General features: G+C 37.0%; 63 protein-coding genes and 3 pseudogenes (1 of these 66 only partly in view). 16 read left to right on the top strand and 50 right to left on the bottom strand.

Annotated features, from left to right (window positions below):
• From ACHABW_RS09505 to ACHABW_RS09455, 11 genes and pseudogenes are all read right to left on the bottom strand, one after another.
• Window positions 1-930: pseudogene (locus ACHABW_RS09505) on the bottom strand (aldehyde dehydrogenase family protein); it reaches 491 nt to the left of the window's first position.
• 59 nt (window positions 931-989) lie between these two features.
• Window positions 990-2,088: pseudogene (locus ACHABW_RS09500) on the bottom strand (NAD(P)-dependent alcohol dehydrogenase).
• 743 nt (window positions 2,089-2,831) lie between these two features.
• Window positions 2,832-3,632 carry an MBL fold metallo-hydrolase gene (locus ACHABW_RS09495; protein WP_435755081.1) on the bottom strand — a complete coding sequence of 267 codons (801 nt, stop codon included), beginning with the start codon at window positions 3,630-3,632 and terminating at the stop codon, window positions 2,832-2,834.
• Window positions 3,633-3,705: 73 nt separating this feature from the next.
• Window positions 3,706-5,928 (bottom strand): helix-turn-helix domain-containing protein, encoded by a 2,223-nt coding sequence (locus ACHABW_RS09490; RefSeq protein WP_435755080.1) that lies wholly within the window; start codon window positions 5,926-5,928, stop codon window positions 3,706-3,708.
• Window positions 5,929-6,054: 126 nt separating this feature from the next.
• Window positions 6,055-7,431: a solute carrier family 23 protein gene (locus tag ACHABW_RS09485; protein WP_435755079.1), complete on the bottom strand. Its 1,377-nt coding sequence runs from the start codon at window positions 7,429-7,431 to the stop codon at window positions 6,055-6,057.
• Between the two features lie 76 nt (window positions 7,432-7,507).
• Window positions 7,508-8,644, bottom strand: coding sequence for an acyl-CoA dehydrogenase family protein (locus tag ACHABW_RS09480; RefSeq protein WP_435755148.1), 1,137 nt, complete (start codon window positions 8,642-8,644; stop codon window positions 7,508-7,510).
• An 18-nt stretch (window positions 8,645-8,662) separates the two neighbouring features.
• Window positions 8,663-8,998 carry a cupin domain-containing protein gene (locus ACHABW_RS09475; protein ID WP_435755078.1) on the bottom strand — a complete coding sequence of 112 codons (336 nt, stop codon included), beginning with the start codon at window positions 8,996-8,998 and terminating at the stop codon, window positions 8,663-8,665.
• A 40-nt stretch (window positions 8,999-9,038) separates the two neighbouring features.
• The gene (locus ACHABW_RS09470) at window positions 9,039-10,622 is read right to left on the bottom strand and encodes a class I adenylate-forming enzyme family protein (RefSeq protein ID WP_435755077.1); all 1,584 of its coding nucleotides are present in this window, start codon (window positions 10,620-10,622) and stop codon (window positions 9,039-9,041) included.
• 20 nt (window positions 10,623-10,642) lie between these two features.
• Window positions 10,643-11,824, bottom strand: coding sequence for an acetyl-CoA C-acetyltransferase (locus ACHABW_RS09465; RefSeq protein WP_435755076.1), 1,182 nt, complete (start codon window positions 11,822-11,824; stop codon window positions 10,643-10,645).
• Between the two features lie 16 nt (window positions 11,825-11,840).
• On the bottom strand, window positions 11,841-12,617 hold the full coding sequence (locus tag ACHABW_RS09460) for an enoyl-CoA hydratase/isomerase family protein (protein WP_435755147.1): 777 nt from the start codon (window positions 12,615-12,617) through the stop codon (window positions 11,841-11,843).
• A 14-nt stretch (window positions 12,618-12,631) separates the two neighbouring features.
• The gene (locus ACHABW_RS09455) at window positions 12,632-13,489 is read right to left on the bottom strand and encodes a 3-hydroxyacyl-CoA dehydrogenase family protein (protein ID WP_435755075.1); all 858 of its coding nucleotides are present in this window, start codon (window positions 13,487-13,489) and stop codon (window positions 12,632-12,634) included.
• A 1,301-nt stretch (window positions 13,490-14,790) separates the two neighbouring features.
• On the opposite strand from ACHABW_RS09455, the gene dctP reads away from it, so the two are divergent.
• From dctP to ACHABW_RS09430, 5 genes are all read left to right on the top strand, one after another.
• Window positions 14,791-15,846 (top strand): TRAP transporter substrate-binding protein DctP, encoded by a 1,056-nt coding sequence (gene dctP, locus ACHABW_RS09450; RefSeq protein WP_435755074.1) that lies wholly within the window; start codon window positions 14,791-14,793, stop codon window positions 15,844-15,846.
• 138 nt (window positions 15,847-15,984) lie between these two features.
• Entirely contained in the window at window positions 15,985-16,470 is a 486-nt protein-coding gene (locus tag ACHABW_RS09445; RefSeq protein WP_435755073.1) for a TRAP transporter small permease, read from the top strand.
• 17 nt (window positions 16,471-16,487) lie between these two features.
• Window positions 16,488-17,759 (top strand): TRAP transporter large permease, encoded by a 1,272-nt coding sequence (locus tag ACHABW_RS09440; protein WP_435755072.1) that lies wholly within the window; start codon window positions 16,488-16,490, stop codon window positions 17,757-17,759.
• A 31-nt stretch (window positions 17,760-17,790) separates the two neighbouring features.
• Window positions 17,791-19,332, top strand: coding sequence for an acyl-CoA synthetase (locus ACHABW_RS09435; protein ID WP_435755071.1), 1,542 nt, complete (start codon window positions 17,791-17,793; stop codon window positions 19,330-19,332).
• Window positions 19,329-19,751, top strand: a complete 423-nt coding sequence (locus ACHABW_RS09430; RefSeq protein ID WP_435755070.1) for a MaoC family dehydratase — start codon at window positions 19,329-19,331, stop codon at window positions 19,749-19,751. The genes ACHABW_RS09435 and ACHABW_RS09430 overlap by 4 nt, the downstream gene beginning before the upstream one ends.
• Window positions 19,752-19,876: 125 nt before the next feature.
• Here ACHABW_RS09430 and ACHABW_RS09425 read toward each other — a convergent pair whose 3' ends face one another.
• The 3 genes from ACHABW_RS09425 to ACHABW_RS09415 are packed head-to-tail and all read right to left on the bottom strand — an operon-like array spanning window position 19,877 to window position 21,018.
• Window positions 19,877-20,536 (bottom strand): ISL3 family transposase, encoded by a 660-nt coding sequence (locus tag ACHABW_RS09425; protein WP_435755069.1) that lies wholly within the window; start codon window positions 20,534-20,536, stop codon window positions 19,877-19,879.
• Entirely contained in the window at window positions 20,505-20,798 is a 294-nt protein-coding gene (locus ACHABW_RS09420) for a helix-turn-helix domain-containing protein (RefSeq protein WP_435755068.1), read from the bottom strand. Before ACHABW_RS09420 ends, ACHABW_RS09425 begins: the two co-directional genes overlap by 32 nt.
• Window positions 20,749-21,018, bottom strand: coding sequence for a hypothetical protein (locus ACHABW_RS09415; protein ID WP_435755067.1), 270 nt, complete (start codon window positions 21,016-21,018; stop codon window positions 20,749-20,751). Before ACHABW_RS09415 ends, ACHABW_RS09420 begins: the two co-directional genes overlap by 50 nt.
• A 264-nt stretch (window positions 21,019-21,282) precedes the next feature.
• Here ACHABW_RS09415 and ACHABW_RS09410 point away from each other — a divergent pair, with 264 nt between their 5' ends.
• On the top strand, window positions 21,283-22,074 hold the full coding sequence (locus tag ACHABW_RS09410; RefSeq protein WP_435755066.1) for an SDR family NAD(P)-dependent oxidoreductase: 792 nt from the start codon (window positions 21,283-21,285) through the stop codon (window positions 22,072-22,074).
• Between the two features lie 8 nt (window positions 22,075-22,082).
• On the opposite strand, the gene ACHABW_RS09405 is transcribed toward ACHABW_RS09410, so the two are convergent.
• Entirely contained in the window at window positions 22,083-22,811 is a 729-nt protein-coding gene (locus ACHABW_RS09405; protein WP_435755065.1) for a YqcI/YcgG family protein, read from the bottom strand.
• A gap of 335 nt (window positions 22,812-23,146) precedes the next feature.
• Here ACHABW_RS09405 and ACHABW_RS09400 point away from each other — a divergent pair, with 335 nt between their 5' ends.
• The gene (locus ACHABW_RS09400) at window positions 23,147-23,494 is read left to right on the top strand and encodes a hypothetical protein (protein WP_435755064.1); all 348 of its coding nucleotides are present in this window, start codon (window positions 23,147-23,149) and stop codon (window positions 23,492-23,494) included.
• Window positions 23,495-23,686: 192 nt separating this feature from the next.
• Here ACHABW_RS09400 and ACHABW_RS09395 read toward each other — a convergent pair whose 3' ends face one another.
• The 4 genes from ACHABW_RS09395 to ACHABW_RS09380 all read right to left on the bottom strand — a co-directional run bounded on the left by ACHABW_RS09395 (window position 23,687) and on the right by ACHABW_RS09380 (window position 28,295).
• Window positions 23,687-26,281 carry a YfhO family protein gene (locus ACHABW_RS09395; RefSeq protein WP_435755063.1) on the bottom strand — a complete coding sequence of 865 codons (2,595 nt, stop codon included), beginning with the start codon at window positions 26,279-26,281 and terminating at the stop codon, window positions 23,687-23,689.
• A 12-nt stretch (window positions 26,282-26,293) separates the two neighbouring features.
• Window positions 26,294-26,680: a GtrA family protein gene (locus tag ACHABW_RS09390; RefSeq protein WP_435755062.1), complete on the bottom strand. Its 387-nt coding sequence runs from the start codon at window positions 26,678-26,680 to the stop codon at window positions 26,294-26,296.
• Window positions 26,616-27,608 (bottom strand): glycosyltransferase family 2 protein, encoded by a 993-nt coding sequence (locus ACHABW_RS09385; RefSeq protein ID WP_435755061.1) that lies wholly within the window; start codon window positions 27,606-27,608, stop codon window positions 26,616-26,618. The genes ACHABW_RS09390 and ACHABW_RS09385 overlap by 65 nt, the downstream gene beginning before the upstream one ends.
• A gap of 288 nt (window positions 27,609-27,896) precedes the next feature.
• Window positions 27,897-28,295 (bottom strand): VOC family protein, encoded by a 399-nt coding sequence (locus tag ACHABW_RS09380; RefSeq protein WP_435755060.1) that lies wholly within the window; start codon window positions 28,293-28,295, stop codon window positions 27,897-27,899.
• A 98-nt stretch (window positions 28,296-28,393) separates the two neighbouring features.
• Here ACHABW_RS09380 and ACHABW_RS09375 point away from each other — a divergent pair, with 98 nt between their 5' ends.
• Window positions 28,394-29,572, top strand: a complete 1,179-nt coding sequence (locus ACHABW_RS09375) for a DNA glycosylase AlkZ-like family protein (protein ID WP_435755059.1) — start codon at window positions 28,394-28,396, stop codon at window positions 29,570-29,572.
• Window positions 29,573-29,652: 80 nt separating this feature from the next.
• On the opposite strand, the gene ACHABW_RS09370 is transcribed toward ACHABW_RS09375, so the two are convergent.
• The gene (locus tag ACHABW_RS09370; RefSeq protein WP_435755058.1) at window positions 29,653-29,982 is read right to left on the bottom strand and encodes a four-helix bundle copper-binding protein; all 330 of its coding nucleotides are present in this window, start codon (window positions 29,980-29,982) and stop codon (window positions 29,653-29,655) included.
• A 292-nt stretch (window positions 29,983-30,274) separates the two neighbouring features.
• On the opposite strand from ACHABW_RS09370, the gene ACHABW_RS09365 reads away from it, so the two are divergent.
• Together ACHABW_RS09365 and ACHABW_RS09360 are read left to right on the top strand one after the other, a co-directional pair.
• Entirely contained in the window at window positions 30,275-31,300 is a 1,026-nt protein-coding gene (locus ACHABW_RS09365) for a processed acidic surface protein (protein WP_435755057.1), read from the top strand.
• Window position 31,301: 1 nt separating this feature from the next.
• Window positions 31,302-32,084 (top strand): class D sortase, encoded by a 783-nt coding sequence (locus tag ACHABW_RS09360; protein WP_435755056.1) that lies wholly within the window; start codon window positions 31,302-31,304, stop codon window positions 32,082-32,084.
• A gap of 173 nt (window positions 32,085-32,257) precedes the next feature.
• Here the strand turns inward: ACHABW_RS09360 and ACHABW_RS09355 are convergent, their stop codons facing one another.
• The 17 genes from ACHABW_RS09355 to ACHABW_RS09275 all read right to left on the bottom strand — a co-directional run bounded on the left by ACHABW_RS09355 (window position 32,258) and on the right by ACHABW_RS09275 (window position 44,379).
• Window positions 32,258-32,431 carry a hypothetical protein gene (locus tag ACHABW_RS09355; protein WP_435755055.1) on the bottom strand — a complete coding sequence of 58 codons (174 nt, stop codon included), beginning with the start codon at window positions 32,429-32,431 and terminating at the stop codon, window positions 32,258-32,260.
• Window positions 32,432-32,501: 70 nt separating this feature from the next.
• Window positions 32,502-32,831 carry a gas vesicle protein gene (locus ACHABW_RS09350; protein WP_435755054.1) on the bottom strand — a complete coding sequence of 110 codons (330 nt, stop codon included), beginning with the start codon at window positions 32,829-32,831 and terminating at the stop codon, window positions 32,502-32,504.
• A gap of 46 nt (window positions 32,832-32,877) precedes the next feature.
• On the bottom strand, window positions 32,878-33,195 hold the full coding sequence (locus tag ACHABW_RS09345; protein WP_435755053.1) for a gas vesicle protein K: 318 nt from the start codon (window positions 33,193-33,195) through the stop codon (window positions 32,878-32,880).
• The gene (locus tag ACHABW_RS09340; protein ID WP_435755052.1) at window positions 33,164-33,436 is read right to left on the bottom strand and encodes a gas vesicle protein; all 273 of its coding nucleotides are present in this window, start codon (window positions 33,434-33,436) and stop codon (window positions 33,164-33,166) included. Before ACHABW_RS09340 ends, ACHABW_RS09345 begins: the two co-directional genes overlap by 32 nt.
• A 32-nt stretch (window positions 33,437-33,468) precedes the next feature.
• Complete coding sequence (locus tag ACHABW_RS09335) at window positions 33,469-34,320, bottom strand: GvpL/GvpF family gas vesicle protein (RefSeq protein WP_435755051.1); 852 nt, start codon at window positions 34,318-34,320, stop codon at window positions 33,469-33,471.
• Window positions 34,321-34,363: 43 nt separating this feature from the next.
• Entirely contained in the window at window positions 34,364-34,621 is a 258-nt protein-coding gene (locus ACHABW_RS09330) for a gas vesicle protein GvpG (RefSeq protein WP_110939074.1), read from the bottom strand.
• A complete protein-coding gene (locus ACHABW_RS09325; protein ID WP_435755050.1) occupies window positions 34,618-35,379 on the bottom strand; it encodes a GvpL/GvpF family gas vesicle protein in 762 nt (253 codons plus the stop codon). The genes ACHABW_RS09330 and ACHABW_RS09325 overlap by 4 nt, the downstream gene beginning before the upstream one ends.
• 35 nt (window positions 35,380-35,414) lie before the next feature.
• The gene (gene gvpN, locus ACHABW_RS09320; RefSeq protein ID WP_435755049.1) at window positions 35,415-36,533 is read right to left on the bottom strand and encodes a gas vesicle protein GvpN; all 1,119 of its coding nucleotides are present in this window, start codon (window positions 36,531-36,533) and stop codon (window positions 35,415-35,417) included.
• A 5-nt stretch (window positions 36,534-36,538) separates the two neighbouring features.
• Window positions 36,539-36,814 (bottom strand): gas vesicle protein GvpR, encoded by a 276-nt coding sequence (locus ACHABW_RS09315; RefSeq protein WP_435755048.1) that lies wholly within the window; start codon window positions 36,812-36,814, stop codon window positions 36,539-36,541.
• Window positions 36,815-36,893: 79 nt separating this feature from the next.
• A complete protein-coding gene (gvpA, locus tag ACHABW_RS09310; protein ID WP_110939071.1) occupies window positions 36,894-37,157 on the bottom strand; it encodes a gas vesicle structural protein GvpA in 264 nt (87 codons plus the stop codon).
• Between the two features lie 15 nt (window positions 37,158-37,172).
• Complete coding sequence (locus tag ACHABW_RS09305; protein WP_435755047.1) at window positions 37,173-37,751, bottom strand: hypothetical protein; 579 nt, start codon at window positions 37,749-37,751, stop codon at window positions 37,173-37,175.
• A gap of 122 nt (window positions 37,752-37,873) precedes the next feature.
• Window positions 37,874-38,269: a gas vesicle accessory protein GvpU gene (gene gvpU, locus ACHABW_RS09300; RefSeq protein ID WP_110939069.1), complete on the bottom strand. Its 396-nt coding sequence runs from the start codon at window positions 38,267-38,269 to the stop codon at window positions 37,874-37,876.
• Between the two features lie 59 nt (window positions 38,270-38,328).
• Window positions 38,329-39,150, bottom strand: a complete 822-nt coding sequence (gene gvpT, locus ACHABW_RS09295; protein WP_435755046.1) for a GvpT/GvpP family gas vesicle accessory protein — start codon at window positions 39,148-39,150, stop codon at window positions 38,329-38,331.
• A gap of 38 nt (window positions 39,151-39,188) precedes the next feature.
• Entirely contained in the window at window positions 39,189-39,680 is a 492-nt protein-coding gene (locus ACHABW_RS09290) for a GvpT/GvpP family gas vesicle accessory protein (RefSeq protein ID WP_435755045.1), read from the bottom strand.
• Window positions 39,681-40,095: 415 nt separating this feature from the next.
• On the bottom strand, window positions 40,096-40,791 hold the full coding sequence (locus ACHABW_RS09285; protein ID WP_435755044.1) for a DUF1961 family protein: 696 nt from the start codon (window positions 40,789-40,791) through the stop codon (window positions 40,096-40,098).
• A 146-nt stretch (window positions 40,792-40,937) separates the two neighbouring features.
• Window positions 40,938-43,490 carry a hypothetical protein gene (locus ACHABW_RS09280; RefSeq protein ID WP_435755043.1) on the bottom strand — a complete coding sequence of 851 codons (2,553 nt, stop codon included), beginning with the start codon at window positions 43,488-43,490 and terminating at the stop codon, window positions 40,938-40,940.
• A gap of 196 nt (window positions 43,491-43,686) precedes the next feature.
• Window positions 43,687-44,379 carry an amino acid ABC transporter permease gene (locus ACHABW_RS09275; protein ID WP_435755042.1) on the bottom strand — a complete coding sequence of 231 codons (693 nt, stop codon included), beginning with the start codon at window positions 44,377-44,379 and terminating at the stop codon, window positions 43,687-43,689.
• Between the two features lie 380 nt (window positions 44,380-44,759).
• Here ACHABW_RS09275 and ACHABW_RS09270 point away from each other — a divergent pair, with 380 nt between their 5' ends.
• Both ACHABW_RS09270 and ACHABW_RS09265 read left to right on the top strand, forming a co-directional pair.
• Complete coding sequence (locus tag ACHABW_RS09270; RefSeq protein WP_435755041.1) at window positions 44,760-45,179, top strand: universal stress protein; 420 nt, start codon at window positions 44,760-44,762, stop codon at window positions 45,177-45,179.
• Window positions 45,180-45,246: 67 nt separating this feature from the next.
• The gene (locus tag ACHABW_RS09265; protein ID WP_435755040.1) at window positions 45,247-45,417 is read left to right on the top strand and encodes a hypothetical protein; all 171 of its coding nucleotides are present in this window, start codon (window positions 45,247-45,249) and stop codon (window positions 45,415-45,417) included.
• Window positions 45,418-45,608: 191 nt separating this feature from the next.
• Here ACHABW_RS09265 and ACHABW_RS09260 read toward each other — a convergent pair whose 3' ends face one another.
• Window positions 45,609-46,082: an N-acetyltransferase family protein gene (locus tag ACHABW_RS09260; protein ID WP_435755039.1), complete on the bottom strand. Its 474-nt coding sequence runs from the start codon at window positions 46,080-46,082 to the stop codon at window positions 45,609-45,611.
• A 32-nt stretch (window positions 46,083-46,114) separates the two neighbouring features.
• On the bottom strand, window positions 46,115-46,582 hold the full coding sequence (locus ACHABW_RS09255; protein WP_435755038.1) for a ferritin-like domain-containing protein: 468 nt from the start codon (window positions 46,580-46,582) through the stop codon (window positions 46,115-46,117).
• Between the two features lie 235 nt (window positions 46,583-46,817).
• Between ACHABW_RS09255 and ACHABW_RS09250 the strand changes: the two genes are divergently transcribed.
• The gene (locus ACHABW_RS09250) at window positions 46,818-47,180 is read left to right on the top strand and encodes a hypothetical protein (RefSeq protein ID WP_435755037.1); all 363 of its coding nucleotides are present in this window, start codon (window positions 46,818-46,820) and stop codon (window positions 47,178-47,180) included.
• Window positions 47,181-47,280: 100 nt separating this feature from the next.
• Here the strand turns inward: ACHABW_RS09250 and ACHABW_RS09245 are convergent, their stop codons facing one another.
• The 4 genes from ACHABW_RS09245 to ectA form a co-directional block, all read right to left on the bottom strand.
• Window positions 47,281-47,823, bottom strand: coding sequence for an SRPBCC family protein (locus ACHABW_RS09245; RefSeq protein ID WP_435755146.1), 543 nt, complete (start codon window positions 47,821-47,823; stop codon window positions 47,281-47,283).
• A 37-nt stretch (window positions 47,824-47,860) separates the two neighbouring features.
• Window positions 47,861-48,361 carry an N-acetyltransferase family protein gene (locus tag ACHABW_RS09240; RefSeq protein ID WP_435755036.1) on the bottom strand — a complete coding sequence of 167 codons (501 nt, stop codon included), beginning with the start codon at window positions 48,359-48,361 and terminating at the stop codon, window positions 47,861-47,863.
• Window positions 48,362-48,650: 289 nt separating this feature from the next.
• Window positions 48,651-49,934, bottom strand: a complete 1,284-nt coding sequence (ectB, locus tag ACHABW_RS09235) for a diaminobutyrate--2-oxoglutarate transaminase (protein ID WP_435755035.1) — start codon at window positions 49,932-49,934, stop codon at window positions 48,651-48,653.
• 26 nt (window positions 49,935-49,960) lie between these two features.
• The gene (gene ectA / locus ACHABW_RS09230; RefSeq protein WP_435755145.1) at window positions 49,961-50,455 is read right to left on the bottom strand and encodes a diaminobutyrate acetyltransferase; all 495 of its coding nucleotides are present in this window, start codon (window positions 50,453-50,455) and stop codon (window positions 49,961-49,963) included.
• Between the two features lie 204 nt (window positions 50,456-50,659).
• Here ectA and ACHABW_RS09225 point away from each other — a divergent pair, with 204 nt between their 5' ends.
• Window positions 50,660-51,904: an aspartate kinase gene (locus tag ACHABW_RS09225; RefSeq protein WP_435755144.1), complete on the top strand. Its 1,245-nt coding sequence runs from the start codon at window positions 50,660-50,662 to the stop codon at window positions 51,902-51,904.
• 54 nt (window positions 51,905-51,958) lie between these two features.
• Here ACHABW_RS09225 and ACHABW_RS09220 read toward each other — a convergent pair whose 3' ends face one another.
• Window positions 51,959-52,486, bottom strand: coding sequence for a GNAT family N-acetyltransferase (locus ACHABW_RS09220; protein WP_435755034.1), 528 nt, complete (start codon window positions 52,484-52,486; stop codon window positions 51,959-51,961).
• A 62-nt stretch (window positions 52,487-52,548) separates the two neighbouring features.
• Window positions 52,549-52,782, bottom strand: a complete 234-nt coding sequence (locus tag ACHABW_RS09215; RefSeq protein WP_435755033.1) for a hypothetical protein — start codon at window positions 52,780-52,782, stop codon at window positions 52,549-52,551.
• Between the two features lie 136 nt (window positions 52,783-52,918).
• On the opposite strand from ACHABW_RS09215, the gene ACHABW_RS09210 reads away from it, so the two are divergent.
• Entirely contained in the window at window positions 52,919-53,350 is a 432-nt protein-coding gene (locus tag ACHABW_RS09210; RefSeq protein WP_435755032.1) for a VOC family protein, read from the top strand.
• Here ACHABW_RS09210 and ACHABW_RS09205 read toward each other — a convergent pair.
• The 3 genes from ACHABW_RS09205 to ACHABW_RS09195 form a co-directional block, all read right to left on the bottom strand.
• Entirely contained in the window at window positions 53,347-53,835 is a 489-nt protein-coding gene (locus tag ACHABW_RS09205) for a GyrI-like domain-containing protein (RefSeq protein WP_435755031.1), read from the bottom strand. The genes ACHABW_RS09210 and ACHABW_RS09205 overlap by 4 nt on opposite strands.
• Before the next feature lie 178 nt (window positions 53,836-54,013).
• The gene (locus tag ACHABW_RS09200; protein ID WP_435755030.1) at window positions 54,014-54,577 is read right to left on the bottom strand and encodes a cysteine hydrolase family protein; all 564 of its coding nucleotides are present in this window, start codon (window positions 54,575-54,577) and stop codon (window positions 54,014-54,016) included.
• 15 nt (window positions 54,578-54,592) lie between these two features.
• Window positions 54,593-55,012 carry a carboxymuconolactone decarboxylase family protein gene (locus tag ACHABW_RS09195; RefSeq protein WP_435755029.1) on the bottom strand — a complete coding sequence of 140 codons (420 nt, stop codon included), beginning with the start codon at window positions 55,010-55,012 and terminating at the stop codon, window positions 54,593-54,595.
• A gap of 123 nt (window positions 55,013-55,135) precedes the next feature.
• Here ACHABW_RS09195 and ACHABW_RS09190 point away from each other — a divergent pair.
• Window positions 55,136-55,575: pseudogene (locus ACHABW_RS09190) on the top strand (Lrp/AsnC family transcriptional regulator).
• Between the two features lie 242 nt (window positions 55,576-55,817).
• Here ACHABW_RS09190 and ACHABW_RS09185 read toward each other — a convergent pair.
• Both ACHABW_RS09185 and ACHABW_RS09180 read right to left on the bottom strand, forming a co-directional pair.
• On the bottom strand, window positions 55,818-56,435 hold the full coding sequence (locus ACHABW_RS09185; RefSeq protein WP_435755028.1) for a hypothetical protein: 618 nt from the start codon (window positions 56,433-56,435) through the stop codon (window positions 55,818-55,820).
• 412 nt (window positions 56,436-56,847) lie between these two features.
• The coding region (locus ACHABW_RS09180) for a hypothetical protein (protein ID WP_435755027.1) at window positions 56,848-57,099 on the bottom strand (252 nt) is incomplete at its 5' end.

Here is a 57,099-nt window from a genome sequence, read left to right as displayed (position 1 = left end):
CGGCATCAATAGGATTACCTGCTTTAAGCATCTTCGTTTTTTCGGTGAATACCTTTACAAATTCATCATAAATTTTTTGATGTACTATAATTCGGTTTAATGACATACAGATTTGTCCTTGATGAAGAAACTTCCCATAGACCGCGGCACTTGCTGCTTGTTTAACATCTGCATCCTCAAGTACGATCATGATGTTGTTTCCACCTAGCTCAAGTGCAACACGCTTCAAATTAGCCCCACACAATTCTCCAATGTGACGCCCAGCTTTGGTTGAACCTGTAAAAGAAATGACATTTGGAATTGAGTGTTCAACAAAAGAATCTCCAATCTCAGCTATCTCTGTTACAACGACATTTAAGAGACCTTTTAAACCTGCTTCTTCAAGAATACTTGCAATGATCAAACCACCTGATATAAAAGTTTGTTGGTCCGGTTTTACTACGACTCCATTTCCAACTGCTAAAGCTGGTATAATGGCACGCATAGATAAATAGAGCGGGAAATTAAATGGGCTAATTACCCCTACAACACCAACCGGCAGACGATAAATCCGATTTTCTTTATCAGGTATTCTGAAGGTACCACTTCACTTTTCATGCGCAACGATAATGTTGCTAACCCTTGAATATCAGCTAAAACTAATCCAATTTCAGCTTGCGCTTTTGCGTGGCTGCTACCTGTTTCAGCGACAAGGGTTTCAATGATTTCCGCTCTACGACTTTCAATAACCTTAGCTGACTTTTTTATAATTGCAGCACGCTTATCTGGGGACGTCTTTTGCCATATCTTTTGAGCAAAACTAGCTTCTGTGTATGCTCTATCAATGTCACCAACAGATGCTAATTGTATTTTAACTAGTTCCGATTGATCAAACGGATTCTGATTGCTATACATATTTTTACTTGTACCTATTTGCCATTCTCCACCAATATACTGTTTTGATTACTCACTAAATGTTGTTGCAGTTGTCATACGTTTGTCTCTCCTTTCTAATCCATTTTTATAACGGGTTTAATTGTGGAACCATTTTTAGAATCTTCAACCGCTTGATTGATTTCTGCAAAATCATAGAATTTGATCAATTTATCAAATGGAAATTTCCCTTGTTTGTAAAGTTCAATCAATTGAGGAATAAAGACACGTGGAATACTATCTCCCTCAACTACACCAGTGATTGTTTTATTCGCTAATAGCAAATCGTTAACATCAATTTTTTCTTCTCTACCGAGTGCGGGTGCACCAATTTGGCAAACAGTTCCTCTTAAACCCAGCGAATCTACAGCTTGTCTTAATATACCTGGAACACCTGCTGTTTCAACTGCATAGTTCACACCACTACCTAATTTTCATAATTTCTTCAGGTACATTTACACCAAGTGCATTTACTATATGAGTAGCACCTAATTCCTTTGCTAATTCAAGCCTATTTTCATGAATATCGACAGCAATGATCGTCCCACAACTTATCGCTTTCGCTGCCATTAGCGCACTAAGTCCAACGGCTCCTGCTCCAAACACCGCAATACTTGAACCAGTTTCTGGTTGTAATCTATTTAAGACTGCACCACTTCCAGTTTGAATTCCACATCCGAGCGGTCCAAGTAACGCTAAGTCCACTTCTTTATCGACTTTAACAACATTGCGTTCGTTAGCTACTGTATAAGTTCCAAACGAAGACTGACCGAAGAAGTTAGATAACCCTTCATTATCATGGTTATGATGACGACACGTCCCATCCTCCATTTTCCCTACAAAATTTAGGTCAAAAAAACGTTCACAAACATACGGATGCCCCGACAAACACTGTGAACATTTGCCGCAATGTGCAAATCCCATTACAACATGATCTCCCGGTGCTAATGAAGTTACACTCTGACCTACTTTCTCAATAATCCCTGAACCCTCATGTCCTAAGACAGCAGGTAAGGGAACTGGGTATTCTTGATCACGTGCAACCATATCTGTATGACATATACCTGATGCAACAATACGAATAAGGACTTCTTCTGCTTTTGGCTCATCTAGATTAATCGTTTCAATATTAAATTTAGCCCCTTTTGATTTAGTGACAGCAGCCTTGATTTGCATTTAAATTACTCCCAAAATATATTTTTTTGATTTTTGATATTCTTCTAGATGAATCTACTAATCACCTCCTCACAAAACTATGATAACGCTTTCAATTATTGCGCATAAAACTACTCACGCTATAGTTTATACTCCTATGACACTCTATATTTTGAGGTACAAGTGCATAAGATAAAATTGTGAATATTCCTAATATTATAATACATCTAATATTGATTTCATCAACACCTTTTTATTACTTCCGTTTAAAAAACGAATGATCATTTGATCTTTTCATACACCGCTCAAGTCTGTTACGACAAAAAGTTTTCTCATGTCATGTCTGGAATTTTTAGTCATTTAGGTTATTTAGAGGTAAAAAGAGAAGTTGAGAAGACTCTTATAGGAAGGGTTTGGCAATATTCGATTTCATAGAAAAAGGTAAGGATTTTCCACTATTAGTAGGTTCGTGGTCTTCTTATTGCTATAAGCTTATAGTTCATGAGCTTTTACATGGATTTTTATTAATAGAAGTAATTTAATTTCCGATGATATACATGATAAAAAAGACTGATAGGAATATTCCCTTATCAGCCAGTTGAAAGCGAACCTTAACCTCAATTTGAAAGACCCGGTTATGTAATTCAAAAAATGTTGAGATAATCATAAGTTTTTGTCTCTGATAAGCTTTGATAAAAGATAACCAATACAAGCAAGAAAATAGTGAATTCTTTTCAGAGTTACTTCTCTTCTTTGACCATCTTCTATTCTCTAATCTCTTTTAATACGTTATTAATTATATACATAGAGTCCCATTTATAACCAGAAATAGCAATAAGAGCTGGAGGTTGTGGAAATAACCTTTGATTAATTTCCGAGGCTGATAATCCATTTCCATTAAGGTCAAGGATATCTGACCTTACGTTTTCCAAGTAATCCAATTTCTTTTGAATTACTAGTTTTCCATCCTGAATGTATCCCGCGTGGCTGCAAAATATTCCCTTAAAATCATATGTTAGAACCTTTCTTAAGGATAAAATCATTGCATATATCGACTCTTCCGGCAGAGCTCCTTTTAGTTTTGAAGTAATAAATAGATCACCGGAAAATAAGACCCCTGTTGTTGTATTCAAAAGCACTATATGATCTTTTGAATGTCCTGGTGTGGATATCACTTTCCAAGAGTTATTCCTAGACCTAATAATATCTTTAATCGGAAGTGCAATAAATCCTTCCCTTTGTCCCCAAAATTCTTTTCTAAATCGAGGATATTCACTAACGTTTAAACATTCATTAATAGAATGATGATTAATATAGATAGGACATTTAAGATTTTGTTGGATCCAAGGAGCACATCCCGTGTGGTCCTCATGGTAATGAGTAAGTGCGACAAAATCAATTTCGTTTCTTTTGAAAAATGGAATGTATTCATGAAGTAATGACACAGGACCTGTGTCTATTAACATAGAATCTATTAAAAACATATTGACTGCCATAGGTACTCCTTTTAATTTCACGTGTCCTTTCACACAAGTAACATTAGAATGAGAGGTTACTTCTATCATTTCGAGCCCCTTTTCCTTCCTTTTTTTATAGATCTTGTTCAAAGGGTAAAAATAACTATTTTTGTCCAATTTTTTATATCAATTGATTTGAATTAAAATTGAAAAGACTGTAAAGTTTATATGCCATCATTAATTCAAATCTCATCTCAGCATCATCTAAATCAATTTGTATCAGTTCTAATACTCGCTCTAGTCGGTACTCTAAAGTACTGCGATGAATAAAAAGTTGTTTTGATGCATTACTTAGACTTCCATTATTATTTAAATAGACTTGCAATGTTTCAAATAGATTAACGCTATTATTCATTGAATACTTTAATAGCGGTCCTAAGTGTTTTTTAACAAATAATTCAGCTGCTAATTGATCGCTCGTATTATTTAAGATTGTGTAAGACCCTAGATCATCGTAAAATGAAAACCCTCCTTGAAGATAACGATGAGAAACCACATTTTTCGTCTTTACTGATTGAACGTAACAATAGTAATAGTCCTCTAATTTGGCTGTTTTCCCTCCTATTCCTAAATAGATTGTTGTTTTCATTCTTTCCTTAGTCACTAAGGTTAGCATTCTTTGATGAAGTTTTTGCCAATAGTCCAACTTGCCTTTGTCTCCTATCGTCTTAACAATTAAAATAAATTCATTATCCTTCCGTGTTAAAATAATGGACGAATCATATAATGAAAGGCTAGTCTTAATTTGATCCCAAAGCCATGTTCTATAACTTTCTAGAACAACTACATTTGTTTCTTCTTGACCATTGATTTCTAAAGACATTGTTGCAATTTGATGAGGTTCTAATACATCCCAATTGATTAGTGTCGCGTATTGAATTAATTTTTCTTTATCATCTATTTTTTTAGAGAAAAGCTGATTAATAAAGCTTTCTTTAACTTGTTCTTTTGCATCGAGTACTGATTTCTGTTTAATGAACTCAATGGCATAGACATTAAGCGCGTAATCAAGCGTTAATCGTAACACGCGGTCTATCGTTCTATTAGGTAAACTGATAACTAAATAGCCCAATGTGTCTCTCCCGCCAGTTATAGGCCATACCGCACATGGAACACCCCTATCCTCATACCTATTTAGCCAAAACTCTCGTGAATTAAGCTGCGTGATACGCTGCTTTTGTTCTATTACTTTTTTTTCAATAATAGATTGTAAATTTTTATCTTCATATTTAAAATAACTAGACATTGGCTTTAAAAAACGATCGTACAGTAGGATAGAGCTTTCTAACATCGAACTAATTGTTTTTGAAATATCATTTAAATCCTCACCCTGCACTGTTTTTTTTACAAGTTCTTGGTGATGTTCCATGAGTCGTTCCATTCTCTTTTTACTTTCAAATTCCAATTCATAAAGTCTTGCATTTTCTATCTGCATCGAAACAAAAGCAGATACAAATTTCAAAAATTCCAAATCGTCATCTGAAAATTGTTCGTTCTCGTTTTTACATACATAAAGCACACCTATTGTCTTCAAATTTACACTTAAGGGAACCGTTAATTCATTGCATCCCGGTATTTCAACAGCGGGGAAGTAATTATCTATAGGAAAATTTGTATCTACAGATATATTTTCGGATAAGGTAACAGAGCCATAAAATGGTGGGTGAAAACTAAAACAACTGTTTGGTTCATCAAACAAATACACCATAGCGCCTTTTGCTTGAGTGCCTTTACCAGCTCGTTCCACAATTTTCTCAATCAAATCCTCTATAGTAGAACCTGGATATATGTTTTCTCTAATCCATTCAATTCCTTTAATTTTCCGCTTTTGTTTTTCCTTCTCTTTGGCCAAATCGATTGCAACTGCTACATCATGTCCAAACTCCACGAAAATTTTCTCTGCTTCTATAACCAATGGTATAAAATCACGAAACCCAATGACACAAAGACCAATTTGTTTCTTATTATGATTCAGAGGCACAGTAAACCATGTTAAAATTTCCTCTTTTTCCATAGCTTTTCTAAAACTACATGGAAATGTCTCTTGTTGATCATTAGGCCCCCAAAGAGCATCCTCTAAAAGATTAGCCGAGCAATCTTCTACGTCCAACCTTAAGGTCTTCTCTATAGTAAACTCTTCGCCAATCCATACTCTAGGAATTAATTTATTATCTTCTTTTAAGATGACTCCAACTAAATCACAGGTAAATTCCTTATAAAATGATTCTAACAAGTAATTCAGCGTTTCTTCTAAAGTATCAAACTTAATTAATTGACGAGTAATGCTTCTTAGGTGCGTGTTGATTTTTTGCTTTAGTTTTTCCTGTTTAACGTTCAGATCCATTAAAAACGCCCCTTTTTATGAATCACTGCATATGTATGAAAAATCAGCTTGGAAGAACTCTCACAAGCTGGTTTTTACTATAAACGAAATAGTCTGACTATCAAAATAAACTTTAATATTTATCATTTAGCTTATCTTTTTGTCATTTGATTCTTTATCTGTTTGATCATCTTCTTTTTTAAATATGGTTGTTTTTTGGATAACGAAGTATAGAACAAGTCCGATAACAATTGCATACGATGCACCATATGCAAACAAGACAATAGCCATTATCCCTGCTACACCACGTTCAGTATTATCTTTAAGCTGTTCAATACCAATCGAGATACATAGATAACCGGTAATTAGTAATGTTAAAGACAACGCTATCGGTAAAACAGGTTGGAAAAGGGTAACTAATGGTAACAATATAGTTGCTAATAGCATTGCCATAATTAGTGAAGCCGTACCTGAATATATAGAGTCCATTGCATTGCGTCCATATTTATACCTTTCAAGTACAGAAGCTGTACCAGCAGTAAAAATTGGACCAGCTAGTCCTGGATGAGGTGCAAACAGGGCATGGATAAAATTACGAATAAATGTAAGCGTATGCATATTACTCAAGCTCAAATGAACCTTCTCATCTTTTCTAAATTCACTTGCTTTTTGGAATAATGAAGTTCCAACAACAATATCTCCATAAGCGATAATATAAGCAAGTAAAGCGGTTGGAATCGCCATTAAAATAATACTTAAACTTGGAAAACCTACTACAAATGGTGTAAAACTCCATAATTCAGCAAAATTAGGAACAACAATTCCCCATTCAATATTTGGTGCAGGGTATTCTCTCGTCACCCAACCAATAATAACAGCAACAATAATCGCTGGCATGATTCCGTAATTTCCGATAAACTTTGCAATTTTATTCGTTTTATAAAGTCTTTGGAACGATTTCGAGAACATAATGTAAAAACATACAAGTGAACCAATGATTAAAGAAATAGGTGTACTAGCCAATCTTCCACCTTCAATAATTTCGCCATGAATAGCAGCAATACCTGCACCAATTAAAATTCCTGCTTTTAATGAATTCGGTAATTTAGTAACAATCGCTTTCCCCAAACCAGTTATTCCTAAGATTAAGAAAATAAATGCAACTGATAGTTGCAAAGCAACGAGAGCTTTTACTGCATCAGGTCCTGGTTCAAAATTACCTAGAAAAATAATAACTAAAGGGATGGCTGCAGTGATAAAGCCTGGTACTAACGGAATACCCATAATGGGTCCCATAAGCATTGTTATAAGATAAATAACTGCTACAGCTAAGGCCGCATCATAGGAAAAACCAACATAATTTTGTAACAACGGGATAACAGCTAAGCCTATTGAAAACAATACAAAACCTTGTATTAGCTCCGGAGTCTCGAGTCGAAAATGAACAAAAGGCAATCGAATTTGAAATGGTCCTAATTTCCAATACGGTTGTTCTTCTCCATCTTTACGCTTATAAAGTGCCATGTTTTTTCCCCCTTATTATTATAAAATAAACTCAAAGTATAATTATTGGAAACGTAACTATCACACTTGAAACTTGTTAAGAAAGAAGCTCCTTGGCTATTAGAACTCGTTGTATTTGGTTCGTCCCTTCATAGATCTGCATAATCTTGGCATCCCTAAAGTATTTCTCGACAGTATATTCTCGGATAAACCCATACCCTCCAAGTATTTGTACAGCATCAGTTGTGACTTCCATAGCCGTATCAGATGCAAAGCATTTTGCAAATGAAGCTTGTTTTATAGATGGTTTACCATCTTGAAGCAATCCCACTGCCTTATGAACCAGAAGTCTTGATGCTTCTATTTTCATTGCCATATCAGCTAACATAAATTGAATCGCTTGAAGTTGAGCAATGGGTTTTCCAAACTGTTTACGCTCTTTCGCATATTTGATTGATGCATCCAGGGCAGCTTGTGCAATTCCAAGAGCTTGAGCGCCTACCATCGGTCTAGCATTCATAAGACCTTTCATAAAGATTTTAAAACCTTCACCTTCTTCACCAATTCTGTTCATCGCCGGTACTCGAACACATTCAAAGATAACAGATGCTGTATTCGATGCACGTAAACCTAGCTTTTTTTCTTTCTCCCCAATACTAATCCCAGTTAGATCGCGGTCAACTATAAATGCTGTAAACCTTTTTGAGGAACTGTCATCTTTTACGGTAGCTAAAACTACAAAAAAGTCAGCATAGCTGGCATTAGTAATAAAACACTTTTCACCATCTAGAATATACTCATCTCCATCCTTTACAGCTCTAGTGGCTAGAGAGCTTACATCACTTCCTGCACCGGGCTCTGTCAAGGCAAAGGCGGCAAACTTACCCTCTTTCGTAAGTTTCGTTAGATATTTCTTCTTTAATTCTTCACTAGCCCCTACCAAAATCGGATAGGAGGAGAGTGAGTTTGCTTCTAAACTTGTTGCGACAGCTGCACAAGCTTTTGATATCTCTTCAATAATCAGCGCATGTGAGATCTTATCAATCCCAGGGCCACCGTACTTTTCGGGAATTGCTAAATTGCTAAGACCGTACTCGTGTAGTTTTTGCATGATAGGCATCGGAAATGTTTCTTCTTCATCATATTTACTTGCAAAAGGAGCAATCTCATTAGAAGCAAAGTCTTTTGCTAACTCTTTTATGGCTACCTGTTCTTCTGTTAACTGATAACTCATCATCTCACCTCTATATATTCAAATAAATTTTAATGCTTCTATTGTTCTTGCAAGTAGGATACAACCTTCACGAGTAAATGGAGCATGAATAGTGTCTTTTGTTGTAAAGAGGTAGTCTCCTCTCTCTAACGAATATTTACCTATTCTGCATGAACCCTCAATTACAAATACCTCTTCATCCGCAGGATGATCGTGTAACGGAAAGGAGCTACTCGGTTCCATTTTAATTAGAACGGTACTACCTCCTTCTTCAAATTTATAAAGCGTCTTTATGAACACACCTTCATAAGGGAGAGGTTTCCATTCTTTATTTGCTGAAACATATCGACTTTCTTTCATATCTTGTGAATTCATCTATATTCCATCCTTTCTAAGCTTACAGTTAATAGAGAAATTAACGTAATTCGTTTTTCAGCACTTCTATTAGATGTTCTTGAAGAGCCACCTTTTTAATTTTCCCACTCGCTGTCATAGGAAGTTCTTCAACGATCAACACTTTATCAGGTACTTTGTAATCTGCAATTCTTGTCTTAATAAAATCCATTAAATTTTTCTCATCAGCTTGAGCAGACGATTTTAACTTAATACAAGCACATGTGACCTCACCTAAAACGGTATCTGGCAATCCAACAATCGCAACCTCAAGAACATCCTCATGTGTATAGTAGATTTCTTCAATTTCACGAGGATAAATATTGTATCCACCACGAATAATTAGCTCTTTCTTACGGCCGACAATTCGAAGGTAATCACGGTCATCAAGAGTGCCAAGGTCTCCTGTATAAAACCAGCCATTCTCGTCTAGCGCTTCCGCTGTCTTATTAGGCATATTATAGTATCCTTTCATTACGCCGAAACTACGACACGCAATTTCACCTACTTCACCAACAGCTAAATCCTCACGCTCTGCATTTACAATTTTCACCTCTGCACCTGGAAGTGCTTTCCCGACTGTTTCTGCACGAACAATGTCATTATCATCAAACTTTGTCATAGTTAATGTTGGCGATGTCTCACTAAGTCCGTATGCAACTATAATGTCACATCCCATATCAGATCGTATTTTTTTTACTATCTCAATCGGACACGGTGCTGCTGCAACGAGTCCCGTTCGTAAGGATGACAAGTTATACTTTGAGAAGTCTTGATGGTTCAGCTCTAAAATAAACATTGTTGGGACTCCGTGCTTTACTGTTATGCCTTCGTCTTGAATAACTTCTAAAGCTTCTTTTGGTTTATACTGATCCATTAAAACCATTCTTGCAGAAGAAGCAATTGTACTTATGATACTCGGGACCATTCCAAACACATGAAACACTGGTACCGCCACTAAAAAAACATCAGCAGGTGTACACTTCATTTCTTCAGCAGAAATCACTCCTGTTTTCACGACATTTGAATGGGTCAACATCGCTCCTTTTGGCGCTCCGGTTGAGCCAGATGTATAAAGTATAGAGAAGACATCTTCTTCAGGCTTAATGACCACAGGATTAAAGGTAGAGTCTTTTCCTGCTTCAACCAAATCTTCGTAGTTTAGCAACCCTTCATATTCATACCTTACCGTAATCAACATCTCTAAGCTCTTTATTGTCTGCTCTGCATGGATAAATTGTTTAGCGTGAGTAATTCCACTGAATTCTTTTGTAAAAAAGGCAACTCTCGCTTCAGAGTTCCTGAGGATATACTCTACTTCCTCCGTTCGGTAACGGGTATTAAAGGGGACGATAATTGCACCTAAGTGGGAAATAGCCATATAAATAACGACAAATTCATTCCAATTAGGCAAACAAACCGCTATTTTATCCCCTTTTTTAATCCCTTTTCTTTGTAACGTTGAGGAAAGGCTGATCGATTTTTCCCAGAGATCTTTGTATGACATTCTTGAGATACCATCAAAAAGGACTTCCCGCTCCGGCCCATTTTCGACAGCGCTTTCAAGCAATTGAGAAATGCTTAAATAACCAAGTTCTCTATGCATATAATCATCCCTTTTTATTTTTATATAACTTCCCATATTGCAGCAATTCCTTGGCCGCCGCCAATACATAATGCAGATGCTCCATACCTTTTGTTCCTTCTCTTTAACTCATAAAGTAATGAAAGACTGATTCTAGCTCCACTTGCCCCGAGTGGATGCCCAAGCGCAACAGCCCCTCCATTAACATTTCCGATTTCTGAGTTAAAACCTAGTTCTTTTTGACACGCAAGGTATTGAGCAGCGAAAGCTTCATTAATTTCAATCAAATCTAAATCATCAATACTTAAATTTGCCCGCTCTAATGCTTGACGAATGGCTGGCGCTGGTCCGATACCCATATATTTTGGCTCTACCCCAACAATTCCCCATGAGACTATGCGTGCTAGTGGTTTAAGATTTCTCTTTTGTGCATATTCACTTGATGCTAAAACTAACGAAGCCGCGCCATCGTTAATCCCACTTGCATTTCCTGGCGTAACAACTCCGTTCTCTTTAAAGCGAGCTGGTAATTTACTTAGCTTTTCCGTGGTTGTATCTCGTGGATGTTCATCTTGATCAACCACCTTATCCCCTTTTCGACTTTTTATCGTATACGGGACAATTTCTTCAGAAAAATAGCCTTTTTCAATTGCATGTATTGCTTTTTGATGACTATTAACTGCAAACTGATCGATTTCCTCACGAGATATTTCATATTTTTCTGCAAGATTTTCGGCAGTGATTGCCATAGAACACTTTCCATAAGGGTCGTACAACGCTTCCCATAAATAATCTTCCATCGGCGCCTTGCCAAGCGGCACTCCCCAACGTGCTCCTCTAACCACATGAGGAACTTGGCTCATATTTTCTCCCCCGCCAGCTAATGCAACAGATCCTTCATTTAATTGAATGGATTGAGCTGCATTCACTATTGCTTGTAGGCCTGAACCGCATAAACGGTTAACCGTTAATCCAGGAACATGCTCTGGGATGCCAGATTTTAAGCCAACATGCCTTCCCATGTAGATAGCATCGTTGCTAGATTGAATAACGTTACCCATTATAACTTGATCTACCTCTTCTGGTTCAATGGCTGAACGTTTCATTGCTTCTTTCGCAGTAGCTGTAGCTAAGTCAATCGCCGATACATCGCGAAAGGAGCCTCCGAATTCTGTAAACGCTGTCCGTGCACCATCGATTACAACAATTTCTTTATTTACCATGAGTCTCATCCCCTCCCTATCTACCAGTGAATTCTGGCTTTCTTTTATCGATGAATGATTTCATACCTTCTTTACGATCTTCGCTTGCAAATGCATTTCCAAAGCATGCCGCTTCAAGATCTAACCCAGATTGCAGATCAATGCTCCCCCCTTGATTAACAGATTTCTTTAACATTTGCATAGCTATGCTTGGCTTTTCAGCTAATTCTCTCGCCCATCTTGTTGCCTCGGAAATCAGTTGATCCAGCTCAACTGATTTATTCACAAGACCAAATTCAACTGCTTTTTCCGCATCAACCATCTCACCAAAAAATAGCAATTCCTTGGCTTTTGAAGGACCAATCAGACGAGGTAAACGTTGTGTGCCTCCACCACCTGGGATAATACCTAAATTAACTTCCGGTAATCCGAATTTTGTATTTGACGAACAGATTCTAAAATCACATGCAAGTGCAAGTTCGCACCCTCCACCTATAGCCAATCCATTTACAGCCGCAATGACAGGTTTACTAATCCCATCCACCTTGTCATAGGCAAGTCTAGAGATTCTTGACATTTCTAGCATTTCTGCCCCATTCAAATTCATCATTTCTTTTAGATCCGCTCCTGCAGCAAAAGCACGGTCCCCTTTACCTGTAATTATAATAGCCCGAACAAGAGGGTTTTTCTCTAATTCTTCGAAAAGAACAGAAATTTCTTGATATAACTGTGTATTCATCGGGTTATAAGGAGGACGGTTTAAATAAACCGTTGCTACGTGATTTTCATCCAGATTATAATCTAAAGTTTCCATATCTCCATCTCCTTTTACTTGTTGTTGTAATCGTACCATCCTGCTCCCACTTTTTTCCCAACTCGACCAGCTCTAACAAGATTTTTTAGCGTAATTGGTGCTGCAAATCGTGCATCCTTGAACTCTTCATAAAAGTAATCCATTACATGAAGACCTATATCTACGCCTGCATAATCTTGCAATGCAAATGGCCCCATCGGATAATTCAGTCCAAGCGTTACTGCTTTATCTATATCCTCAGGGGTAGCCACACCCTCTTCTACTAAACGAATCGCTTCAATAAATTGTGGAATCATGATTCGATTCACAATGAATCCTGGTGTATCTTTCTTAACTTCGATTGGTTCTTTGTCTAAATCTATTGATAGTTTCTTCAATTCTTTTACAGTTTCATCACTCGTTTGATAACCTCGAACAACTTCTACTAACTTCATAACTTGTGGTGGGTTAAAAAAATGCATCCCAGCTACAAGATGTGGTCGCTTTGTAGCTGAGGCAATATCTGTAATTGACATAGAGGATGTATTCGAAGCAATGATTGCTTCCGGTACAAGAATTTCATCCAATTGTCGAAATACCTCTTTTTTAGCCTCTAAATCTTCTATGATTGCCTCAACTACAAATTCACAATCGCTCATATCCTCTAAACTTGTTGTAAACGTAATACGTTGTATGATATCCGACTTTTGTTCTTCCGTCATTTTCCCTTTTGCAATTTGTCGATCCATTAGTTTTTGCATACGTGCCAATGCATTATCTAAGAAACGCTGATCTACATCTCGAAGAATAACAGTAAATCCTGATATTGCTGCTTGGTGTGCAATGCCCCCTCCCATTGTTCCAGATCCCACTACTCCTACAGTCTTCATCATTTAAAACCCTCCATAATTTTTATTACTATAATATTAGTTTTGTTGTATCGATGCTTAATTAAATACTAATATTTTTTTAGATTATTTCACACCTTAAAAATAAGGAGTTAAACGCTTTCATTTCCGCAAATCTATGGAACTTTAACTCTATAATGAATGTTGTGTCGCCAAATGAATGCCAATCACAGCAAGTTCATAGTCTTTTCTATCCCTAATGAGTGGTTAATGAATTGTGTATACATCAGCACATACATAGGTAAGCTTCAATTCCTGGATTCTTTTCGATGCTTTTTTAAGAGTCTTAAGACGGCGTTTGTAACCCAGAGTTTCACTAATCAGACTTTGTTGACATTCAGTTAATCTGTGTCTTGTTGGAACTCAATAAAGAAAAATCTAAGGATATGCTTGGACTAGCGTAGGTGGTGAGTGTCGATACTTTTTTGTCGTGTCTTCACTGTGAATGTTAAAAAGCGTTCCATTAAAAGGTCGATTGATGAGAAACGATAGACAGCTTTCTTAGCAAGGACCGTTAGATTTTTTTCCTTTCATGCGTTCTAAACAAGTTCTTGTTTCCAAAGATCAAACAAAAAATCTTTTGAAAAAATATAAACAAGAAAAACCAAAAGACTCGGTAATACCAACTTTTTTAGATGTTTTAGCAACTGTATTATTTAAATGTGGATGTTAATTCATTAGTAGTTGCATCTTGCACTTTATTCCCTCTTATAATAAGAAGCATCTCTTCTGGATGGTTAGTGGATTCTCGACACATCAACTATGCCAATGATGGGATGTTTTTTCCTAACTATTTTTCTGGTCAATGAACATGCCTTAGCAGATACTAGCTTTACAACCAATTAAGCGAATGACGTTTTTCTAGTTACGAAAATTGAATTTTTTGAAAGCACCAAGCACCTATACCGTTGCAAAAAATATTTCAGTACATTTTTTTGAGATGAGAAGCTTTCTTTTTATGAATGGTATCAACGTCATACTGTCATGTAGCTCAAACAGTACTCATTAAGCTCCTAATATGAACTCACCCAATTTTCCTAACATATGAGGAAAATCGGGTTCCCTTTTCCTTTCATTTTAGGTATTAAATATATAATACTTGAATGTAAACTAAAGTTATATAATTCAAAATATTTTGGAAATAGAATATTTGAAGGTGGTGGCTTCTTATTAGACTATAAATTATGGGTATTTTCGTTCAGTTTTGATACCGCTTACATTTTATCTAACAATTTATAACATCAAGTTTATTAGTTTTTTAAAATAATTATAAAAGGGGTGTTAGAATGATCTTTAAAATAATTCAATTTGTTTTATTTATTGTATTTATCCTAATATTAGTGACTGCATGTTCTAATAACGAGAACACAATGAGCAACAGTAATACAGACAATAAAGAAGAACAAATTAGTAATACAACGAATACGGACGAAGTAATTACGTTAATGGTTGGACACGTTGCACCTGAGTCACACTCATACCATCTTGGACTTTTGGAGTATGCAGAAGCTGTAGATGAAGAAACCAATGGTCAAGTTCAAATTGAGATCTATTCCGGTGGCCAAATCGGTGGAGAACGTGAAATGGTTGAGCAGGTAACTTTAGGTTCTTTAGACATGGTCCTTTCAACCAGTGGACCAGTGGGAAACTTTATAGAGAACTTTGCTGTTATTGAAATGCCTTTTATTTATAGAGATTTAGATCATGCATACAGCGTATTGGATGGTGAGATTGGTCAAGATTTATTATCTGAGCTAAGTGAAATAAATGTTAAAGGACTTTCTTTCTTTGAAAAAGGTTATAGCCATTTTTCAAATGATAGTCATGATATTAATTCTCCTGATGATATGGTTGGCTTGAAAATGAGAACTATGGAAAATGAAGTCTATATAGATATGTATGAAGCATTAGGCGCAGATCCAGTTCCAATTGCGTGGCCCGAAGTTTATACCTCCGTTCAACAAGGCATTGTGAATGGCGTAGACAATACCATTGGTGCACTAGAGTCTACAAATATTTATGAGATACAAGAATCTATTAGTTTGGCTGGATTATATTACTCTTCTGCTGTATTAATGATTAATCAAAATGTATTTGAAGGTCTTTCTAACGATCATCAAGAGGCATTAGTTAAGGCTGGTAATGATGTAACACCAATCCAACGAGAAATTAACCAGGGTCTTGAAGAAGAACAACTAGCAACAATGGAGGAATTTGGTGTGAACATTATCAGACCTGAAGAAATAGATTTAAAAGCTTTTCAAGACGCTGCTGAAGTTGTATACAATAAGTACAATAATAGATTTGACGACTATATAGAGAGAATACAAAATGAGGAATAGGTTGGGCCTGATGGAGAATTAGGAGAAGTCCTAATTCTCTTCAACATTCCTAATCTTGTAAATTATAATAGATGATTGGTGGAAATCCAAATATTATTTCTACCGTAATTTTAAATAACTAAAAGGTGGTGAACGTTCATGTGGGAAAGAGTTGTAAAAAAAACCAACCGAATAGTTGAAAACCTGACCTGTACTTTATTTGTTGTAATGGTTTTATTGGTCTTTCTACAAATTGTTTCCCGTGTATTATTTAGTTCATCTTTTGCATGGACAGAGGAATTAGCAAGATATCTCATGATATGGATTACCTTTTTAGGTGCTAGTGTAGGTTTTCAGTATAGTTCGCATATCAGCGTTGAGTATTTTATTAATAAATTTAAGCCCCGCTATGCAAAATGGATGCAAGTTACCGCTTCAACTGCTTGTTTAATTTTCTTATCTGTATTGTTAATTAAGGGGATAGATATTATAGATAGATCTATGATTCAAAAATCTGCTTCATTACGTATACCAATTGGTTTCATATATTACATTATGCCCATCAGTGCTATTTTAATGGCCATAAATATCATTGATATTACGTTAAAAACTATTAGAGTTAATCCAACTGGCGTTGAAAACTAGAGAAGGGAGAGGATTATTTGGTAACTTTAATGTTTGTTATTCTGATTATACTCTTCGTTATAAATGTTCCGATTGCCATTGCATTAGGATTAACTACTATTAGTATTTTTTGGATTAGTGGAGATGTTCCGTTAATAACACTACCTCAAAGAATGTTTGCAGCATTAGACTCTTTTCCGCTAATGGCAGCACCGTTTTTTATATTGGCTGGAAAACTAATGGAGCACGGTGGTATATCAGAAAAAATTGTTGAATTTGCAAAGAGTCTTGTTGGACAGTTAAAAGGAGGATTAGCACATGTTTCAATTTTGACATGCGTAATTTTCGCAGCCTTGTCTGGTTCGGGAGCTGCAACAACGGCTGCTGTAGGAGCAGTAATGATTACTGCAATGGTAAAAGAAGGATATAACCGCAACTTTTCTTCTGCAATTCAAGCGGCAGGTGGTACAACAGGCATGATCATTCCACCAAGTGTCCCCCTTGTGATGTACGGAGTGTCTGCAGGTACTTCTATAAGTGATTTATTTATTGCTGGCCTTATGCCTGGCTTGTTGATAGGGCTTTCATTAATGCTTGTAGCATTTATTATTTCTAAAAAGGAGGGTTATGGGGCCTCTATTGAAAGCACTAGTTTCAAGCGTATTGCCGCCACATCCAAGGACGCTTTTCTTGCATTGTTAATGCCTGTCATCATTTTAGGTGGTATATACGGAGGAATCTTCACCCCAACAGAGGCTTCTGTTATTGCTGTTGTATATGGTTTTTTTGTAGGTTTCTTCATATACCGTCGATTAACCCTCGATGTAATAAGGACAATATTAGTAGAGTCTTCTATAACTTCATCAGTTATTTTATTTATTATTTCTACCGCTTCATTATTTGGTTTACTGATTACAAGAGAACAGATCCCACAGTCATTTGCAAATCTTTTTGTTACTTTAGATTTATCTCCTATATTGATTATTTTATTAATTAATTTGTTCCTCTTAATTGTTGGTACGTTTTTAGAAACAATTGCGGCGATTATCATTCTCACCCCCATATTGTTACCCGTAGCGGTAGAGATTGGTGTTGATCCCGTTCATTTCGGAATTATTATGGCAGTGAACCTATCCATTGGGCTAATTACTCCCCCAGTAGGTGTTAGTTTATTTGTTGCATCACAAGTTGGAAAAACTAAATATGAGGGAGTGGTTCGTGCAATATTACCATTTTTACTTATGATGATAGTTAACTTACTATTAATTACATTTATACCAGCATTGAGTATAGGGTTAGTAGGAAGATAAATTGTAATTAAAAACTTAGGGGGAAATTATTATGGTTATTGGAAGTTTAGCAGAAAATTGTGCCAGACGTCATCCGAATCGAGCAGCAACAGTATATGAAGGAAAAAAACAAACATTTAAGCAATTTAACCAACGTGTAAACCAACTAGTACATGTATTCAAAGATCTTGGTTTACAAAAAGGTGACAAAGTCGCTATTTTAAGTCGTAATAAGCCAGAAGTATTAGAAATTTGTTTTGCATGTGCTAAATCTGGAATAGTTTACGTTCCTATTAATTTTCGGTTAACAGGAAGGGAATTAGAATTTGTTATTAATGATGCTAAAGCAAAAGTTATTTTTATAGATGATACCTATATGGAAACTATTCACTCTATAAAGGACAATCTTAATGTTTTACATTCGTTTTCTCTGAAGAATGAATATGAAAAACTATTAGAAGGGAAACAGTCAAATGAAGCTGATAAAAAGGTAATTTCTAAGGATGATTTATTTGCAATATTTTATACTAGCGGTACAACAGGAAGCCCTAAAGGAGTCATGTTGACTCACGAAAACTTCCTTACAGCAGCAATAAACCACACCATAGCTTACGGATTAAGCCCTTCTGACGTGTGTCTACACGTCATGCCATTTTATCATACTATGGAATGTTCGATGGTCGTCTCTCAATTCTATATTGGAGGAACAAATGTGATCATTGATAATTTTGACCCTCACCATTTCTGGATACTAGTAAATGAAGAAGATATCTCCCATATTACGATGGTCCCTACGATGTTGACAAGCACAATTAAAGCATATAAAGAAGGAGAGTATAGTAAAAGTAGCCTAAAGAGTATTTCTGTAGGAGGACAGGCGCTCCCTGTTGAATTATTGAAAAATGCTGTCAAAACTTTAGGAAAAAATCTAGTATTTATTGTTTACGGATTAACAGAAGCATCTCCATTAATTACTTACTTGCCAAAAGAAGATGTTGTTACGGAAGGTGAAAAGGCAAAGCGTCTTGCTTCGGTTGGCAAAGAATTCTTTCATTGTGAAGTAAGAGTAGTTGATGATGATGGTAATAACCTCCCTTCCCATTCAATAGGCGAAATAATTGTAAAAGGACCGAATGTTATGAAGGGCTATTGGAATAAGGAAAATGCAACAAATGAAACACTTAAAAATGGATGGTTATATACAGGTGATATTGGAAAATTTGATGAGGATAAATATCTATATCTTATTGATAGGAAAAAGGACATTATTATTAGTGGTGGAGAGAATATTTCTCCACGGGAGATTGAAGAAGTCTTATATACTCATGAAACAGTTGTAGAGTGTTCAGTTTTTGGAATTCCAGATGAAAAATGGGGAGAAAAATTAGTTGCTGCTATTGTAGTAAAAGAGAAACAAGTATCAGCCGACGATTTAATTAACTATTGTGGTGAACGATTAGCAAGCTACAAAGTGCCAAAAACAATTACTATCAAGCATGAGTTACCCAAAGATCCAGTTGGTAAAATTCAAAAACGTATTATTCGTGATCAGTATATACAAAATATAAACGAAATGAAAGAAGGATTAGCATGAAAAAAGGTAGGAGTTATAAAGAAATTAATGTCGGAGACAAAGATACATTTAGTAAAACAATTACTGAAACAGAAATCATTATGTATGCGGGCTTAACAGGTGACTTTAATCCTATCCATATGGATGCCGAATATTCGAAAAAAGGAAGATTTGGTGAAAGAGTTGCTCATGGAACTATTACATTAGGGTTAATTGCACCTATTATTGGCATGCAGTTACCGGGACCAGGTGCCATTTTATTAGATTTAAACTCTCGTTTTCACGCACCAGTTAAAATTGGTGATACAGTTACTGCCTATGCAGAAGTGATTGAAAAAATAGATAAGAATCAATTTATAAAAATGAAATTTACCTTTAAAAATCAATTAAATGAAATAGTTGTATCAGCTACAGCAATTGTACTAGCTCCAGATAAATGATTCAGCCGATAAAATTTACAATAACGATTTAAACTCTTTGCCATTATAAATATTGGAAGTATAAGCTTTTGTTCCCGGGGGCTTTCGCCCCCGCCCCCTCATCAAACCATACGTGCAAATTCTCCTCATAGAGTTTTCCTTCGGGGCACCCAGCATTGTGGCCACCTTTGTCGCATTACTAACGCCTTCGATGTAACTATTATTAAAGGGATATATAAAAGACTGAAGGTTTTCTTGTTTCCATCGGGTAAAGGTCTTTGTGACTTCTGAAAGGCAGGTATCTCGGCGTCTTTCACAAGGGAAATCCACGCCTGCAGTCCTGCTTTGGCAGTCTCAGAATTGGAGTTCTTAAACCAATGATCTAACGCATTCTTAAGCTCATATGCTTTTCTCAATTCGTCGTGCCCTTCCAATACTTCCTTCACTCGCCGTTTCCCTTTGTCATTCAGCTTCTCCGGTGATTTCCAAAGCAACTCTTTACTTCGTTTCATCCGAATTCGCTTCTCTTTCCACAGGTCGTGTTGCACTTGACGTCGAACCTCATCGAAGGCCCAGTAGACTTGCCTCATATAGTGAAAACGATCGGCTATGATGAGGACATCACCCAACGCACGGCGTATCGCCTCTTTGAATGCTTTGGATAAATCCATGACGACAATTTCCACACTCCCATAATCACATCCACGAAAATACTTCTCAATGGTTTCCACGCGTCGATTAGGCAAGATATCAATGATCTCACGGTTTTCTACATCAAACGATCTTCGTTTGAAATCTCTCTCCACCAGCGTCACCTTTGAATTCATCCAATGCAATTGCCCGAGGAAGTACTTTTCTTACGCTGATTTCTCGCTGATCAAATAAACGAATGCAGCGATTCGCACTCATTCCTTTGATTCTAGCGACACTATGGAAGCTCATCTCTGTACACAATCCCAATACTTCCTGTTCTACCATCGCCGTTTGTCGTTGATACCGATTTAAAAACGATAGTTTCTCAAAGAATGTGTGACGACATGCTAAACAACGATATCGGCGTTTCTTCACATATAAGTCGACACGCTTTCCAGATATCCGATCCCCCCATGAATTTTCTGTTCTCTATAGCTATGAATCCGTTATGTTTTTGTTTGACAGGCTGGACAGTTTGTTTACGTACCGTTGTATAGAGCTCAAACCAAAAGCCATTCTCTTCCTCTCCGCTGTCGAAAACATGAACGTGAGCATCTTTAATCCCTAATAAATTTGTGATAAAATGAGGTTGCATCTGAATTTTCTCCTTTGGCTTTTGTGTGGTAACTAAAGCTTAACAAAGAAGAGGATCAGGTGCTTTTTTTATGCTCATACCTCATTTCCTGATCTGGTAGGGGACACCACAACATTTAGTATTGAGCCTTTATCACTTCACCTTTCGTTTAGATGAAACAATGACTAACGCTATTTTTCAAGCAGTAAGGTTAACCCACTTTTTATAAGGTCATTATAGAGACAACAGCAAGAAATTATATTCAAGGAAAAGGAGCTTGTACTAATGACTGTTAATGAATTTACCGACAAAGTTGTACTCATAACAGGAGGTGCCTCAGGAATGGGATTGGCTTCAGCCAAAAGATTCTCGGAGTTGGGCGCAAAGGTTTGCATTATGGATAAAAATAAAACGAGGTTGAACGAAGTAAATATACACTTATCTGCCAGTGAAGATCAGTTAATGACCTTAGAGTGTGACATTTCAGTGCCATCTCAAATTGAGAAAGGAATGAAAGAAATAAACAATAGCTGGGGAAGACTTGATATCGTTTTTGCCAATGCGGGTATTGGAGGCGTCATGGCTCCTATCGAAACGATGGACATCAAGGATTGGAAGAAAACAATTGATATTGATCTTACAGGCACTTTTGCCACCGTTAAATATGCCATCCCTTTATTGAAAAAACAAGGAGGCAGCATTGTCATTACTAGTTCCATCAGTGGAAACCGAGTTTATTCCCAAGCAGGCTTTAGTTGCTACAGCACAGCAAAGGCAGCGCAAGCTACTTTTATGAAAATGGCAGCTTTAGAGTTAGGTCAATATGGCATTCGTGTAAACGCTGTCTGTCCTGGAGGGGTAGCAACGAACATGAGCGAGAACATGAGCAAATCTCCGGAAGTCCAAAATATTAGTATGCAGCCTCACTTTCCAAGAGGCAATCAGCCCTTAATGAAAGGTTCTGCTGACCCTTCACAAATTGCTGATGCAGTTGAATTTCTAACCTCTCAAAAAGCAAGCCACATTACTGGAACAGAGCTCTATATTGATGGTGGTGAATCTTTACTTCAAGGGTAACGTTCAAACTACTTCTCCACATGAAAGGGGCATTTACCTTTTATCGGTTCTGCATCATCACCGATAAAAAATTGCTTCCACTCGTTATGCGATGGATCCCCGTAATGGCTAATGTCCGGATGTTTGGGTAGGTTGTCCCAAACTTCTACACGTTCTCTTACCTTTTCTCTGGACATTACCCCACCTTTCTCCGTTCCTTCCAACCCTTTGAATATTCGCCTAGGCTGAAAACCGAGTACAAGACTGTTACCGAGATCCCTCGTTTTTCTTTGTTTATAAGCCGGTGCATTTCCAAAAACAAAAATGGGCTCTTGCTTAAAATGAAAATCCCAAAGGTAATGCTCTGGGTCCTTCGGTTGATCACTTGGCCATTTAGAGCCATCTTTTCTATGAAGGTATTGGAGGATTTCCCAAAAATATTCCCGATAGTAGTCAATGCTCTTTTCTTCCTTCTCAGGTTCCACAAAAACAAATAGTCCATGACGAGTCAGCTTAGGTTTATTAAATAAATTTAAAAAGTCACTTAACGTTTCTGGAAGTGTTGACCAGTCGTCCTGGCTAATGTAGGAATAGCGAAGCTCCCCTTTTCTCTCCCCAGTTTGCCCAAAGTAACAGGGGAAGTCTTTTCTCATAACAGTTTGCCTAAATGTTTCATATTCATTATGAAACCAATTAGAATGTTCTTGGTTTCCATCTATGTCTTCCTGTGTTAATAGCATCGATTGACGTGCTTGCATGATGTACCTCCTATAAGAATAAAAAACTTATATATCTCACTGTATTTCAGTAGATTTATTCCCTCTATTCCATGTTACTAAACAGATTATTATCCATATTTTTTACATTTTTAAGCGTGTTTCACAGAGTTAAAACAAATTGTTTTCTTTCATCCTAACATATATAAAAAGGATGTTTCCTAGAAGGCATGCGGATAATCCACAGAAAGCGAAAGGTCATTCTTCAAAACAACCATTCATGAGGTCAAAAAACTTAACATTTCTTTTTGTGTTTGCCCATATGCAAATAGTATTAATGAGTATATAATCAAGGATACTCACTGGAGGGTTGCTACATGGCTAGTCCTAAATTAATAGTGTCATTGATACATTTAACACTTGCAGCGATCCTCCTTCATAACACATACAGTTTAGATGAAATTCAGCCCGCGAATATTTTCGATTCTATTCAATCTTATGAAATAATACACGATACTTCCTTTCTTGTTGAATTGGATAAATTATTTATTACTGTTTTATTAGCTTTGACCTTGGCCTTGCTGTCTACTAAATTAGTTTTAGCGATTCATGAGTATCCAGACTGGTATTTTAGAAGAAACAGAGTTTTATTCACCCCTGTTTACTTTGGAGTTGATTACATTCGCGTTCCCCTTTCGTTATTTGCAGAAATCAAATACACGTAAAGGGGAGATATCCATGATGTTATTTCGCATAATAGTTGTTGGTTTTTTATCATTTTCAGCGCTAAGTGTTTTTTCATTTCAATCGATTGAGGCCGTCAAGGCTGTTATTGAACTTGCGAAAAGGTAATTAATTTCTAATAAAATCCATTACCCTTGATCGGAGGGTAATGGATTTTTATAATCTTAAGCACTTTATTTTAACTTAGCTGGAGCTTTGATTTTTTTACCCCTTATCACTATAAAAGCCAATCCCCCGCTAAGAATTGTTACCACGAAAGAAATTTTGAAAAACGGGGGATAATACACTAGTTTGATTTGATTCATGCCCTCTTTAATCGGAAATCCTAAAAATGTGAAGTTCACCTTTTCTACAGCCTGCTTTTTGTTGTTTATGTGGAGCTCCCAACCTCTTTCAAAGGGAATCGGTAAGACCATATAACGATCATTTCCCTCGTTGTCATAGGTGACCGTCAGTTTATTACTAACCCAATTCACCAGCTCTGTTGCAGAAGCATTTCGGTGCGCTGTTACTAGGGAATGATAATTTTCTTGGTATAACTCAAGATCCGTTAGGATGTATTCTCCCTTTGGGACACGAATCGCAACTCTCTCTGCTTTTGGCACTCGAATGGTTAAATCATCGACATAGGTTTTGTAAATGGATTGATTGTGTTTACGTGTCGTTCTGTAATCATTCACTTTCAAGGCAAATCCTTGACGTTCAGCTAAACTCTCGAGGTGAAAACTGACATAGTAATCCTTCGTATCGCTATCAAGGGGATCAATGACGAGATCAATCCCTCCCGTTTTCTCTTTAACAGATAGCTGATTGTTTTTAAATGTTGCGTCCACTGTTTCAACAGATGCCTCTTTAATTAGATTAGGTATCTCTTCTAGTTTGGCAGCATTATCGATATCAACGTTTTCGACAATAACCCCCTTTAGCATTGCATGTTCTTTTTCAAGGACCGTGGCATGTTCCATATCATGCATAGCGTAAACCTGTTTTTTTGTGGTTGCGAATGGTAAAACATAGCTGTTTTCATAGGCTACATAGTTTTCTGACCTATGTATTTCCTTGAATCCATATGGAATATTAGCCGTATTATCCTTGTTTTTAATCATGTACTTCCCTTGAAACATGCTATATAAATTCGCCCGATTTCCAAGTGTTGCATACCGGCTTACACTTTCCCGACCCATCTCGATATTTAAATCGTATAAATAAAAAAAGAGCAAATTTTTATTTATAATACTTGAATAGACACTCATCCCATTGAAGTCTTGCACAATAGGCGTATTATTTAATAAATCAACCTTCCAATCTATTCGCGATAAAGAATCAGATTCTCTGTTTTTAAGCTTCCGCAATAATTCTCGTTGCTCTTTCCCGTTATATTTGTCACTGAGCAAATGGCTTTTAGATACTTTATTTACTCCACCAGCTTCAAAAATGACATATTGAGATACATTAGCCACAACTAAAGCATTTACCAAAACAATGACATACAATAAATACGTCCACTTTTTAGTTCCAATCCATCTGAAACTAATGACCAATGCCATTGTTATACTTACTAAAGAAATCGTCCCGATACTTATCCAAGAAGAAATTAACAAGGAATCTTCCCTATTATAAAAGACGAGATAGGTGGTAATCATTAACACACTAGCTATGATCATTACCTTTATACTTACCTTGCTCAAGTTCTGGAGACCTGAAGCCACCACACCGCCAACTACAAAAGAAAGTAGATACTCCCATCGATACTGAGGTGCAGAAAACCCGTTAAAAGCACTTGCGACAAGTGGACTGAAATGAAACAGCGTGAACACAATACTTAAGAAAGCAAACACCCGAAAGGTCTTATTTTTATAGAAAGTGTATGTGAAAATAAATATTAAAAATATGGCGGGAAGGATGATAATCGAACTGGCAAACAATATGTTATCTGAAACGTAGATCATTTCAATCGGAAACCTATAGGGCGGCCTATAATTATTTAAATAACTATATACAGCCGGTACAAAGGCAACTGCACTAATCCCTGCCCCGATCACACCACTAAACAAAAATAATTCCCATCGGCTTTTTTCATTTTGTCCCATTCCAAAAACCCATCGAAAGACGATATAAATAATAATAAAAATCAAGTTTACATACGCGAAGTAAAAATTATTGAAAAGCGTTAGTGCCACAGCAAAAATGAACCAAGTTGGACGCGCTTCACGAATGATTTTTTCTACGCCTAAAACTAGCAACGGGACCCAAATCATTGCATCCGCAAAGAACTCCCAATAGGTTACATGGCGAAAATAGATGACCGTTAATCCATAAGCACATGCCCCTATAAAGGAAGCGAACCAATTATTCTTCATATAGTGAAACACAAGTGTTGTTATAAATAGGATCCCTGTTAAACGGCCTAGACTTATAAAAACTGTTGCCTTTGCCCAAAAGATAATATCAGGTGTCTCCACCATATGTAAGGATTCAAGAAGGAATACGATAGCCGTAGTGATAATAAATACAACCGAAGTCGAAAAGTAAAAGGCTAATTGACTGTATGTTCCTCCGCCTAATCCAAATTGATAGGAATAGAAAAAGTTACCGCTTGTATATTGTTCGTAAAGCAGTTTTTTAAATGTTACCATTTGCTGCAACCCATCATTTGGCCCCACCATGTAATGTTCCTGAGTCCACTCTCTTAAAAAAAATAAGTGGGCCAGACTAGCAACAACAAAACAAGAGACAAGAAGTCCAATAAGTTTCCGCTTTTTATCCATGTTAACTCTCCGTTACTTCTTTAAAATTTTTCCTGTGACGATAAAAGTGAGTGGAATTGTTATGAAAATAGACAAGATTGGTGCCGTTGTACTTTCCATCTGGAACTGCTCGATAAAGATGTACACACAGAGAGAAGAGACGGTAATATTAAAGAGCTGTGTAACGGGAAACTGCAAAAATTTAACCAATGTCGGCTTCACTTTAAATGTAAACAAGGAGTTTAAGTAGAATGAAATAACGAAACTGATTAAAAAACCAGCGATATGCGCGACCATATAATTGATTCCAAAAATGCCGTGCAAAAGTAAATAACTCACATAATAATGAAACGTGTTAATGATTCCCACCACGATAAATCTTATAAATTCTCGGTTGGTTTGCTTCATCACTTTTTCCATCGTTAATATTTGTCTCCTGTATTAGATAATGCGGTCTCTTCTTTGTTTCATAGTAAATTCTGCCGATATACTCACCAATGACACCTAGGCAAAATAATTGAACGCCTCCGAAAAAAAGAAATGCAGAAATCGTTGTAAAGTAACCTGGTTGAGTGATCCCATTTCGTAAAATAAGCGATAACTCAGTAAAAATAAAAATGAATGACAATATTAAGGTGAAAATTCCTGTGTAAAAACAAATGCGAAGTGGTCTGTTATTAAAAGAAATAACTCCATCAATACCGTAATTCAACAGTTTTGGAAACGACCATTTCGTCTTACCGTTTTGCCGAGCAACGTTGTCATAATAAATGACTTTTTGATCTAGTCCAATCCAGGAAAACAAGCCTTTTGAAAAACGATTGCCTTCATTTAACATTAATAGAGCATCCACTGCTTTTCTGCTTAACAACCTGAAGTCACCAATACCATCTTTCAATTCCACATCGACTATTTTATTAACGACACAATAGTAAAGAGAGGAAAAACAAGAACGTATCCATCCATCTCCTTTTCGATTACGTTTGGCAATGACTTGGTGATATCCTTCTTCAAAACCGGTAATAAAATCTTTTATTAATATACAGGGATGCTGAAGGTCTGCGTCCATCACAATCACAGCTTCCCCTTTGACATGTTGAAAACCCGCTAAAATAGCTACTTCTTTCCCGAAATTCCTCGTAAATGAAACGTACTTTACTTTTGAACTAGTTAACACGATCTTCTTAATCTCATTTAATGTAGAGTCTGTACTTCCATCATTAACGAAAAAAATTTCATAATCATAGTCAAGGTCATGAAATTCCTTACTTAACGCTTTGTAAATCATTTCAATATTGCTTTCTTCATTAAAAGAGGGAATGATAATCGAAATAAGAGATGATTTCACTTTTTTCACCTACTTTTATAGTTGATCAAACTTTAAGAAACCTAATCACCATATTTTAAGGTTAGTTTGTGCATGTTCTTTCTTTTTTATGAGTGTACTCATTCATCTTTACTTCAACTATCCGTTTTACTTCTTAATTAGGAGCTTCTGAATAACGCTTTGTCATTCGCTCTTAAGAAAACATGATTCGAACCTTCTCACCTGTAAAAAAAACGTACTGAAAAGGAAAGGTCCACTTTTCAATACGCTTAAATTTGTCGATTTGTTGCTACTTTCTCCAATATGGTTTTATAAACTTAGTTGCCACGAAACGCCAAACCTGTCTTGCACCCATCCATACCTTTTGCTAAATGGATACTCATTAACGGGCATGAGAATGGCGCCATCCTGCGATAACTTCTCAAAGGTTTTGTTAATTTCTGCTTCTGTTTCACAGGTCACAAAGAGAGAAATAGCAGGGGTAAAAGTAAATGCATGCTCCACGTTACTGTCGATACACATGTACTCTTGCCCATTCAATGTAAAAGTGGCCTGTAAAACCGTCCCTTCTTCCCCCGCTTCACCAGCGCGATAATGAGTGATGCTCGTTATTTCCGAGTCATTGAAAAGTGATGTATAAAAATTCATTGCCTCCTCCGCTTGACCCGAAAACATGAGAAACGTCTTGATTTTTTGAGTTTTATCCATGGTATTCTCTCCTTTAAATTTCGAAATAAAGTATATTAAAGTTATAATCAGTATATCAGTTTTACGAAGTCGAGAATCTTTTAGAAAGGAAGTCATATATGAAAAAAGGATTGCATGTAAGTAAGCGAACGGCACGTCAATTCCTTCTTCAAAAACTCTACTTAAATAGTGCGGAATCAACTCATGACTTTAACCAAGTGTTCAATCAATTAGAATGTATACAGCTGGATCCTGTTGCTATCGTCGAAAGAAATCATCATCTTGTTTTAATGAATCGATTATCTGATTATCAGCCTCAAGAACTCGAAAGTCATTTGGAAAATAAGCAAGCTTTCGAATATATTGCCAATGCTGCTTGTATCATTCCAATGAAAGACTACCCACTTTTCGAATCACGAAGACAGCATTTCCAAGAAAGCTGGCAGAATGAGCGACATCACTCTAAAGAGACCATCGATACCATCTTAAACCAATTGCACAACAATGGCCCTCTACCTTCAAAAGCTTTTAAGTCCACCTCCAAAGTTGTTGGTGGATGGGACCATCCCGAGAAGGCTACTACAAAGGAAACAACTCACGTTTTAGGGATGCTGTTTCACGCAGGTGAGATTCAAGTTTCTCGGCGTAAAGGAGCAGAGCGTTTTTTTGCTTTGACTAAAGATTCGATTCCAGAAACGTACTTGCAAGAAGCCCAAGAAACACCAATCCGTGTATTAAACGAACGTTTAGTACATAAATACCTGCGTGCTTATCGCTTCATTGAAGGTACCGATCCTCGGTTTGGTTGGCAAAAAATGAAGGCGGCAGTACGCAGAGAAAAAATAGAGTCTTTGGTCGAGAATGATACCCTCCTTCCTATTTCTTTCGAGGGGGTAAAAAGACCGTATTTTATTTTAGCAAACGATGAAGAGGCTCTTCTAAAGATAGAAAATAATACAAGCCAGACATTATCTTCACACGTTTCTTTTCTTCCGCCACTGGATAACCTTTTATGGAGAAGAGAAAGAATAGAGGATTTATTTGATTTTACGTACAGGTGGGAAATCTACACCCCTGCTGTAAAAAGAAAGTATGGACCTTACAGCTTACCTATCTTGGTAGGAGACAAATTAGTTGGGAGAGCAGATCCAATATTAAATCGTCAAGAGAAAACGCTTCAATTGACGATCCATTACGAGGAATCTTGTCACAATCAGGTAAGAGCCGATGTACGCACTGCTTCACGATCTTTTGGGGAAAGACTAGGCGCAGAAGTAACAAATATATATGAACTTTAATTCATCATACACATAAAGAAGGCATTGGAAACGTGAAACGCAACGTTTCCAATGCCTTCTAGCTCTTGTTTTTTATGGTCTTATGCCGCTAGCTTTCTGCATTCTTCTGCACATTCAAAACATGCTTTAGCACATTTCTGACAATGATCATGGTCATGCTTTTTGCATTCATTACCGCAGGCTTCACAAATTTGAGCACAAACCCCGGCTAATTCAGAGACAAATGGAGTCCCTCTTCCTAATGCTTGTTCAAAATATCCGCAAATATCCGCGCACTCTCTATCAAGGCGAATACAATCAGACATCATCTGAATATCATCCTCTTTTAAGCAAGCATCATAGCAGTGATTACAAGCTTCCATACACTCATGCAGTGTTTTAATAACTGTTTGGTATTGTTCATGCGACATCAAGTATCCCTCCTAATATAATCTTACTATCCTCAATACCCAGAACTTTATACTATTAAACCTTTTTTTATCTACGATTAGAAAGTTTGGTTTCTAGGTTATTATCAATGGTTGTATTACATATGAAAATAAATAATTTTCGGCATTTTCTGAGTATCTGGACAAATTTATTTCATTGTTAAAACGAACTAGAATAATCCCTGAAAATATACAAAAAATTAATAGAATATTTCCGAGATATCGTATATAATCTTTTTATCAACATATAAAATACATATAATGGGAGGAACACATGAAGAAAGTTATGGTCTTATTTACTATCGCTGCATTACTATTAACCTTATTTCCATCAGCCGGTTTTGCTGAAATTTCTGATGATAAATTGGAGGTTTATCTGACAGAGATTGAGTGGACAAAAGAAGAGTTAGAGAGCTATCTATCAGAAGAATGGGATACTAGTATAAATGATTTTGAAACTATGAAAGAACTAAAAGATTTTATTGGAGATTTAGTCAATGAAGATTCCCTTGATTACATTTATTATGAATTTGATCTTACTCCGGAGACTTTAGAAACCCTTCTCCAAGAAAATGGTAAAACGCTGGCTGATTTTAAGTTCTACGACGACCTATCTATTTATCTCTATGATCTAACCTATGAAGAAGAGGGTTGGATGGAAGAAGATTGGGAAGACGACTTTGATCCTACTGAATTTTTTGAAGAATTCGGTCTTTCGGAAAGTGAGCTTTGGGCACTATCCGACCACTTAGACTATGTTTTCGAAAAAAACCCTAATGTGATCAATCAACTTGAAAAGATCTATGAGCGTCTTCTTGCCTTTGAGGATTTTGAGACAGCAACGGAATTAACAGCGGAACAAATAGCTGAAATGTTCAGTATTGGTCAAGATATGTTAAGTGCTCTTGAAATTAAAGCGGAGTACTTCCTTACAAAGGCCGGTGAACAGAAGCCAATAACCTATTCTGACTTATTTACATTAACATCACTTGATGGCTATGACCTACTGATTGTTCTCTATGATTTTGACGGAAACAAACTAGCAGATTTCATTATTACTGGTGAGATGGTCAATAGTCAACTGGTTGATGAAGTAAGTGTTGATTTGGAAGGTATAAGCAAAGAAGTCGTTGATAAAAAAGAGTCTGAAGAGGCCTCTAAAGAAAAATCTGAAACCCTTCGTACGGTAAATGGTGGAAAACTTCCTAATACCGCTACACCTTATCCGTCATATATGTTATTTGGCATACTCGTAGCTCTTGGTGGTACCCTAATGCTGCGTAAAGTAAGAGCCTTTTAATATGTCAGACTATCAAGGTCTAGTTAAAAAACGATCGTGGAAACGAATCTTTCTAATGATATTAGCTACTAGTTTACTAGTAGGCGGATTGTGGTTTACTACTACAAATGCATTTAAGTTTGGCAAAGCTATGCTCATTTTTGAAATTCAGCAATCACAAGAGCTCAAAGCTTCAGCGGCTCCCAGGTCCCGAATTGGATCTCTGCAAGAAGACAAACTTATCCCGGTGGCGAAAACTGAATCAGAAAATCCAATACTATTGGAATCAGATCTATCCGAATCAGAGGTTGAATCGAGTATCACTGATTCTGAACCTATTTTAACGGAAGAGAACTGGGTACCTGAAATTGGAGAACTAATGGGTGTATTAGAAATCCCCGCGATTACAGCGAGTTTACCAATTTACCATGGGACCGATGAAGACGAACTCGAAAAAGGCGTTGGCCATTATGCTGATAGTGTCCTTCCGGGGTATAAAGATAATTCTGTTTTATCAGGTCACCGTGATACAGTTTTCCGAAAGCTCGGTGAAGTCGGAGAGAAAGACATCCTCGTGGTCAAAACGAAAAGCGGAGAATATACTTACCGGGTTTTTAATGTTCGAATTGTCGATGCTGATGATCGAACAGTGATTGTTCCAAGCGGCAAAGCCAAATTAACTGTCACAACCTGCTATCCATTCCAATTCATTGGAAATGCTCCTGAACGCTATGTGCTCGAAGCTTATCTTATTGATGAGAAAAGTTATAGTAATGGAGATAAAGTTGTCTTTAATAATAAATAGGGGATACTGAATAATACCTAGTTATTACCTCCGCTTTCTTGACTGGGAAGAAAACATCGTTTCTCAAAAGAGGATGTCTTCATAAGGCTATTAGCCATTATGAGACACCCTCTCCAATAAATACACAGTTATCGCATAGCTAACTGTGTATATTATATATATTTAAGATAATATTACTCTGGCTTTTTCTGAATGATACCAACTTTACCTCTAAGAACATATTCTGTTTTTAAAGAAGTACCAGATTCCGTCTTTTTTTCTTCTGTTCTTCCTACGGTTGTATGGTCTTGATTGGCAAAATCATTGATCAGCTGTTTCATATCTTTTAAAATATCTTTCTTATTCAAACAAATCACCTGCTTTTTCTTTAAGCTATCTGATCTTCTTTTTATAAGCAAGTAACCGGCATCTCTTAATCTATGTCGAAGATTCATTATTATTCGGATTTGCCGAGTTTTCTTCCAGTTGCTTGATACGGTTGTGAAGTTCTTCATTTTCTTCTTGAATTTCCTGAATTCTAAGTCCTTTTGATGAATAATGAGGATCCGTTTCCCACCAGTCCATGCCGATTTCTTTTGCTTTATCAACAGAAGCTACCATTAAACGAATTTTTATCGTTAACAATTCTACATCTGCTATATTTACTTGTATATCTCCTGCAATGACAACACCTTTATCTAATACAGTTTCGAGAATATCTACGAGACCGTTTGATGCTGTCGATTGTTTAATAGCTTGATTATCCATTTTTTCCTCCCCTTTGCATCCGTTTTTCTAGTGAAACCCTAGTCTTTTACAACAAGTTTCCTAGTGGTCCAAGATCTATGTTAAGGTCATCATCATCCAGACCAAATACTTCCTTCAACTCTTCCATTTTTTCTTCAAGATTCATTAATGCTACTCCTAATTTTTCTTCCTCTTCATCGCTTAGGGTACCCCCTTCGACTCGGCGCATTGCCTGTCGCTCTACTAATTGACGAAGAAGTTCAATTACCGTCATAACAAGTTGAGCAAGTCCTTCTTCTGCTTTTTCAGGGTCCAAAGCAATTTTTCCTGTTGGCTTATGTTCTTCATTATTGTTACTTATTAACAGTGGCTGTTTCGGTTCCATGGCCGACTACTCCCCTTTCTGCCTCTTTTATTTTTTGTTCCATTTCCATGACACCTGGTTTCTTTCTAGCCTCCATTAACGTTTCAACTGAAGACAACAGAATGCGCAAATCAAGATAAACAAGGTCAATATCAGCTATGGAAATGGTAATGTCTCCTCGCAATACTACACCCTTCTCTAACACAGCATCAAGGATATCCAGCAAGGAAACATCTTGATTTTTTAATGATTCAGTTTGCATCTATTCCACTCCCGACTTGCCATATATTTAAGTTAGCTTTTAACACTATTTGTAAGACTCTTGAAATTTGCGAAGTGGTAAGCAGGCCATGGTCCAGTAGTTTCAAAGAGTAAACCTTCATTCTCTTCCACTGAATACTTTTGGTATTCTTCCACAAGACGAGTAAATGCTTCGACATTTTCCCCTGTCTCCATCAAATACACACAATTCCAAGACATTTCATCGTCTCTGCCTGTTACTTTTTGCTCCCAGTTCTTCTTGACTTCCGCATTCTGGCTGAATTTAAGAATTTTATCATGTACTTCCTTGCACTTTTTCTCTGTCTCTGCCTTAATCTGATCAGCAATAAACTGATCTAACTTTTTACGAGCAAAAAACTGCTTCCCTTTGGAAAGTCCGGAGATTTCCTTTTTTTTTGCTTCGATCTCACGATTCTCTTCCAAAACTTTTTTCGAAAAAACTTGAGGATCCGAGTAAATTTTAAGATTCCATTCTTCTTTATCTTGAACCTCTTCAAGAATGGTTTTCATTTGTTCGTAATACTCCGACATCATTTGTTCTAGCCGTTCCTCATTTTCATAAATCGTTCCAAACTTCAAGGGTAAAATGGTGAATTTATCGTGGAGAGTGTTCATTAATTCATGATGATGAGATGCTCGCTGCTGCAACCATTTTATATTTTCCACATTTCGCTTGAAATTTTCCTCAGCAAAGTCTGTTGCAGGGACCTTACAGATGACCGCTGTCAGTTCTGTCCATGTATAAAATTTCACTTCGTTGTTAGGATCGATTCCCTTTATTCCAGTAATCTTTTCCGATGATGCTTCTTGTGCCGGTAAAAAAGCATAGACATATATCAGTTCTTCGTTTTCTAGTTCATTCAACTGTATCCTCTCCTTTTACATGCATTTATGCCTGGTCAGAATGTTATCGGCCATCCTCTAATGATTCCCTAAGTTGTGCTTGTTCTTTCTCTTTTGCTATCCGGTACCTACCCATAAGTTCTACTTGTTGCTTCTCATAAACCTCTTCTGATATTTCATCCATTTCCAACATCATTTCTAAATGTACGAGTTTTTGCTGGATATGATCAACGTCATATAATTGTTTGTCCACTTCTTCTTGAACTTTTTCACCAACAAAACGTACTGTGTCGATTGGCCATGTAAACAGTTTGTGAATCATGACGCATCTTCCGCTTTTATTTTCACATCAATAAAATTATAGGCTGGCCATGGACCTGTATATTTAAAGTCTGCACGGTCTTTCCACTTATCATGAAACTCATCGACTTGTTTATCAAACTCTTCCTCCTTTGAACGATCGACGAGAAAAGATGCATTCAACAACATTCTTTCCCCGATTACTTCATTACTTTTTGCAGCATCCGCAATTTTAGCCAATGGTTGAAATACTTCTTCTTCGAATTCAAGGTGGATTCCCTTTACAAATTTTTGGGCCGCTTCGCCAATTCGAATTTTGTCATAGTGAGTTGCTTCATCTTTCTTCCCTTGAAAAGATTGTTTCATTTTGGCCAAGTCCGCTTGCTGACCAGCCTGCTCAGTCATCCATTCTTTTTTACCAATTATTTTTAAACCAACTTCGATTTTATTTTCTATTTTTGGGAAAATAGATTCGAATTTTTCATATAATCGTTCTAATAGTATAAGTGCGTCTTTCTCTGTTTCTAATACATTCCCAAAACTCATTGGGATTACGGTTGTTCGCTTCATCAACTCAGCTACTACTTGCTGATGACTTTTGAGATTTTCACGATTTGGTTCATAGATTTGTACAGGTGCTTCGGCTACTACCATCACTTGGTTTTTATAGGGAACAAAAAATATTTCTCTTTCCTCCCCCGCAAGTGTTACAGATTCTAGATCGCCTGCAGTTTCTGCCTTTACTACCGCAAATAAATAAACTCCGGTGTCCTTACTCATATCAACTCTCTCCTTCCTCCTGTGTTTTCTGCCATTTAACTAATTTCTTTCTCAAACCACTTCTCTGCTTCAAGAAGATTATTTTGTTCCGTGCACTTCATTAAATGTGTCGATAGAATATCCTTGCAAACTCTGGTGAACTTTTTATTTTCTTGAGATATTGTGATATCGGATTTCTTACATATTGTCGCAATCATTAACGAAGCTCTTAGACTGGGTCCGTGTTTATTCTCATCTACACATGCTGTTCGGACCTTTCCTGTGATCTTAAGAATAAGGTCTGCTTCTTTGGCTAGAACACCACATTTTTCCCGAAGAATTTCTCGTTCTGCCTTTTTATCATGCTCTATCTCAATTGTTATCAAGCGATCTAGTAAAGCATCCTGTGTATCAAAGACCCCGGCATATTCCTCCGGATTCGATGTAAAAATCACACGAAAGTCTTTATGCACTTTCATGAACGATTGATTTTGCTTAGTTCCATAAAGTGGAAGTATACCTTCCTCTAAGATTGACAGAAACAGATTATTTGTTTCAGGAGAGGAACGAGAAAATTCATCATAGATAAGCGTATATCCCTTTTGGGCAGCTTCAACGAGTCGACCGGGATTCCATTTCTCTTTTACTTCCGTCTGTTTTTTATAAACTTGACGGACAAAGTTATCAATTAACTTGTCACTAGTAAAACCTGAGACTCCGCCGATAAGATCAACGTTGTTCATTTCATGATTTCCGTGCAAGAGCATTATTGGTTTATCAAACTGAGCAGCTAAATGAAGAGCAATGGCTGTTTTACCAACTCCCGTAGGCCCTGTTAAATGCAAAGGATAACCCGCCTGAAGATAAGGCTTCATTCTGCTAGTTAACTCTTTAACTTTTTCCGTTTCAACAAAATCAGTACGGTTAATTGGTTTGTTGCCTTGATTTTTGGTTCGTCCGGATGATGATTGATGTTCACTAGTCTTACTTGGGGACGTTTCTGTATTTTTCTCCGATCTTTTTTTCATTCTTTCAGCACGTGTATCCAGTGTTTTATCTGGACGGCTTCTTGGAGCCCCTTTCCTTGAGGTTCGTACTGCACTTTCTTTTCCTTTTGAAGGCTCACTTCTTCTCGTTTGAGATTGTTGTCTGTTTTTACTCGTTGTATTAGCCAACAAATTTACCTCCCTTCAACTTCCTCTTGAATCACAGAAGTTCGTTGTCTAAGACCTTTTCGCTCAAATGAAATTACTTCAAGGTTATCATTTAATCTTGCCACGTATTCCCCAATGAGCTGGTCGCGACCATACCTTTTCATGTATTCTTTTTCTTCAATGACCTCCACGCCTACTTCCCAATACTTCCCTTGGTTAACCACCGAAGTTGTACGGTGAACAGGCTTAACATGTTTTTCAAAGAAAGTATTAATAGCATCCATAATCTCTTCTAATTTCAATTTAAATCCCGCCTTTTCTTGGAAATAGAGGCGGGCATATGCTGATCACATATGCCGCCTTATAACGATCTTATATTCCCTATGCAAAATTAAGCTGTTCTTGTCCTCTGTCAGAGGTTTCCATATCTATTTCCCCTTGAACTTCATCTCTTAAAAGACCTACTGCTTCGGCATAACGTAACCAAGTATCGACACTTGCAATAACCACACGCGCTTCAATTGTGATTAATTCAATACCAACTAGTGATACTCTTGCGTACAAGTCGATGACAACACCCTTATCTAGAATTCGGTCAACTACTTCTGCTAAACTCGAAGAATCTGTACTTTTTTGAATAGCCATCTTCACATCTCCCCTTTAAGGTTTTTTAATCTGGTTAACGCCTTTTATACTGCTGGCGCCTTTTATTTCTGAATACCCTTTTACGTCGGAATATCCTTTTAAATCACTGGCTTTTTTAATTCCATCGTCAGAACTCCCGCTTCCGCCTGGATTAGTAAGTTCATTATCTTTTATTTCTTCTTTCGCATTCTCAACTTGATCCTTTAACTTACCTTTAGCATCTTGCGCACTATCTTTAAACCCTTCTGCCTTATCCTTGAGCTTATCGCCGACACCTTCAAAATTTTCTTTTATATCATCTTTTGCTTCGCGTACTTGCTCAAAGGTGTCATAAAACTTCTTCCCGACAACCGAAGCTGCAGCCGCATTTTTTGTTTTCGGCATGTCATCTACAACGTCTTTGGCTTGGTCTTTCGCTTGGCCTTTGACTTCTTCCTTTACCGCTTTAAAAGACTTTTTCGTTTTTTTACGGATGTCTTTATTCGCCATTAAGGCTGCACTACCTGCGAGACCTGCTCCACCTGCAACTAGGGCTTTCTTTGCCGTGTCACCTGATATTAAAGAATCCTGATCATTCTTTTCTTCTTCGGACATATTTTCGTTGACACCACCTCTCTTTTCATAGTTATAGAGTCTTTCTACAATCTTAATCGCCATGTAGCTAACAGGAAACTGCTATCAGATAATAGAATTAAAGAAACGTGAATAGTGGAGCTCTACTCTTCAGTAGTTATTTTACCTAGAAAAAATCCGTCGATATCACTTAATTTCCCGCGCCAGAGGACTGATCCATTTGAGGGCAAAGACTTGCCGGATTCACTAAATAGTTTTGCATCTTTTAAGTGAACGTAGTTCGTCTCAGGAGCCTCTTCATCCTTCAGGTTGGAGGCTGCTTCCATCAACTTTTCATAAATTGTCTGTTCTATATCATTTTCTTCTGAAAATTCGCCAGCTATTTCTTCAAGATAAGTCATCGCAGATACCACTGTCCCGGTAACCACTGAGCCTTTTACATTAAGTGTTATATCGACAGTGTAGTCTTTCGTATTGGCTGTTTCTGTAAGTAGCTGAAGTATATTGTCCGTATTAGGATGAGTGTTTCTCTCACTCATAACACCACCTCTTCTCTTTTAAATTTAAGGCACCATTATTTTTTATGAAATACCTTTAATTAACTTGCTGAACTTTTAGACTCAGTAGACCCACTTGATTTGGCTCTTGTTCCAGAATTTGATTTTTTCTTTGCTTGTCCATCTTTTTTTCTTTTGGAAGTGGATGATTTTTTCTTAACCGATGTTGTTTTATTGTCCTCTTCTTTCTCTTCTGATTTTTCGTTTGAAGGAGACTCTTCTTCATTCTCTTCAGATTCAGCTGGTGACTCTTCTTTTTCTTCCTCTTCTTCTTGAGACGCTGCCGATGGGTCTTCCTTTTCTTCTTCCTCTTCTTTCTTAGACTCCGCAGACGGCTCTTCTTCTTTTTCTTCTTTTTCTTCTTCCTCTTCAGACTCCTGCGATGGGTCTTCTTCTTCAGAATCAGAATTTCCTTCTACCAACTTAGTCAATGTTTCTTCTATTTTCGAAAGCCTGTCTCCAAGAGCACTGTTTTCCTCTTTCAATGATTGATAATCCTCGGAAGTTTCGTTTTCCTGATTATCCCCATTCTCCTCATTTGAGGAATCTTCATTTTCTTCGGATTCTTCATTCGAACCGAAGAACTTTGCTTTTACTCCCTTGAATGAATCCATAGTAGATTTCGCTTTATCTTTAGCGGAATTCCCAAAATCAGTACCTTTAGATTTCCACTCATCGCCATCGAAATTTTTTACGCCTTCTTTAATCTTTTCCCGATTTTCCGGAGTGACCATATATCCAACAGCAGCTCCAACAATGGAACCTGTTATTGCTCCCTTAATGGGATTTGAGCTGTTATTATCGCTTCCACTCTGCTCCTGTTCTTCTTGTTCAACCTGCTCATTTCGTTCCTGTTCTGCCATGGTTGCAACCTCCTAGTTTTATTTTCTACCTATCACCTTTACTTCGATTCCGTTAATTTGGTCAACATTTCCTCAATTTTGTCCAAGCGTCCATTTAAGTCTTTATTTTCTTCTTTTAATTCTTCATAACCATCAGACTCGCTCGTATCCGAACTTTCTTCATCAGAAGACTCTTCTTCCGTCTGACTTGTCTCGGAATTTTCTCCTTCATCAATTGCTAACTTTTCTTCTACTTTGTTTGTAACTTTATCTGGAAGAGGCATTTTCTCTTCCGCTTTATGAAGGTAGCTTGAGAGTGAACTCTTCACACTATTTAGAGCTTGTTCGGTGATCATATCTTGAATTGAATTTCTAAATTCTTGACCTACTGATTTCATGGCTGGTGATGATGCCATTGTCATCAACACTTTTCTACCTTTATCGCTACTTGATAACAACCCTGCCCCCGCTCCGACAGCAGTTCCTACTAACACATAATTTAAAGATTTATTCTGAGTTTCTTCTGACTGTTTATTATCCGTTTTCGACATGGTAATTCAACTCCTTTTAAAATTTTACTTTTTGACTTGTAGTGATGTTATTCCACTTGAATAAACCTTCAAACCTTCACTAAATTTTTGTACGGAGTATTTAAAAGCCTCAAAATAAGGCCAATTACCTATCACATATTGTTAGTATTTATAAAGAAAAGATAATTAACCTAAACTAAAAGGCCTTAAAAAGAGGATTACTCTTCTCAAAACCTTCTTATAATTAGGTATTTTGTCTTCTATATTATAAAAATATGACAGTTTAAACATAAAATATTACAAAAAGAGGTTTTCCCTATTCTAACAAGGCTTCATAAGGTTATCCTCTATGCGTAATTACCACCATTTACCATAGGACAATTAACATTAATTCTTTCATTTTCTCAAGTGAACTTATAGTTAACTAATTAGCGTTCTATTCTTGTTTTTCTACCGCATAAACCTTTAAGTTTGCATAAGCAGCTTTCATCGGAGCCATTTGCCGAAAACCAATTTTACCACCTTCTAACATTGGTCCATAGGCTTCTCCTTGATCTTCCCACTCTAATACCGGCAAACCATTGATTGAAAATTGAACAAATCCCTCGTATTTAACCAGTTTCATCGAATAAGGCGAGATTGCGTCCTCGACCGGTGGAAGTGGATCGGCTCCTTGTGCAACGAGGTGAAAGCCATAACTTTTACGTAAATTACAGGTCCGAAATGCCCGTTCTGAAGCATGCTTATGTCTGAAATAGGAGAGATGCAAAGCATTCAAAGCTCCGGAATGATATTGAGGGTATATACCTGACCTTTCCGGCAAGGATGGATCAAATATGTCCTCTCCTTCTTTCCCATTCGCAGCAAAAAAGAGCATACATAATCCAGGTTCCTGAATCGGATAAAACTCCCATTCTATGGCTATCCTATCTGGAAAATTTATCGGGCACCACAATACCCAGTGGGCGTTATCCCCATGGATATCGGGATCCAATTCATTTTCTAACAGAAGTCGCTTGTCATTTATAGAATACTTGGCCTGCCCCTCTAACTTCCAGTCTTTAATATGATCGAGAGTGGATAATGAATTCTCATAGATACAATCTCCGGTTTTAAACTTCAGGTAACGCATTTTTTCACTCCTAGTCTAAAATGACTTTTTATTATTAGGCTGATGTTATCATTTATTATCTATTTAGTTGCTTTGTTATTACTTAAGCTAGTTTGGAAGAGGACCGCTCCCTTTTCATAGAATCCAGAACTTCCGATTCCCTGCAATCACTTCTCTTCGTCCAACTCCGGTAGGCTGTCTCCTATCAATTCAAGAGCTGTAATTGTATTTAAGCACCATTGAGAAATCGTATTAGTCGTTATCCAAGGGATTTCCTCAAGTTCTGTCCATCCGGAAACAACTTCGGTCTCAATTGGTAACGGAGTATGACTCGTTTCTTTATTCAATAGTAACTTCCATGTTTTTCTCGCCATCTCGCTATCTTGTTTTTTTGCTGCCGCATAAGCACCCATTCCTGCTGCAAACATTGGCCAGTGAAACTCCTCATCAGAGAGAATCCCCTCGCTCTTCTCTCTTTTTTCCGCATCGGAATACAAGTAGAATTGACCAAATTCCACGAGCATATCTTTCCACTCTTCGTCTTTCATTACATGAGCCATTTCCATCCACACTTGAGGTGCGCCGAAAGCGATTACCATATGATACCCTCCGGAGTTTCCGTCCCCTATATGATGAAGGTGAGACGTCTTTGGATCAAAACCAAACGTAGGCCCTGATAAGAGCCGGAAAGGCAACTGCTTCAGATCATTCATTCCAGTCATGAGTTTATCGCGGTAATTCTTGTCCTCTGTTCTTTCCCATTCTGAGAACCAATTCGAACAAAAGGCCGCCCAATCCGGACCAACTCTGGCATGGGTAGGATGTTCATCCTTAGGGAAAAATTCTCTCATCGGATCTAAATTAACTGTTGCTTGCTCAGCATCCCGCACATCCTCAAGTAGATCTCTCGTGCGCTCATCTGTAGTCAGGAAATAATAATACTTATGAAGACCAGCCATACTTATTCTAGCTTCCTTACAACCGCATCCCCAGTGACTTACATTATGTCGCGAGCCTAGCCCGGCATACTCACCTAAATGATACTGGTCCACTTCACTCGTGTGACGAGTCATCGCCTCAGCCATCTTAAAAATATCTTTGCGTCCTGTGCGAAAAAAGGAGTACCATAACCACAGGTTTGGAACGAGCTCAGTATTTTGCCAAGCGAATCCTCCCATATCATAGTTCCATTGGTGCCGAACTGCATCATATGTATGCATCACATCACCATAATTCCAATAACCATACCAACTTCGCTGGTCAATTTCTTTTTTATAATAAGTAAAAGCAGCGTCTAACTGTTTTTCCAGATTCGCTTTTGCCGGGTTTTGGTGGTTTGGCAGACTCCAAACGCCTGTTGCTTCTGTCTCATAATAATATTCCGGTTCACAAACGAGTAAAGGTGGTGCTTGCCAGTCAGTCGTGAGTTGCTCAAGCTCTTGATGAGCAGGGGCTTCTGTATAACATTTTAAATAAGCTTCACTCGTATTAGCTATTCCTTTTGGCGTTGCTCTCATCTCGTCAAAACCTTCATAGGCGCTTGTTACATGTGTATGTTCACTATAATGACGAAAGTCCATTGTTTCACCATCTGGAGACCAAAACCAAAGTGTCATTTTTGCTTCATCTGTGCTTAACTTATTCACTTCCAAAGCAGAAGGATGCTTTTGCCAGAAATCCTTTATCCCTGCAGCTATTCCTCCCGTTTCTCCACCGGCATACATCACACCCCGAGACCTTTTGCCGTGAAGGGAATCAATCCATGAATAGCCGTCATTCGTTCGTTTCACAAACTTATAATGTGTGGCCGAATCCTGCACCACCTTAAAATCGTTCCAGATTGCGTTCTCAGTCACATGTGCTTTTATCGACGATTCTAGTTCTTCCTGAAGAATCTCTCCGTCAATTTGTTTTTTGTATAATCCATTTGCTCCTTTGAATCTTCTCGTTTGCACTAACTGAGCTGGTTCTGAGTAAACACCTGTATCCCCTGTAACATGAACGTGACGATTCCAAGCCTCCCCAGTAATACTAGGGCTAATCTCTATCCCGAGCCCTTTTATGAAATGGTTTTCCGCATCTCCATCGTAGAGAAACGTATGTACTATTCGGATTGTTTCTGTTTCGGCATACAAGTATAACCTTACGATAAACGGCATCTTCGCAGACGGATCAGAGGGGGTATGTTCACCTTCCACTTTAACTACAGTTCTGACAGGCCCTACTTGCTCCACTTCGACATTTGTGATTTCGCCATCATGCTGTTGAGTACTTCTGATCGACTCATTTTCCTTTTTCGTTCGACGCTCTGTTACTGCGATTAATTTCCCTTCCTTCCCTTTTTCCACACCATTCATGGTCAATCTCTTAATGAGGACTTTTCCTTTTTTCTGAAGAACACACGTCATATTTCCGGTGTCTATTTCAATTGTCTGCTGACTGTCCTTCACCGACATATCCTCGTCTTTTATCTTGTTAGCGGTCATCTTTAACTCATACGATTTCGCGCTGATACCGTCGATAACAGCAGCTTGTCCTGTCCATTTAATACTTCCATCAGGCCAGGATGCGGTTGGCCAGGATTGAATTCTTACATGTTTCCCAGCTTCGTTTTGTAACACAAGCGAATCCTTGCGGTTGAGTTTTCCTTTTGGCCAAGGAACACCCCATGCTACTCCAGATTTTTGGGTGGGGTTGTCTTCCATCCAGGTCAATTTCATGTTATTTTCCTCCTCTTATTTTGAAAGAAACTAATAGTATGCATAAATACTCCTCCTTCTAAAAATATAAGCGCTTTCATTTTTTATTTATGAACTATAACTACAGTTTAAACACATTAAATTTTCCAACAACCATACTTTTTTGCAACAGCAAAAAAAGCCCATTATAATAGGGCATTTCTCAAAAATCTTTTCTTTAGTTAAGAATCGAATCTCCACCTTGTATGGGTCGCCGATTTCGTTTTTCTGTATCAAAATGATTTTCTAACTTATAGGCAACATATGAAAATACGGAAACTAGAATTAAATAGTATAATCCAGCAGTTAAATACGCTTCAAATTGCTGGAATGAATTTGCCCCTTCTCGATTAGCAAATGCAAATATATCTGCAATACCAATAATATAAACAAGAGAAGAATCTTTCAACGTCATAATGAATTGGTTAGCCATTGGAGCAACGGAAAGTCTTAATGCTTGTGGAGCAATGACACTTCCAACAATTTGACGCTTGTTCATTCCTAATGATTTCGCTGCCTCCACCTGACCGCGATCCACACGTTGCATGGAACGTCGAAGTATTTCTGCAATCGATGTACTGCTATATATCCCAAGTGCAAACGAACCTGCCCAAAAATTTGATAAATCAAAAACGGATGAGATACCGAAATATAAAATGGAGATCTGAACAATCAATGGAATCCCTTGAATAAAAGAAATGTACACTCGAGCAATACCACACAAAATTTTTGAGGAAGAACTTCGTAGTAAAGATATAAAAACTCCTAAAATACCTCCTATTACAACTGAAACAAAGGTGATTTTTAAGGTTATCCAGGCGGCTTCCCAAAAACCGGGAATCGTTCTCAAAATCATATCTAATAGATCCATCAGTCGTTCACCCCATTTGATTATTATCCAAACGAAAAATTAGAGCCAAGCATTCGGTATAATACAATGTATTCAAATGTTTGCGAAATATTATCTTTCGTTTAACTCTCTTTGTTATTTTCGAAAAAGACTTTGAAGGAGCGAAAGGAAGTTGATTTAACTTAATAATAAATTCACATAATTTAACCATAGAGAGATGATTTTTCATTTTTTTGTTAATGAAAATGTTAAAAAGGGTTATAATGGAGTTATCTGAGGCCATTATAATAAGGTTTCAACCTTGTGGGCTTATCTTACTCTTAATGGAGTAATCAATAGCAAATGAGAGCTTCAGATCATTAGAATATTCTCAAGTGAAACCTGATCTATGGAGGTCTGATATGTTCTCGAAGTTATTGTTGGCCACTGACGGTTCTGACCACTCACATCGTGCTGCAGATAAAGCAATCGAACTAGCTAAACTAACTGGTCATTCTTGTATTGAAATTGTTTATGTTGTGGATGTAAATAAATCTAAATCCGATGTCTTGCAATATGGGGATTCTAGCTCAGTACTAAAAATAAGAGAAAAAATGTTATCGGTTTTTAGAGATAAATTTAAAAAAGTCGGTATATTCTCGAAAATAACCATTTTACACGGTTTGCCGGCAGAAACGATGATTCAATATGCCAATGAAAATTCTTTCGATTGTTTTATTTTAGGTAGCCGCGGCAGAAGCAAGGTTCAAACAATGATTCTTGGCAAAGTAAGTCACAAAGTTATGAAACATGTGAATATACCTGTTTTATTAGTTAAATGATAGATTTCCAACCTAAAATGTATTATTGAAAGACTTCCTTCTGGGTAACATAGTATTAGGAGGGTAAATGATGATGGATGTTGTATTTAAGAGAGATTTAACGACAGAAGAGTCCGAAAAGTTAAGGCAACTTACCGGTTTTTATAGAGGGACTCCTATTTTTAAGACGAAGCGCCATTTAGAGATAATACCGAAAAAGAACTTTTCAAGTGAACAATTAAAGAAATCACTTGATTGAAACGATAAAAATGGAGAATGAATAGAATAAGAAAAACGCGTAGCGCCTTTTATTAAATACAGCGTGATCTTTAAAGCCACCCCGAGTAGCACCTACGAAGTGCGTGTAGGTGCTACTCGAAAGGAGGCGAACTTCCCTTGATGCGTGTGGCGTTAAGACTGTCAACTTTTAAAAGACTTCCAAAAAGTTTTTCACCTTTCAGGAAGTCGCTTATTTACAAATTCGCGATAATTGGTGAAATTATGTTTTTCATAAAACTCTTTTGCTGCATCGTTATCATACCAGTACTCTAGTTCTACTAGATGAATTCCTTTACTTTTAGCGATATCATAAATTTTTTCCATTAACCGTGATCCATAGCCTTTATTCTGCTTAGTCTCCGCAATACTTATTTGATGCACATAGATAGAACGATATCCTTTTACAAATACATTCTCAGGATAATTCCTCATTTCTATCCAAGCATAACCAACGGCTTCATCATTATCCTCTAAGAGTAGAAACGTATAATTCGGAATTTGAAAAACATTTTTAAACGTTTCTTTTATTGCTTTGTAATTGTATGGCATAAAGTACTGAGGGTATAAATTAGCATGCAAAACGTGGACGTGTTTATTTAGTTCGGCAACTAATTCATAATCATTCGTTTGACTTATTTTCATCATTACCTCCTCCCTATCCTTCAAGCTGACTTTTGCTAATGTCCTTTCAGATGAAAATAATACAACAACCATACTGCATGGTTTTGTTTGTTTGATGCAGCCCGCCCAAACATTTCTTTTATTTTCATATCCTGCGCCCTATCAGCAATATCTAAATAGAAATCAACCGTTTCTTGTTCTTCCTTAAACGCTGATTCTAAACCCTCTATGAGAAGATCATTTGGATAGCTGACTGTCTTTTCTATTGTTGGTTGGCGTCCCGTTAAATTAGTATAGATTGATCTGAATGCTTTTATATGATCCTGTTCATCTTTCTGCATCTCCGCTATTCTTTTCTTCAGTTCCTTTATGTCAGCCTTATTTATTAAATTTCCATTTCGATTAAAAGCTCTTAGCTCGCCATTCAATGCTGTTTGAATATCGTTGACTAAATGTGTATCAGGCTCCCCTCGAAAATATCCATCATAAGGATTGTAATTGTAATAATAAAGCGGTTGATCCATCTCTTGAACATCCTCCTAGTTTTTATTATCTCTCGTATCCTATGTTTGACAAATAGGCAGCGGTGCTTGTTCAACCTATATTTGTTTTAAAAAACACTATGGCATTTTCGAACTCAGCCGCATTGATGTTTTTAGCAAGCTGTTCCATGGTTAATTAAATTGAATATGTACATTCTAAGTTCGTGAAGGTCTACAGTTACTGAAAAACCATTTCATGATGAAAGAAGGTGTACCGTTGCAAATTATTGTTCAAAATGAGCATGAAAAAAAGTTGATGGAAACGTTCTTTACTGAGTTATTGATTCATCCCAATAGTGAAAACACATTTAATCCGGATGGAAAAGAGACTTCATCCTTGAATAGTGATGAAACCCGATTATTAAGACATTCTTTTGAAGACATAACCATTGTTGTCGAACCAGAATTAACAGAAATGTCCTTTAGCAAGAACGATATTATTTCTCACGTTTTTGAATGCAGCGAGCTGAAAAAGGAATTCGAGAATGTTACCTATTCTCTTTACCTAGAAAAGCAAGAACAACAAAAGATAAAACCCTGGGAACACACGGCCTGCTGGAATGAAGAAGTTCTAGAATAAAAACGGAGCCAATAAAGCCATTTTAGGTTAGTTTATACTTTATCTGGGGCCCCGGTCGACCCGTTGTACTGCAGGGATTCCTTCCAACTACGCAAGGGGCTTATTTCTCCACAATTAACAGTACGCAAAGAAAACAGAACGCTTGGATTTCATATCCAAGCGTTCTGTTTTTTAATATTGAAGTGGTTTCATTACTTTTTTCAGCTATTCTCTTTAACTCTTTTGCACGATTCAGAATAAAATTCCTCATATATTTCTCTAAAAATAATCTATCCGCTATTATTCCAAGAATGCCAAAAGGAGCTTTATAAGAAAAGGTATCTTTCATAATAGTTCCTGTGCCACTTTCTATAAATTCGTGTGTATGCGTAAATGAGCGAAATGCTCCCTTTAGCATTATATCTGTAAATTTATATGGTTTTTCCATCTCTATTATCTTAGCTGTTAATTTTTGTTTCACTCCAAAATGGGTTGCTTCCCAAGTTACTGTATCGCCATTTTCCATAAGTCCAACTGTGACACCATCAATGGCTCTTTCCTTTGTTTTACTTGTTGTTTCTGTATGTACATCTACGTTTCTCGTAAGATCAAAACAAACATGGATTGGTGCGCTGATAAAAATATTGTGTTTTATTATAGGCATATTTAATTTACCTTTCATTTACTTTCGTTAAGAAGTTTTATTTTAAGAGTTTCGACATATAGTATTCATCAACAAAATCCCCATCTATAAACAATGAATTTCTTTTTATCCCTTCCATTTCAAATCCTACCTTTTTATACAACCTTAAACCTCCTTCGTTCTTAGTCACGACTGTTAGTTCTAACCTTCTAATATTGTTACTAGCAGCCCATTGTTCCAGCTCGTTAAATAATTTTGTCCCAATTCCTTGTCCTCTATAGGCTTTTAAAATCCCAATAACAATGTAAGCGGAATACCTCTTCCTTCGCGCATTCCCTCCTATAGCTATCAAGTAGCCAACCAAATCATTATCTTTTTCAGCAACAAGTATCGTAGAATTCTCAGCATCCTTCATACCTTTAATCATTTTTAATTGGTTTTTGGTTTGGATATCTCTTTCTCCAGATTCCCAAAGCATATACTGCGAACTTTCATCAACTCGCTTAGTAAGATTCGCTAATTTTTCCGCATCGGATGTTTCTATTTCTCTAACTTTCATTGCTTTTCTCCCCCTGTATTTTTTTACTCTTATTAAATTAACAAGCAGTTCCACTGTCTTACTTCTCTCCACATCCACTTTAGCATATATATCCAAATACCTTATATATTGTTGGCACTTCTCTCATTGACTCCACATCGTTTTTAATAATTATTACAACTCTTGTGTAATGAACAAGACAAATACGCATGGGAATTTATGTTCAATCCCAAGCGTATTGATTTTATATCTACAGTAGTATTATTTTTACGGAAGATTAAGACTGTCTTAGTAAGTAAAACCTTGGTCCCTAATCCTTCTTACTTAATGTTTCTTTAATACTTTCTTCCAGAATCGCTAATCCTTTATCCAACGCCTCATTATCGATTGTTAATGGTGGCATCACTTTAATAACCTCATCATTCATTCCTGCAGTTTCACTAATCAATCCTTTTTCAAATGCAGTAGCAGTTATCGTGTTCGTTAATCCTTCTACATCACAGACTAGCCCTTGCATTAACCCTCTTCCTCGAACGTGACCGTGTAATTCAGGATATTTTTCAGCAAGTGCTTTTAAAAATTGATGTACTTTTTCCCCTTTTCGAGCCACTTCTTTGGTTAATGTGTCGTCCTTCCAAAAATTTAAAGCTTCTGTGGCCGTTACGAATGCCAAATTATTCCCCCGAAACGTTCCATTATGTTCTCCTGGATTAAAAATGTCGTGCTCCGGTTTCATTAACGTGAGGGCAAATGGCAGTCCGTAGCCTCCTATTGATTTTGATAAACAAATAATATCAGGGTCAACTCCAGCAGGTTCAAAGCTAAAAAATGGACCAGTACGTCCAACACCCGCCTGGATATCATCGATAATTAAAAATATTCCCCACTTTTTGCATAGGTCCCCAATTCGTTTTATCCATTCAAAACTGGCTACATTAATACCACCTTCACCTTGAACTGTTTCTAATATGATCGCCGCCGGTATGGAAACGCCACTGCCTTTATTCTCAAAAAAACGTTCAATGTATTGGGCCGTATCGGTACCGTCTCCAAAGAAATTATCAAAAGGCATGACCACTGTGTTTGGAAGAGACACACCTGCGCCTTGCCTTTTCGATTCATTACCAGTAACCGCTAGTGCCCCTAGAGTCATTCCATGAAAGGCATTCGTAAAATTCATGATTTTTTCTCTCCCGGTTACCTTTCTCGCTAACTTTAAAGCACTCTCCACAGCATTTGTACCTGTAGGACCTGGGAACATGATTTTATAATCCATGTTTCGTGGCTTTAATATAATTTCTTGAAGTTTTTTTATCAATTCTTCTTTTGCATCTGTTGCCATATCAAGACCGTGTGTCACACCGTCTTTTTCAATATGTTCCATTAATTTTTCTTTCATTTTCGGGTGATTATGCCCATAGTTTAATGCTCCCGCTCCAGCAAAAAAGTCAATGTATTCTTTTCCATCCTTCCCCCACAATAAATGTCCTTTTGCTTTAACAAAGATGGTTGGAAAGTTGCGACAATAGCTTCTTACTTCTGATTCATGTTCGTTAAATACACCTAAGTTGGATTTTTCATCTGTAGTTGTCAATAGATTCTTTTCCTCCTCGTTTAATTTTAATGGAAAGGTCCGATTTGATAAGTCTGCTCTGATTCATGGTTGTCACTTGGAAATGCTTCTTGAGAAATGGTTTCCGTTTCTTCCATTTTGGTTCCTAATTTATGGGCGAATTTTTTAAACAACGCCTTCGAAGCTTCATTTGAAGGAGAGATGGTTGTTTCGATAAATTGAATACTTGCGCATTCTTCTCTACTCACGAGTTCTTCTAAAAGAGAAGATGCAAGTCCCTTTCCTCGTTGGGATTGATCAACGGCCACTTGCCATACAAATAGGACTTTTGAATTTTCGGGGTGGATAAAGGCAGAGACAAACCCAACAATTCCATGATCCTCTTCTGCAACAACACATGTATTCTTAAAATATTTACATAGAATGAGGTAATAATAAGCAGAATTTAAATCAAGTACCTTTGTACTCTTAATCAACTGCCAAATATCTCCTCCGTCATCTAAATGAGGTTTTCGTAGTGCAACTGATTTCGTTTGTGCCAGAATGATCCCTCCTTAAACTTTTTATGAAATATACCTTTATGTTTTGTTATAGGGCGGATATTTATAAAAATAATTCTCTCCATTTATTGAAAATAATTCTATTCGCTAATTTTGGAAACACAGATGTCTTTTAAACAATCGCAAAATGGTTAAAGCTATGGGAAATGATTTGGAATGATCAAGAGAGAAGGTGTGATAAGTTCTATGGGTATTGTAGTCCAAAAATATGGTGGAACATCTGTAGGGAATGTAGACCGAATAAAAAATGTGGCAAAGCGAGTTAAAAAAACCGTTGAAGAAAAGAAGGAAGTTGTTGTTGTCGTTTCCGCGATGGGAGACAAAACAGATGAGTTAGTGTCATTAATGTATGAAGTAACCGACCATCCGCCTAAGCGGGAAATGGATATGATATTAACCACAGGCGAACAAGTATCTATGTCCTTATTGTCTGCTGCATTGTTTGAATTAGGGATTCCCTCCATTTCTTTTACAGGATGGCAAGCTGGGATTGAAACAGAATCAGTCTTCGGGAATGCGAGAATCGTTGATATTAAACCTGATCGTATGTTTGATTCGCTCAAAGAAGGAAAAGTGGTTATTATCGCCGGATTCCAGGGCGTAACAGACGATAAGGAAATTGCCACCTTAGGAAGAGGTGGTTCTGACACAACCGGAGTGGCTGTGGCAGCTGCGCTTCAGGCTGACTACTGTGAGATTAATACAGACGTTGAGGGGGTCTACAGTACTGACCCGCGAATTGTACCAAATGCAAGAAAACTTCCGTGTATCACCCATAATGAGATGCTTGAAATGGCCACCCTTGGAGCATCTGTCATACACCCTAGAGCAGTGGAACTTGCTAAAATTCACGGTGTAAAAATCTTAGTTCGTTCTAGTTTTTCTGATAAAGAAGGAACTTTTATAAAGGAGGAAAATGATATGGAACAAACAATCGCGGTTACTGGGGTAGCTTATGATACGGATGTTATTAAAGTCGAAGTACTAAAGATGCCTAACATCATGGGAACAATAGCAAATTTATTTGACTACCTTGCGTCAGAAAAAGTAAACATTGATATGATCGTGTTTAGTGAACATGGACACGAAACCATTAACGTCGCTTTCAGTGTTGGGATAGAGAATGGACAGCGAACAGTTGACCAATTAAACAAACACAAAAGTGAATTAAAATTTGAGGATACTTTTTATGAAAAAGATGTAGCGAAAATATCGATTATCGGTTCAGGTATGACGACAAATCCCGGAGTCGCCGCGAAAATGTTCAAGATATTAGGAGATCAGGATATTCGGATAAAAATGATTACGACTTCTGAAATTAAAGTCTCTTGCATTATCCCAGAGGAACGAGGGATCGAGGCAGTCAAACTATTACATAGTGCCTATGACTTAGATGTTGAAGAAACTGCAAACGTTGAAGGGACACCGTAGAATTGGTGTTCCTTCTTTAAATATACGTATGAGAAGCTCTCTGTAAACCGGAACCTACTGCCACTCCTCACGCAACAAACCCATTCTTATCGAATCATAATATTCGCCATTATAATACCGACATTTCCTTAATCTCGCTTCCATCGTCATACCAAGTTTTTCCCCAAGTTTAATCATTCGTTTGTTCCCAGACCATGTAGTATAGCCCACACGTACCAATGGTAAACTTTGAAATAAATGATCAATCCAGAGACGGAAAGCCTTCGTGCCATAACCACCGTTCCAATACCCGGAATCATAAATACCGATACCCATTTCCAGCCAGTTCGATGGCTTATGTTCCCAATAATAACCCACTGTCCCAATAACCTCTCCATTTACTTCAATCACCCAATAATTTTCTTGATTTAAAACCTCGGATTTTGATTCCAAATATTCTCGATAAGGAATTTGTTGGTGCTCAAAGTATGGTGCATCCCACTTTTTCCACTCAGGAGAGGCATCCTTGTACTTCAATTTCCATAAAGCAGGCAAGTCCTTTTCCACAATTGCCCTAATTATTACGTCACCTTCCTTGTACATTATGAAACACTCCAATCCCATATTTCTATATTTAATTTTATATGTAGAAAAAACGAATGGTACTAACCCATTCGTTTACGTGACAAGTAAGCCTGTTCGGTACCAAGCTCACGGTTTATTAATTTCTCCATTTCGATCAAGTCGGTCCGCTTTACTACAGGATCACTCTCTGACCAAAGAATTCGATAAATAATATAATAGTGACCAATTACACGGAGGATCACTGGGCTATTCGGATAGTCGTCAAACCATGCCTTCATCCCACGTCTCTTGTATGAATAATCTATCAGTTCCATTTTTCATCACCATCTATATCGTAAAACGAATGTTCGTACTTTTCAAGTGATAGACGATAGATTGTTATTGTATGAAATGGGTAATTTAGGTAAAGTTAATGCAAGAGAAAATATCTAAGTAAGAAAGGGGAAAAAAATGAACAGTATTCATATAATTTGTTTAGCCGTTAAAAATATTTCGAAGTCACTAACGTTTTATCGAGATGGATTAGGTTTTGAAACCACTACCGAAGAGGAAAAACCAGCAATTGTTTTCTTCAATAATTACGGGACAAAATTGGAACTCTTCCCTCTCTCGGACCTTCAAAAAGAGATTGGAGAATCTGTATCAAACGTGTCTGCTGGATTCCCTCGTTTTACACTGGCACATAATGTCCGGTCAAAAGAAGAGGTTGATGTAGTGATGCAACGAGCGAAACTAGCAGGCGCAACGATTGTAAAACCTCCTGTGGTCCAAAGCTGGGGAGGATATAGTGGTTACTTTACAGATCCAGACGGTTTCTATTGGGAAGTAGCCTATGCCTCTGACTGGAAATTCGATGATAACGAAATGCTTGTCATTGACTAAACAATTGGAATCATCATTGTAAATTCAGGATCTACTTTATACGGATCTTGACTCAATGGATATATCTCTAAATGAGTTAAATGAGTACTGTTATTTGTCTTTAAGCCTCGATCCTCTATCCACTTATATAAGTTTTGATAGGAATGTTCAATATTTTGATCTTTCCGATGTTCGCAGGTTGCATAGGATAAAGAAGGGACAGAAACGCTAACCATTTCTGCTGGAATGTTCTCTGTTCCCTTCACCTCAACAACAGCATAATGTGTAAAACCGAGTTCGCCAGGATTGGCATGGTAGGATAATCCTAAAAGAGTTTTCGAATCAACAATGTGTGAAATCTCTTTTAAACGCTGATGCATCTCTTTTTGAACATGATGTATTTCACCAGCTGCAGCTTCCTCAAACGTCCCTTCCCACTTTAATCCCACTGCTAGGAATGCCTCTTTTGAAACAACTGTTATTGTACTTTTTTGTTCTGAATTCATAAATATACTCTCCCTTTCATTATCATATTTTCATATATCCCGCCTGTCTGTAGAGTCTCATTTATGTTAACTTCTTCCTTACTAAGTAAAAACCTTCTTATCTTGATGAAAATTTAAATCGAGATGAGGAAACCATATAATCAAACGTTTGTTTAAAATAATTCCCACTTATCGTGCATTATCCATTCTTAAGCTTACCAATCAACTCATTTGTCGTAAGAATTGTTGCAAACTCTTCATTTAACGCAACTAACGAAACGTCATGTACTTCCTCTGGTCGATAATATTTTCCGTCATGCCCCTTCAGACCAAATGCTGCTGTGGCATCAGAAACTAAATACGTATCAAATCCTAGATTCCCACTCATTCGCGTAGAAGTAGACACACAATGAGGAGTCGTCAAGCCTGTTACTACCACCTGTGTGATTTGTTTTTCTTTTAATAGATTCTCTAAATCAGTACCTATAAACGCACTATTTACTGTCTTTTCTATAACAACTTCATCTTTTATTGGTTTAACGATCTCTTTGATTTGAAAACCTGCATGATTAGGATGAAAACCAGAGTCAACTTTATTAGATTTGTGTTGAACATGAATTATGTCCCATCCCAGGTTTCTCCATACAGATAAGATCTGTTCAATATTTTCTTCCGCATTTGGATTATTTCGCACTCCCCACTTTTTAACTTCAAAAGCCTTTTGAACATCGATAATGAGTAACGCACATTTACCATTTAGCATGTTTATACCTCCCTATTAATCTTCGTTACTAGCTTCCAATTGCAACATTGCACCAAAAGATTGTGATGCAGTTGTAAACGCAATAAATGCACTTAACTCGCTTATTTCTTCATCGCTGAAGCTTTCTCTTAGAAGATCAAAAATAGAATTTGATATGTTTCCTTTCTGTTTTAAAAATACTTCCGCAAACCCTACCGCAATAGATGTTTTTTCATTAAAACTTGCAGGTTCTGGCTTTCCTTTTGCCTTACAATACTCGCAGCCATTTCCCTGTGCCATAGTTCTTCTGACTTGTTCTTTTAAATCCTTAGGCAGCAGTCCGTCCTGTTCCAAAACAATTCCTAGTTGCCTCCATTTCTCCATAACTATTTCATTATGTCCTAGAAGTCTTTGAAAAGGCGTATAACCATATTCTGATAGCTTAATTCTCGCCAACTGAATGCCCCCTTCCTATACTTATAGGTTATAATAAAAAATAGGACTCTAACATACATTTATTAAGTTAATTTAGGTGGTTCGCTTTAGATAATTATCGCATTTTAAGGAGAGACGTTAAAAATGAAAATAGATGAAATAGATCGCAGAATTCTGGATGAGTTAAACCAAAACAGCCGGTTATCTATGAGTGAATTAGGGAGAAGAATTAACCTGTCGTCCCCCTCGGTCACCGAACGTGTGAGAAACATGGAATCCTACGGGGTCATTAAAAAATACACCATCGAACTTGATCATGAAAAAATAGGGACTCCTATTCAATGCATCATGAAGCCACTATTAAAAATAGTGAATACGAGACTTTCAAAAAATATATTAAAGAGCTATCGAACGTTGAATTTTGTTACCGGATATCAGGAAGGGCCTGCTATATGCTGAAAATACAGTTTGCAAATTTCTCTGAAGCTGAAGATTTTATAGAGAGTGTTGGTCCCCTCGCCCATACAGTCACCCACTTTATTTTTTCCCAGTTGACTACTGATTTGAAAATGAAACAACTGTAGCTTTGAAATAAAGTTTGATCAAAAATACCTCCCAAACCCATATTTTACGATAAATAAAAAGAACCCATTTTGAAAAAAGAGTGATCAAAATGGATTCTTTTCCAGTAGATTTAAGTTTCATTTTCATATAAAATTTTGATCATTTTCTACCTACGTTGTTCAACAATCGCGCCTTATTCACAAAGAAAGAGCGCAATTGTTATTACAGATTTGCGCCTGATTGCGGAATATTGAAAAGTGCGTTATCTATTATTTTCATAAGTATTTTTTATTAATGCAACTCCTGCAAGACATACTCCTCCACCAATTTCAGCGCCTTTTGAAATAAGAGTGTCTGCATGAGGATTGGGAGATCCCTGTGAAGCAGCCTTCATGATGGTTCCAGTAGCAACCAAAAACCCTCCAACATAAGCTGAACATGCTGCAATTAATCCTAAATAGACGGCTTCTTCATTAGAGATAGCTTCCTCCTTCATTTGCGCCTCACCTTTCATATCAACGAACATCTTATAGAAAGCATCAGCTAATTCTTTTGCACAATTTAATGGATCTCCATATCTGACTACAAAGTCTTTAGCCTTATCGTATACTTCTTTCATGTATTTCCCTACATCTTCATGTAATTCCCCTATTTTATCAATGGCATCTTTTGCTTCTCTTGTTAAATCATTATAATTAGGTAATTTTTTCAAGTCTCCTACTATATCAGCAGATTCACCCTTTACTAATTTTTCAGCTGGTTCAGCTACTTCACGAGGTAAACCAGGAAAAAGAACAGAACTCCAGTTTGGTGGGCCGTCACAAGTACCTAAATACTCACAAGGTCTGCGTAAACGTGGTCTGCGTATCCTAATTGGCATTGTAAATTCCTCCTTCAATACTCATAGTTATTTTACCCTTTGAGAAATAAATTATTATTCATCTTTGTAAAACAAAATTCCCAGTTAATTGAATAACTTATGGTTCGATTACTTACGGATAACCCTTCTCTTATTCAAGAATATGGCCCTATTAACAATGAAAGGCCGCAATCCTTATTACAGAATTGCGCCTGATTGTAGAAGATCCTTTTTCTATTGCATAGTATCGTTGTACTGTTCAACAAATAAACTGCTAGATATTCATGCTACACCATAATAGATGAGGTTTTATATACAGAAAACTTGTACTCCCACGCTATGCTCTATTAATAAAGAACCATTTCATATTTACCTAAAGCGTATAACAAATAATTACATATGAAATCTTTATTAAGCTTGATAACAGGTATAGCTAATTAGCTATATATTGATCATAAATTTCACATATCATCTTCCGAATTACTTTATGTTTTAATTTAAGCCCTATAGGTATAAGCTTTTTACCATTTGGATCTAAGTGCATCCCTTCATTGTAAATAATACTTAATAAGTAATATGTTTCAGGTATCTCAGCACCCCTAGAAGCAGCGAAATCAAGCTTTGAGTTAGTCTTTTTTGTATCTAAAAAATCTTGTTTGTCATTATCATTGAGTTTATTTGTATT

Origin of the sequence: Salipaludibacillus sp. CF4.18 (assembly GCF_051262595.1) — a bacterium.
Taxonomy (GTDB): domain Bacteria; phylum Bacillota; class Bacilli; order Bacillales; family Salisediminibacteriaceae; genus Salipaludibacillus; species Salipaludibacillus neizhouensis.
This window is presented reverse-complemented; position numbering and strand designations above follow the sequence as displayed.

Excerpts from the sequence above, each read along its gene's own strand:
- ACHABW_RS09380 (WP_435755060.1), bottom strand. The coding sequence starts at position 28,295 with ATGGATAAAACTCAAAAAATCAAGACGTTTCTCATGTTTTCGGGTCAA.
- ACHABW_RS09410 (WP_435755066.1), top strand. The coding sequence starts at position 21,283 with ATGACTGTTAATGAATTTACCGACAAAGTTGTACTCATAACAGGAGGT.
- ACHABW_RS09415 (WP_435755067.1), bottom strand. The coding sequence starts at position 21,018 with ATGCAACCTCATTTTATCACAAATTTATTAGGGATTAAAGATGCTCAC.
- ACHABW_RS09455 (WP_435755075.1), bottom strand. The coding sequence starts at position 13,489 with ATGATGAAGACTGTAGGAGTAGTGGGATCTGGAACAATGGGAGGGGGC.
- gvpU (WP_110939069.1), bottom strand. The coding sequence starts at position 38,269 with ATGAGTGAGAGAAACACTCATCCTAATACGGACAATATACTTCAGCTA.
- ACHABW_RS09465 (WP_435755076.1), bottom strand. The coding sequence starts at position 11,824 with ATGGTAAATAAAGAAATTGTTGTAATCGATGGTGCACGGACAGCGTTT.
- gvpT (WP_435755046.1), bottom strand. The coding sequence starts at position 39,150 with ATGGCAGAACAGGAACGAAATGAGCAGGTTGAACAAGAAGAACAGGAG.
- ACHABW_RS09460 (WP_435755147.1), bottom strand. The coding sequence starts at position 12,617 with ATGGAAACTTTAGATTATAATCTGGATGAAAATCACGTAGCAACGGTT.
- ACHABW_RS09490 (WP_435755080.1), bottom strand. The coding sequence starts at position 5,928 with ATGGATCTGAACGTTAAACAGGAAAAACTAAAGCAAAAAATCAACACG.
- ACHABW_RS09210 (WP_435755032.1), top strand. The coding sequence starts at position 52,919 with ATGAACAGTATTCATATAATTTGTTTAGCCGTTAAAAATATTTCGAAG.
- ACHABW_RS09200 (WP_435755030.1), bottom strand. The coding sequence starts at position 54,577 with ATGCTAAATGGTAAATGTGCGTTACTCATTATCGATGTTCAAAAGGCT.
- ACHABW_RS09270 (WP_435755041.1), top strand. The coding sequence starts at position 44,760 with ATGTTCTCGAAGTTATTGTTGGCCACTGACGGTTCTGACCACTCACAT.
- ACHABW_RS09445 (WP_435755073.1), top strand. The coding sequence starts at position 15,985 with ATGTGGGAAAGAGTTGTAAAAAAAACCAACCGAATAGTTGAAAACCTG.
- ACHABW_RS09375 (WP_435755059.1), top strand. The coding sequence starts at position 28,394 with ATGAAAAAAGGATTGCATGTAAGTAAGCGAACGGCACGTCAATTCCTT.
- ACHABW_RS09225 (WP_435755144.1), top strand. The coding sequence starts at position 50,660 with ATGGGTATTGTAGTCCAAAAATATGGTGGAACATCTGTAGGGAATGTA.
- ACHABW_RS09185 (WP_435755028.1), bottom strand. The coding sequence starts at position 56,435 with ATGCCAATTAGGATACGCAGACCACGTTTACGCAGACCTTGTGAGTAT.
- ACHABW_RS09305 (WP_435755047.1), bottom strand. The coding sequence starts at position 37,751 with ATGTCCGAAGAAGAAAAGAATGATCAGGATTCTTTAATATCAGGTGAC.
- ACHABW_RS09350 (WP_435755054.1), bottom strand. The coding sequence starts at position 32,831 with ATGGATAATCAAGCTATTAAACAATCGACAGCATCAAACGGTCTCGTA.
- ACHABW_RS09325 (WP_435755050.1), bottom strand. The coding sequence starts at position 35,379 with ATGAGTAAGGACACCGGAGTTTATTTATTTGCGGTAGTAAAGGCAGAA.
- ACHABW_RS09470 (WP_435755077.1), bottom strand. The coding sequence starts at position 10,622 with ATGCATAGAGAACTTGGTTATTTAAGCATTTCTCAATTGCTTGAAAGC.
- ACHABW_RS09220 (WP_435755034.1), bottom strand. The coding sequence starts at position 52,486 with ATGTACAAGGAAGGTGACGTAATAATTAGGGCAATTGTGGAAAAGGAC.
- ACHABW_RS09280 (WP_435755043.1), bottom strand. The coding sequence starts at position 43,490 with ATGAAATTGACCTGGATGGAAGACAACCCCACCCAAAAATCTGGAGTA.
- ACHABW_RS09330 (WP_110939074.1), bottom strand. The coding sequence starts at position 34,621 with ATGATTCACAAACTGTTTACATGGCCAATCGACACAGTACGTTTTGTT.
- ACHABW_RS09240 (WP_435755036.1), bottom strand. The coding sequence starts at position 48,361 with ATGAAAGTTAGAGAAATAGAAACATCCGATGCGGAAAAATTAGCGAAT.
- ACHABW_RS09395 (WP_435755063.1), bottom strand. The coding sequence starts at position 26,281 with ATGGATAAAAAGCGGAAACTTATTGGACTTCTTGTCTCTTGTTTTGTT.
- ACHABW_RS09435 (WP_435755071.1), top strand. The coding sequence starts at position 17,791 with ATGGTTATTGGAAGTTTAGCAGAAAATTGTGCCAGACGTCATCCGAAT.
- ACHABW_RS09205 (WP_435755031.1), bottom strand. The coding sequence starts at position 53,835 with ATGAATTCAGAACAAAAAAGTACAATAACAGTTGTTTCAAAAGAGGCA.
- gvpA (WP_110939071.1), bottom strand. The coding sequence starts at position 37,157 with ATGGCTATTCAAAAAAGTACAGATTCTTCGAGTTTAGCAGAAGTAGTT.
- ACHABW_RS09390 (WP_435755062.1), bottom strand. The coding sequence starts at position 26,680 with ATGGAAAAAGTGATGAAGCAAACCAACCGAGAATTTATAAGATTTATC.
- ACHABW_RS09495 (WP_435755081.1), bottom strand. The coding sequence starts at position 3,632 with ATGATAGAAGTAACCTCTCATTCTAATGTTACTTGTGTGAAAGGACAC.
- ACHABW_RS09285 (WP_435755044.1), bottom strand. The coding sequence starts at position 40,791 with ATGCGTTACCTGAAGTTTAAAACCGGAGATTGTATCTATGAGAATTCA.
- ACHABW_RS09400 (WP_435755064.1), top strand. The coding sequence starts at position 23,147 with ATGGCTAGTCCTAAATTAATAGTGTCATTGATACATTTAACACTTGCA.
- ACHABW_RS09480 (WP_435755148.1), bottom strand. The coding sequence starts at position 8,644 with ATGAGTTATCAGTTAACAGAAGAACAGGTAGCCATAAAAGAGTTAGCA.
- ACHABW_RS09345 (WP_435755053.1), bottom strand. The coding sequence starts at position 33,195 with ATGGAACCGAAACAGCCACTGTTAATAAGTAACAATAATGAAGAACAT.
- ACHABW_RS09340 (WP_435755052.1), bottom strand. The coding sequence starts at position 33,436 with ATGCAAACTGAATCATTAAAAAATCAAGATGTTTCCTTGCTGGATATC.
- dctP (WP_435755074.1), top strand. The coding sequence starts at position 14,791 with ATGATCTTTAAAATAATTCAATTTGTTTTATTTATTGTATTTATCCTA.
- ACHABW_RS09290 (WP_435755045.1), bottom strand. The coding sequence starts at position 39,680 with ATGTCGAAAACGGATAATAAACAGTCAGAAGAAACTCAGAATAAATCT.
- ACHABW_RS09360 (WP_435755056.1), top strand. The coding sequence starts at position 31,302 with ATGTCAGACTATCAAGGTCTAGTTAAAAAACGATCGTGGAAACGAATC.
- ACHABW_RS09255 (WP_435755038.1), bottom strand. The coding sequence starts at position 46,582 with ATGGATCAACCGCTTTATTATTACAATTACAATCCTTATGATGGATAT.
- ACHABW_RS09370 (WP_435755058.1), bottom strand. The coding sequence starts at position 29,982 with ATGTCGCATGAACAATACCAAACAGTTATTAAAACACTGCATGAGTGT.
- ACHABW_RS09245 (WP_435755146.1), bottom strand. The coding sequence starts at position 47,823 with ATGCCTATAATAAAACACAATATTTTTATCAGCGCACCAATCCATGTT.
- ACHABW_RS09485 (WP_435755079.1), bottom strand. The coding sequence starts at position 7,431 with ATGGCACTTTATAAGCGTAAAGATGGAGAAGAACAACCGTATTGGAAA.
- ACHABW_RS09275 (WP_435755042.1), bottom strand. The coding sequence starts at position 44,379 with ATGGATCTATTAGATATGATTTTGAGAACGATTCCCGGTTTTTGGGAA.
- ACHABW_RS09260 (WP_435755039.1), bottom strand. The coding sequence starts at position 46,082 with ATGATGAAAATAAGTCAAACGAATGATTATGAATTAGTTGCCGAACTA.
- ACHABW_RS09265 (WP_435755040.1), top strand. The coding sequence starts at position 45,247 with ATGATGATGGATGTTGTATTTAAGAGAGATTTAACGACAGAAGAGTCC.
- ACHABW_RS09365 (WP_435755057.1), top strand. The coding sequence starts at position 30,275 with ATGAAGAAAGTTATGGTCTTATTTACTATCGCTGCATTACTATTAACC.
- ACHABW_RS09405 (WP_435755065.1), bottom strand. The coding sequence starts at position 22,811 with ATGCAAGCACGTCAATCGATGCTATTAACACAGGAAGACATAGATGGA.
- ACHABW_RS09430 (WP_435755070.1), top strand. The coding sequence starts at position 19,329 with ATGAAAAAAGGTAGGAGTTATAAAGAAATTAATGTCGGAGACAAAGAT.
- ACHABW_RS09215 (WP_435755033.1), bottom strand. The coding sequence starts at position 52,782 with ATGGAACTGATAGATTATTCATACAAGAGACGTGGGATGAAGGCATGG.
- ACHABW_RS09475 (WP_435755078.1), bottom strand. The coding sequence starts at position 8,998 with ATGAATTCACAAGATATGAAAGAAAGTCGATATGTTTCAGCAAATAAA.